The organism is Sediminispirochaeta bajacaliforniensis DSM 16054, assembly GCF_000378205.1.
Lineage (GTDB): Bacteria > Spirochaetota > Spirochaetia > DSM-16054 > Sediminispirochaetaceae > Sediminispirochaeta > Sediminispirochaeta bajacaliforniensis.
This window is the reverse complement of the sequence record NZ_KB899419.1, coordinates 115343-158909: the sequence shown is the minus strand read 5'-3', so window position 1 is coordinate 158909 and position 43567 is coordinate 115343. Positions and strand designations below refer to the sequence as shown.

35 protein-coding genes (1 of these 35 only partly in view) are annotated in these 43567 nt (G+C 49.5%); 14 read left to right on the top strand and 21 right to left on the bottom strand.

Annotated features, from left to right (window positions below; all coding sequences use genetic code 11):
- Nucleotides 1-249: 249 nt before the first annotated feature.
- Nucleotides 250-450, bottom strand: a complete 201-nt coding sequence (locus F459_RS0114485; protein ID WP_020613435.1) for a hypothetical protein — start codon at nucleotides 448-450, stop codon at nucleotides 250-252.
- The gene (locus tag F459_RS0114480) at nucleotides 447-1976 is read right to left on the bottom strand and encodes a hypothetical protein (RefSeq protein ID WP_020613434.1); all 1530 of its coding nucleotides are present in this window, start codon (nucleotides 1974-1976) and stop codon (nucleotides 447-449) included. The genes F459_RS0114485 and F459_RS0114480 overlap by 4 nt, the downstream gene beginning before the upstream one ends.
- Nucleotides 1977-2131: 155 nt before the next feature.
- Here F459_RS0114480 and F459_RS0114475 point away from each other — a divergent pair, with 155 nt between their 5' ends.
- Nucleotides 2132-3031 carry an NHL repeat-containing protein gene (locus tag F459_RS0114475; protein ID WP_154651696.1) on the top strand — a complete coding sequence of 300 codons (900 nt, stop codon included), beginning with the start codon at nucleotides 2132-2134 and terminating at the stop codon, nucleotides 3029-3031.
- A 14-nt stretch (nucleotides 3032-3045) separates the two neighbouring features.
- Here F459_RS0114475 and F459_RS23020 read toward each other — a convergent pair whose 3' ends face one another.
- Nucleotides 3046-3834 (bottom strand): lipid II:glycine glycyltransferase FemX, encoded by a 789-nt coding sequence (locus tag F459_RS23020; RefSeq protein ID WP_245540183.1) that lies wholly within the window; start codon nucleotides 3832-3834, stop codon nucleotides 3046-3048.
- On the bottom strand, nucleotides 3819-4151 hold the full coding sequence (locus F459_RS24440) for a hypothetical protein (RefSeq protein ID WP_245540182.1): 333 nt from the start codon (nucleotides 4149-4151) through the stop codon (nucleotides 3819-3821). The genes F459_RS23020 and F459_RS24440 overlap by 16 nt, the downstream gene beginning before the upstream one ends.
- An 84-nt stretch (nucleotides 4152-4235) precedes the next feature.
- Here F459_RS24440 and F459_RS0114465 point away from each other — a divergent pair, with 84 nt between their 5' ends.
- From F459_RS0114465 to F459_RS0114445, 5 genes are read left to right on the top strand one after another with little or no spacing between them, the layout of a single operon-like run.
- Nucleotides 4236-4892, top strand: coding sequence for a class I SAM-dependent methyltransferase (locus F459_RS0114465; protein WP_033301838.1), 657 nt, complete (start codon nucleotides 4236-4238; stop codon nucleotides 4890-4892).
- A 42-nt stretch (nucleotides 4893-4934) separates the two neighbouring features.
- Entirely contained in the window at nucleotides 4935-5717 is a 783-nt protein-coding gene (locus tag F459_RS0114460; RefSeq protein ID WP_020613431.1) for an amino acid ABC transporter permease, read from the top strand.
- Entirely contained in the window at nucleotides 5675-6430 is a 756-nt protein-coding gene (locus tag F459_RS0114455) for an amino acid ABC transporter ATP-binding protein (protein WP_020613430.1), read from the top strand. Before F459_RS0114460 ends, F459_RS0114455 begins: the two co-directional genes overlap by 43 nt.
- A gap of 56 nt (nucleotides 6431-6486) precedes the next feature.
- Nucleotides 6487-7338: a transporter substrate-binding domain-containing protein gene (locus tag F459_RS0114450; RefSeq protein ID WP_020613429.1), complete on the top strand. Its 852-nt coding sequence runs from the start codon at nucleotides 6487-6489 to the stop codon at nucleotides 7336-7338.
- Entirely contained in the window at nucleotides 7275-8231 is a 957-nt protein-coding gene (locus tag F459_RS0114445) for an amino acid ABC transporter permease (protein ID WP_245540181.1), read from the top strand. Before F459_RS0114450 ends, F459_RS0114445 begins: the two co-directional genes overlap by 64 nt.
- Nucleotides 8232-8299: 68 nt before the next feature.
- Here F459_RS0114445 and guaA read toward each other — a convergent pair whose 3' ends face one another.
- Nucleotides 8300-9847 (bottom strand): glutamine-hydrolyzing GMP synthase, encoded by a 1548-nt coding sequence (gene guaA, locus F459_RS0114440; protein ID WP_020613427.1) that lies wholly within the window; start codon nucleotides 9845-9847, stop codon nucleotides 8300-8302.
- The gene (gene purA, locus F459_RS0114435; RefSeq protein WP_020613426.1) at nucleotides 9832-11061 is read right to left on the bottom strand and encodes an adenylosuccinate synthase; all 1230 of its coding nucleotides are present in this window, start codon (nucleotides 11059-11061) and stop codon (nucleotides 9832-9834) included. Before purA ends, guaA begins: the two co-directional genes overlap by 16 nt.
- A gap of 116 nt (nucleotides 11062-11177) precedes the next feature.
- On the opposite strand from purA, the gene F459_RS0114430 reads away from it, so the two are divergent.
- Complete coding sequence (locus F459_RS0114430; protein WP_245540180.1) at nucleotides 11178-13097, top strand: tetratricopeptide repeat protein; 1920 nt, start codon at nucleotides 11178-11180, stop codon at nucleotides 13095-13097.
- A 59-nt stretch (nucleotides 13098-13156) separates the two neighbouring features.
- Entirely contained in the window at nucleotides 13157-13702 is a 546-nt protein-coding gene (locus tag F459_RS0114425; RefSeq protein WP_020613424.1) for a hypothetical protein, read from the top strand.
- 93 nt (nucleotides 13703-13795) lie between these two features.
- Here F459_RS0114425 and F459_RS22400 read toward each other — a convergent pair whose 3' ends face one another.
- Genes F459_RS22400 through cfpA form a run of 3 tightly spaced genes read right to left on the bottom strand, consistent with a single transcriptional unit; the run spans nucleotide 13796 to nucleotide 19647 of the window.
- Nucleotides 13796-16438, bottom strand: a complete 2643-nt coding sequence (locus F459_RS22400; protein WP_020613423.1) for a putative PEP-binding protein — start codon at nucleotides 16436-16438, stop codon at nucleotides 13796-13798.
- Nucleotides 16439-16454: 16 nt separating this feature from the next.
- Nucleotides 16455-17492: a hypothetical protein gene (locus F459_RS0114415; protein ID WP_020613422.1), complete on the bottom strand. Its 1038-nt coding sequence runs from the start codon at nucleotides 17490-17492 to the stop codon at nucleotides 16455-16457.
- Between the two features lie 58 nt (nucleotides 17493-17550).
- Nucleotides 17551-19647: a cytoplasmic filament protein CfpA gene (gene cfpA / locus F459_RS0114410; protein ID WP_020613421.1), complete on the bottom strand. Its 2097-nt coding sequence runs from the start codon at nucleotides 19645-19647 to the stop codon at nucleotides 17551-17553.
- 103 nt (nucleotides 19648-19750) lie between these two features.
- Here cfpA and F459_RS0114405 point away from each other — a divergent pair, with 103 nt between their 5' ends.
- The 3 genes from F459_RS0114405 to F459_RS0114395 are packed head-to-tail and all read left to right on the top strand — an operon-like array spanning nucleotide 19751 to nucleotide 23446.
- Entirely contained in the window at nucleotides 19751-20923 is a 1173-nt protein-coding gene (locus tag F459_RS0114405) for a vWA domain-containing protein (RefSeq protein WP_020613420.1), read from the top strand.
- 4 nt (nucleotides 20924-20927) lie between these two features.
- Complete coding sequence (locus tag F459_RS0114400; protein ID WP_020613419.1) at nucleotides 20928-21932, top strand: DHH family phosphoesterase; 1005 nt, start codon at nucleotides 20928-20930, stop codon at nucleotides 21930-21932.
- Nucleotides 21933-21934: 2 nt separating this feature from the next.
- Nucleotides 21935-23446 (top strand): pallilysin-related adhesin, encoded by a 1512-nt coding sequence (locus F459_RS0114395; RefSeq protein WP_020613418.1) that lies wholly within the window; start codon nucleotides 21935-21937, stop codon nucleotides 23444-23446.
- On the opposite strand, the gene F459_RS0114390 is transcribed toward F459_RS0114395, so the two are convergent.
- From F459_RS0114390 to folD, 6 genes are read right to left on the bottom strand one after another with little or no spacing between them, the layout of a single operon-like run.
- On the bottom strand, nucleotides 23440-24381 hold the full coding sequence (locus tag F459_RS0114390) for an SPOR domain-containing protein (protein ID WP_020613417.1): 942 nt from the start codon (nucleotides 24379-24381) through the stop codon (nucleotides 23440-23442). The genes F459_RS0114395 and F459_RS0114390 overlap by 7 nt on opposite strands.
- Complete coding sequence (locus tag F459_RS0114385; RefSeq protein WP_020613416.1) at nucleotides 24378-24677, bottom strand: hypothetical protein; 300 nt, start codon at nucleotides 24675-24677, stop codon at nucleotides 24378-24380. Before F459_RS0114385 ends, F459_RS0114390 begins: the two co-directional genes overlap by 4 nt.
- Nucleotides 24662-25984 (bottom strand): tRNA (N6-isopentenyl adenosine(37)-C2)-methylthiotransferase MiaB, encoded by a 1323-nt coding sequence (miaB, locus tag F459_RS0114380; protein WP_020613415.1) that lies wholly within the window; start codon nucleotides 25982-25984, stop codon nucleotides 24662-24664. The genes F459_RS0114385 and miaB overlap by 16 nt, the downstream gene beginning before the upstream one ends.
- Entirely contained in the window at nucleotides 25981-28044 is a 2064-nt protein-coding gene (locus tag F459_RS0114375; protein WP_020613414.1) for an LCP family protein, read from the bottom strand. The genes miaB and F459_RS0114375 overlap by 4 nt, the downstream gene beginning before the upstream one ends.
- Before the next feature lie 8 nt (nucleotides 28045-28052).
- A complete protein-coding gene (locus F459_RS0114370; RefSeq protein ID WP_020613413.1) occupies nucleotides 28053-29300 on the bottom strand; it encodes an AICARFT/IMPCHase bienzyme formylation region in 1248 nt (415 codons plus the stop codon).
- A 41-nt stretch (nucleotides 29301-29341) separates the two neighbouring features.
- A complete protein-coding gene (gene folD / locus F459_RS0114365; protein WP_020613412.1) occupies nucleotides 29342-30238 on the bottom strand; it encodes a bifunctional methylenetetrahydrofolate dehydrogenase/methenyltetrahydrofolate cyclohydrolase FolD in 897 nt (298 codons plus the stop codon).
- A 172-nt stretch (nucleotides 30239-30410) separates the two neighbouring features.
- Here folD and F459_RS0114360 point away from each other — a divergent pair, with 172 nt between their 5' ends.
- Nucleotides 30411-31058 carry a TP0733 family outer membrane beta-barrel protein gene (locus F459_RS0114360; RefSeq protein WP_020613411.1) on the top strand — a complete coding sequence of 216 codons (648 nt, stop codon included), beginning with the start codon at nucleotides 30411-30413 and terminating at the stop codon, nucleotides 31056-31058.
- A 17-nt stretch (nucleotides 31059-31075) separates the two neighbouring features.
- On the top strand, nucleotides 31076-32134 hold the full coding sequence (locus F459_RS0114355) for a hypothetical protein (RefSeq protein ID WP_020613410.1): 1059 nt from the start codon (nucleotides 31076-31078) through the stop codon (nucleotides 32132-32134).
- Nucleotides 32135-32165: 31 nt separating this feature from the next.
- On the opposite strand, the gene F459_RS0114350 is transcribed toward F459_RS0114355, so the two are convergent.
- Nucleotides 32166-33356, bottom strand: coding sequence for a PP2C family protein-serine/threonine phosphatase (locus tag F459_RS0114350; RefSeq protein WP_020613409.1), 1191 nt, complete (start codon nucleotides 33354-33356; stop codon nucleotides 32166-32168).
- A gap of 116 nt (nucleotides 33357-33472) precedes the next feature.
- Here F459_RS0114350 and F459_RS0114345 point away from each other — a divergent pair, with 116 nt between their 5' ends.
- On the top strand, nucleotides 33473-35392 hold the full coding sequence (locus F459_RS0114345; RefSeq protein ID WP_020613408.1) for a histidine kinase N-terminal 7TM domain-containing protein: 1920 nt from the start codon (nucleotides 33473-33475) through the stop codon (nucleotides 35390-35392).
- Here the strand turns inward: F459_RS0114345 and F459_RS0114340 are convergent.
- The 5 genes from F459_RS0114340 to F459_RS0114320 form a co-directional block, all read right to left on the bottom strand.
- Entirely contained in the window at nucleotides 35385-40058 is a 4674-nt protein-coding gene (locus F459_RS0114340) for a chitobiase/beta-hexosaminidase C-terminal domain-containing protein (RefSeq protein WP_020613407.1), read from the bottom strand. The two genes, F459_RS0114345 and F459_RS0114340, sit on opposite strands and share 8 nt — an antisense overlap.
- A 28-nt stretch (nucleotides 40059-40086) precedes the next feature.
- A complete protein-coding gene (locus F459_RS0114335) occupies nucleotides 40087-40701 on the bottom strand; it encodes a phosphoribosyltransferase (RefSeq protein WP_020613406.1) in 615 nt (204 codons plus the stop codon).
- 85 nt (nucleotides 40702-40786) lie between these two features.
- Entirely contained in the window at nucleotides 40787-42295 is a 1509-nt protein-coding gene (locus F459_RS0114330) for a Do family serine endopeptidase (protein WP_020613405.1), read from the bottom strand.
- Between the two features lie 14 nt (nucleotides 42296-42309).
- Nucleotides 42310-43071 (bottom strand): type I methionyl aminopeptidase, encoded by a 762-nt coding sequence (gene map / locus F459_RS0114325; RefSeq protein WP_026295041.1) that lies wholly within the window; start codon nucleotides 43069-43071, stop codon nucleotides 42310-42312.
- Nucleotides 43072-43086: 15 nt separating this feature from the next.
- On the bottom strand, nucleotides 43087-43567 hold the end of the coding sequence (locus tag F459_RS0114320; RefSeq protein WP_033301820.1) for a tetratricopeptide repeat protein. 1166 nt of this gene lie beyond the right edge of the window; only the last 481 of its 1647 coding nucleotides appear in the window; its start codon lies off the right edge, out of view; it ends in the stop codon at nucleotides 43087-43089.

The window sequence follows — 43567 nt, the reverse complement described above, 5'->3', positions numbered from 1 at the left end:
GCTTCATACATAACAGTATGAACGGGTCAACGATACGATCTGTAGGAATAGAGAGAGCTGAGACGATAATCGGACTCATGAATCTAACCTATAATATGAATCGTTACCTACAGCTACAAAGGATATAAAAAATGAAGCCAAAGAGAAGGACTCTGCCTGAAAAAGGTAAAAGCAAAAAAGAAAATACCGTTTCAATTGGATATCGACTATGGAGTGTCGATAGTAATTTTGATCATGCACCCGAAAAGCCTATTTTATGATGGTTTTTAGAGGTTCCCAATAGATATTTCTATTTGCAACATTAGGTCGAACACTATCAGTACCCATCAGTGAAGTCCAAGTAAAACAAGAGCTTTTATCCTGTCGATAGATGAGTAGGACATCTTCCCCAAACACTCCCGATACCAGCAGCACAAGGAGGGCGGCAAGCAGCACGCTTCGTTTTTTCATCGTACCGCCTCCACAACAATGTACTTGCCATCCCGTTTTTGAAGAAAAAAGAGCCTGTCATCGCCTTCGGAAGGAAGGTACTGACTATCGGGGAGAAGCTCACCAGCGATCTGCCCGTCGCTTCGAGACAGGAGAATAGAGTCACTACCGGAGGTAAGTATTCCCCCTTCCTCTATACTTATGAGATTCAGGGAAGATAAGGCAAAGTCATTTTTCACATCAAGTTCTATTGTCTGGGGTATGGAATCAAGGCGCATATCGAAAAGTTCCATATGAAGCCTTCCCTGATCCAGCGCGGTAAGCAGAAAAGACGAGGTGAGAAACCCGTCTGCATCGTAACTGATCAGAGAGCGGCTCTCTTCGCTGAAATTCCGGATAAGACGCTCACCTGATTCGGTAAAACCATCCTCAAGCCAGTAGCGATCAAGGCGGTAGCTTCGCTTCCCATCATCTTCACTTTCAGCTTCCAGCCAAAGGACATATTGTAAAGTATCATCATCTACCAAAGCCTGACAAAACAGCCTGTCATGGCTACCAAGGGCCCTGTTTCCTTTTGTCACCAGGTCATCCTCATCGATAACGATCGGAACCTTTCCCTCCCCGTGGAGTAATAAGGCAACCCCTCCCTCGTTCCCCCACAAAACGGGCTCCATGCTATAGGATTTTGCATCGGAAAGGGGGTAGGAAGATTCGGATACCCTCCGCTGTTCATCTATACTGTACTGGAGAAGCTGATCCCGCTCGTCATCCTTCAGGTAGAGCTTTGCCTGGTGCTCCCCTTTATCGTAGAATAGTGATACCTGCTTATTTACGATTTCGCTATCGGTATTGATCAGCCGCGTATTAAATGAAAGGGTCTCCTCGCTCACCGAGAAAAAAAGCAGGCCATCCTGCCGTTTTACACTGCCGATAAGAAAAAAGTTTTCACCATTATCATAGGGACATATCCGACAATCATCCTCAATAAGATGATCAGCAACACGCTCCTTGCGTACAATCGCCGCCTCAGGCTCAAGAGTTAAAGCGGTATAGTAGAGCGTTCCCCCGGTTGTAAAGAAAACAATATAGCCGTCACGGGTAAAATAACGGACATCGAAAAAATCAAGATCATCATTGAAACCGATTCCCTGCGACAGATCTTCCAGAACTTCGAAGTGTCTCTCTCCGGAAGCCTTTACCGTAAGGACCAGGGCATTGAGGGCAAAGCGGCCTTCCGATTTTGCGGTAAAAAACAGAACCGATCGATCGTCGTTGTCGTACAGAGAATCCAGAAAAACAATATCTCCGTAGGCTCCTTTTTCATCGAGCGAAAAGGCCTTTACGAAGGTGCCATGTTCAAGAACAAAGATCTGAAGGTCTTGCTTTTCAATTGCAAGCAATAGTTCAGTACCCCCCTTGTTCATATGAAGCAGCTTTGCATCCCGGGAAATAGAAGGAGGCAGGGAGGCAAAATCTGCAACCTCACCAAAAGCAAAAAGGCGCAGAAATAGCCACAGGACGAGACAAAAGAGGGGGCGTTTGATCATTACTTTCTCCACATCAACCTAAAAACATCAACATTTATTATTAGGTTTTTTTAAAATGGTATTTAGAAACTAACTTTTACAAGTTTTACATAGATTACAATTCCATGCAATATTTTTATACTTGATTTGATCTATTTTTCTGTTCATGCTAAAGCATGATTCGAAAAAAACGTATGTTTCCATGTATGGTCCTGCTGACAATAGCAACACTATCATCGCTGTCTGCCGCAGAGCCCGTTAAAAAGGTTCTCATACCGATAAACAATAGCAGCCCGTCATCGATCGGTTCTTTTCCCGCCCGTTCAGGCACAGAACAGGCATGGGCTCCGACTATTTTTGCAATCGATCAAAAGGGGAATATTATAATTCCCGATTTTTACAAATCACGAATTACCGTTTTCGATACAAACGGGAGTTTTCAGTCGAGCATAGAAGTCGTAAAAGGTATCGGACCTTCCATGACATTTTTCTCGATCACAGAAGCCGATACCTATCTAACCTGCGTGAGCGGTACCCTTTTTTGCCTCAAACGTGACGGTACATTGATATGGGAAACAACTCTTCCCCTTGGCTTCCTGCCGGACAGGATCGTGCTAAACAAGGACCTCCTTTTTCTTAAGGCCCAGTCGATGAATAAAAAGGCCCTGGTTCTTGCAAGAGAAGATGGTGCAATCTTAGGACTCATGGGGAAAGAAACCGGAGATAGGGTTCTCCCCCTGTTCATAGACGACACAGGAAGGAGGTTTGGTTTTTCTTTAGAGGCAATGGAAGCATTGGGTCTCTGGACCTTTGAGGAAGCCCTTCCTAATGCCCTATTTTCCGGTTTTGCAGGGGATGGAACAAGCTATTGGCTCTCGGAAGAACGAGAAAAAGTGCGTTTGTACCGCTATGCTTCCGAAGGGAAATTGTTAGGCGAGGCCGAATGTGAGATTATCCCTATGGGAAATCCCAACGGCGTACATGCCTCATGCTTCGACGGTAAGAACTACTACCTCATGAACCGACAAGATGATACGTTGCTACTTCGCATCTATTCGCTTACTTTTGATCCGTAAATGGCGCAAGGGTTTTACCGCAGATGGTAGCCCTGGCTGTTCATTTCCGCGGCGGCGCAGGCCTCATAGTCGTTCTCGTCAAGGGGATAATCCCAGCAGCCCATGCGATGGTAGAGATCACCGCCGAAACCGCGTTTGAAGCGGTAGAGGCCGTAAAGGGGATGAGAGGGATCGGCGGAGGGAGAGACGCCGAAAAGATCGTATTCAAGACAACCGGCGGCCTTGGCCTCCTGTATTGCACGCCATTGAAGGGCATAGGTCGCCATGAGGTTTCTTTTGATCGAGGCAGAGGCCCCATAAAGGTAGGTGGCCCGTTTTCCGGAAAAAACGAGAAACATGGCGGCCAACGGCGTTTCTTCAACCTGGGCGATCAAAAAGAACACCCCGGTATTCGAATCGAATATCGATCGGTCGGTCCCGAGCAGGTCCTTGAAATGAGTTTCCCGGTGATGGAACAGCCTGTTGCGCCGGCAGGTTTGGCTGTATAGATCGTTCCAGATCGGAAGGTCGTCGAAACCGCCGATTCTCACCGTCACCCCTTTCCTTTCGGCGAGTTTGATGTTGTAACGGGTCTTCGGACGCATTTCCGCCATAAGGGTCTGTTCGCTTTTGCGCAAATCGAGAAAGATGGTATTAGTGGGGAGAATGTTGGTATTTGCCTTCCGCAGATTCCAATTCCGGGTAGCAAAATTGATTCGCAGCTCCTGACTTTTCTTCTTGGGAGGCCCCAACCAGTTCCCTTCAGGGTCGAAAAAATCGCTCTCCCGTGCCCAGGGGGATTCCCACTTCAGATCAAATCGCAAGAAGGCACAGGTCGCAGGCAGGTGGCTGCGCAGCCCTTCGGAAAGCTCTTCAAGCAGTACCCCTTCTTCCTCCTGTTCGGGAAGGATTTCAGGCCCATAGGGGGAACATAGGCGACAGAGACATCGCCCGAAAGCCTGCGATGGAGCAAAAGGAGGGTCTCTTTGTCGAGTGAACCGTCGCTTTTTCGAACAGAAAGCTCGAAGACACGGGAGGCGATCCCTTGACGGGCCTTCACCAAGGACCAGAAGCGTGTTTGCTGCAGAACAGAGGTTTCATACAATTCGTTTACCGACAGATCTTTAATTCTGATATCCATACAACATACTACTCTACCGGAAAAAGGCTTCGGCCGCTACCCGTCTTGATTACGCGATCTCTTTTCGATAGGCTTTCCGCCTGTATGGATGATCTACAGCCCTGCCCTTTGTGCGGGCATTCCCCTTGCAGGATTTTCTCTGAAGATAAAATGGGACGCTATTACCGATGTGATTTCTGTTCGACCATCTTCCTCGATCCTGCGGCCCTGCCTCAACCTGAAGCCGAACGGTCGCGCTATGCGCTCCATCAAAATCACCCCACCGACAAAGCCTACATCGCCTTTCTCAGACGCTTGTCCGATCCCCTTTGCCAGCTCCTCGACACCGGGGCCGGCGGACTCGATTACGGCTGTGGTCCGGTTCCTGTCCTGGCCCGGCTACTTGAACAAAAAGGGCTGTCGGTAGCATGCTACGATCCCTTCTTTTTCCCCGAACAACCAGCCTCAGAGCATCGGTACGACTTCATCACCTGTTGCGAGGTTGCAGAACATTTCCATCGGCCGAAGGAAGAATTTTCCCGTATGGCACAGCTGCTGCGGCCAGGCGGCATCCTTGGCATCATGACAAGTTTTTTTCGGGAAACGATCAATTTTGCCGATTGGTACTATCGCCAGGATTTCACTCACGTTACTTTTTACACAAAGAAGAGCATGGAATACGTCGCAGATCGCTTCGGTTTTGAAATTCTCAAGGCCGAAGCGGACCGCAATGTTCTTTTTTTTACAAAAACAGTAGGGTAATCCCCTCTTGCGGCAATTTCCGCTTCCTGTGATACTGGTTTCATGGATTCGAGGAAACAGCTCCTGAAAGAAACCGTGCTTTTTCTCCTTTTTTCCGGGCTATTGATTTTCGCTTTTTCCAGGATCTCGGGAAATGTCCGTTACGATTGGCAGTGGTATCGGGTGAAACGATATCTCTTTACCGCAGCAGAGGGGCGGATCACCTTCGGCCCCCTGTTGCGGGGGCTTGGGGTGACCCTGTGGATCTCCCTCATCAGCCTCTTCATTTCGTTTCTCATAGGAACGCTTACACTCCTTGCCCGACTCTCCGAGGGCATCGTCGCATCGGTGATCGCCCGGCTTTATGTTACCCTTATCCGTAACACCCCGCTTCTGATTCAGCTTTTTTTCATCTACTTTGTCATAGCACCGGTTTTCAACATTCCCGCCACCCCTTCGGCAATACTGGCTCTCTCCCTTTTCGAAGGGGCCTATACCTCGGAAATTCTTCGGGGGGCAATATTTTCCATCCCGAAGGGACAATGGGAAGCGGCCTACTCTCTCGGTTTTTCCTCGGGCGATCTCTACTGCCGGATCATCCTGCCCCAGGCCCTCAGGACCAGCCTGCCGGCTCTTGCAAACCAAGCCATCAACACGGTAAAGGATTCGGCACTGGTAAGCACCATAGCAATCTACGATCTCACCATGCGCGGCAGGGAGATCATTTCCGAAACCTTTCTCACCTTCGAAATATGGTTCACCGTTGCCGCCATCTATCTTCTCATTACATTGGGGTTACAGTTATGCATACACCTGATCGACCGATCATTGAACTCTCGTCAATAAGCAAAACCTTTCCGGGGGGAGTGAAAGCTCTCGACTCGGTAAGCCTTACCGTGAAGGAGGGGGAGGTTGTGGCCGTCATAGGCCCATCGGGATCGGGAAAGAGCACCATGTTGCGCTGCATCAACGGATTGGAAGAGATCGATTCGGGAACAATCGTCGTCGACGGGATTCCCCTCGACGAGAAGCCGGCAAACCGCCTCACCATCCGCACCGAGGTAGGAATGGTATTCCAATCCTTCAATCTTTTTCCCCATCTCTCTGTACGTGAAAATATCGATATCGCACAGATGCGGGTAAGGAAACGCTCTGCCGCCCAGGCGGAAGAGCGGAGCCGTGAATTGCTTGCCAAGGTTGGGCTGACCGACAAGATAGAGGCTTACCCTTCCCAGCTTTCGGGCGGTCAGAAACAGCGGGTGGCTATTGCCCGGGCCCTTGCCATGGACCCGAAGGTGATGCTTTTTGACGAGGCGACCAGTGCCCTCGATCCGGAAATGATCGGTGAGGTGCTCCAGGTGATGCGTGACCTCGCGGCGGAAGGGATGACCATGCTTGCGGTCACCCATGAAATGGGCTTTGCCCGGGAGGTTGCCAGCCGTGTCCTCTTTCTCGATGAAGGAGCTGTCATTGAACAGCAGGAGGCGAAGGCCTTTTTTCAGCGGCCATCCCAAGAGCGATCCAGGGAGTTTCTCCGTAAAGTATTTGACTTCAAATAGTCAAATACATACCATTTATATAGGTTTTAAACCAAAACACCATAAGGAAGGTTTTTATGAAGAAAAGCAGAAGCTACGTTCTCATGCTTATCTGGTTTGTCGTCCTCCTTTCCTTTTTCACTGCCTGCGGGGCCCCTCCCAAAGAAGAAAATACCGCAGACAATGAGCCACGGGGGAATGGAACTCTGATCGACGAAATTTCCCGCCGCGGTGTTCTGAAGGTCGGCATGTCCACCTTTGTCCCTTGGGCCATGAATGATAAGAACGGCCAGCTGATCGGCTTTGAAATCGATGTGGCCAAGCGTCTTGCTCAAGACCTCGGTGTTGATGTCGAGTTTGTTCCCACCAAGTGGTCGGGAATCATTCCTGCGCTTTTGACCGGAAAATTCGATGTCATTATCGGAGGAATGGGGATTCGTCCGGAGCGAAGCCTGAAGGTCAACTTCACCATCCCGTATGATTACTCGGGGATGGCCATCGTGGCAAATAAGAAAACAGCCCCGGGATACGGCTCTCTGGAGGAGTTCGACAATCCCGATGTCACCGTTGTGGCGAGAATCGGTACTACAGCAGCCGATGCCGCCAAGAAATATATGCCGAATGCCAATATCAAACTCTTTGATGATGAGGCCCAGGCGCTTCAGGAGCTGAAAACAGGTCGTGCCCATGCCATGGTGGCCTCGGCTCCCCTGCCCGCCTTTCAAGCCATCGAAAATCCAGATACCCTCTATCTACCGATACCGGGGACCTTTACCCGCGAACCCATCGGCTTTGCGATACGAAAGGGAGAGGCCGACGCCCTGAACGTATTCAACAGCTGGATACGGGTGGTGGATTCCGAGGGATGGCTTGCAGAAAGGAAAGCCTACTGGTTCGAATCCAGGGATTGGCAGTCAGCGTTGGAATGAAAGTCTCAGCAACACGCCATCAGCTCTTTCATGCAAAAACGAAGAGGCTTCGCATCACCGTCGATATTGTGTCGGCGGTGATCATAATCCTTTTCGTTGCACTTTTTCTTTTCCGTTCCTCACAGGTTATGCATTATAGGTGGAACTGGAAACCGGTAGTCGCTTCATTTTTCAATCCGCGGGGAATCCTGCTTAAAGGCTTTCTCACTACCATCCGATTGTCGATCTGGTCGAGCATCATCGCCTTCTTCATCGGTACCGTTGTCGGCGTTGGAAGGTTGGTACGCAACCGCTTTTTCAGGATGCTTTCCGGCCTGTACGTCTCACTTATCAGGAACCTGCCGCCTCTGGTTTTGGTTTTTATCTTCTACTTTTTTTTCTCAAGCCAGCTTCTCGATCCCCTCGGCATCGATCAGGCCGCACGAAATGCCTCCCCTTTGGTCCAAAGGATTCTGGCACTATTTTTGTCCGAGCCCGCCAGGCTGACCGCCTTTCTCTCGGCAGTCATCACCCTGGGCATCTACGAGGGCTCCTACATCGCCGAAATCATCCAGTCGGGAATACGCTCGGTGGATAAGGGACAATGGGAGGCAGGCTACAGCCTCGGACTCTCATCCTTCGATCGAACGCGGCTTATCATCCTGCCTCAGGCGGCCCGGAACGCCCTCCCAGCCCTTACCGGACAATTTATTTCCACCATGAAGGACTCATCGATTGTCTCGGTCATCTCTATTGCAGAGCTCACCTTCCAGGGGATGGAATTGACGGCATCAACCTATCGTACCCTCGAGATTTGGAGCGCCGTCACCCTGCTTTACTTTCTTTTGACCTTCACCGCCTCCATCCTCTCTTCGAGGATAGAAAGCGGTTTACGAAAGCGTTTTGCCGATTAAGCAGACGAAGCGACCGAATATGCCGTCGGACCGTCAGAAGTCAGAAAAAACGAGGGATACTTCCTATCCTACTCCCACTCAATGGTGGCAGGGGGCTTACTCGACACATCGTAGACAACCCGGCCGATTTCCGATACGGAGTTTGTGATAAGCGAAGAAATTTCAAGAAGGTCCTTTGTATCAAAGGGATATACGTCGGCGGTCATTCCGTCATGGCTGACAATCGCCCGAAGGGCAAGAACATAGCCGTAACGCCTTGCATCCCCTGTTACGCCTACCGACTTAATCGGAAGAAGAACGGCAAAGGCCTGCCATATCTCGTCGTAGAGCTTCCGGCGATGGAGTTCCTCGATGAATATGGCATCAGCCTCCCGCAGGATCCTGCACTTTTCTCGGTCAACCGCCCCGAGGATTCTCACCGCGAGGCCCGGCCCCGGAAAGGGGTGGCGTCCCACCACACTCTCGGATAGGCCGATAAGTCTTCCTAACCGTCTGACCTCGTCCTTGTAGAGTCGGTCCAGGGGTTCGATGATCATACCGGCGTTTCGCTTTGCCTCGATGAGAGGGCTGCGCACATTGTGATGGCTTTTGATTACCTTGGCGTTCTTGCCGACCCCTTTGCCAGACTCGATCAGGTCGGTATAAAGGGTGCCCTGGGCAAGGAAATAATCCCCGTCTATTTTCCCGACGATATCACTCTTCTGCACCTCGACAAAGAGGTCTCCAATGATCCGTCGTTTTTCTTCAGGATCATCAACCCCTTCCAAAGCATGTAAAAATCGGTCACCTGCATCGATGATCGAAAGATGGGTGGCGCCAAGGGCCTCAAGGCTTTTACGTACCGCTTCGGTCTCACCTTTGCGCATGAGCCCCGTATCGATGTACATCAGGTGCACCTTTTCCGGATCAAGAGCCGAAAGCAGGACACCGGCGACCACCGAAGAGTCGACCCCTCCCGAGATAAGAAGAAGAACAGGATGGTCGCCAACCCGTTTTTTGATGGACGCAGAAACCTCCTCGAGGTAGCCCTCCATACTCCAGCCCCTATCTGCACCACAAATCCCAAAGACAAAGTTCTCAAGAATCTTGATGCCGTACTCACAGTGAGTTACTTCGGGATGGAACTGAAGGCCGTAGCGCCTCTTTTCGGGATCTTCTGCCGCAGCTGGGTGGTCTGCACTTCGAGCGGTAATCTGAAAACCCTCCGCAACTTCGGCAATGCTGTCTCCATGACTCATCCAGCTAATAAAGCCTTCGGGGACCCCATCGAAAAGTTTAGAGGGCTTGGGAAAGCGCAAGGAGGCCCTACCGTACTCTTTCTTTGCCAGTCCAAGGACCGATCCCCCGAAATCGGCGGTCATCCGATGAAAACCGTAACAGATACCGAGAATGGGCAAACCGCTTTCATAGGCACTCGGATGAACGATTGGAGCGCCCTCTTCATAGACCGACCAGGGAGAGCCGGAAAAAATCAGGCCCTTCACATCGGAGAGGATGTTCGGCAAAAGATTGGTCTCGGGAGCGACAATATCACTGTATACACCAAAATCCCTGATCCGCCGTGCAATAAGCTGGGCCGTTTGCCCGCCGAAATCTACAATCAGGATCTTGTCCACATGTCCTTCCTGATCATGGTCTCTTCCCTGTTGTAACCGACAGAGATGATATCGACACTCGTCTTTGTGAACTCTTCGATAAAGGCAATGTATGTTTTCGCCTTCTCCGGAAGATCCTCATACTTCGCCACCTTCGTAAGGGTTTTCTTCCAACCGGGGAAACTCTTTACCACCGGCTTGATCCGGTCAAGGGCGGAAGCGGTGGAAGGGAAATCAGTGATGGTCTTTCCATCAAGCTCATACCCCACACAGACACCGATCTCATCCAGGGTATCGTACACATCAAGGTGGGTAAGGACCAGCGAATCGATGGAATTGGTCCGACATGCATAGCGCAGAGCTACCAGATCAAGATAGCCGCAACGTCGAGGCCTACCGGTGGTTACTCCGTACTCCCTGCCGATCTCACGTACCATATTCTCAAGAGCGCCCTCGGTTTCAGGATCAAATTCACTGGGGAAGGGGCCGTTTCCAACCCTGGTCGTGTAGGCCTTGAAGACACCCATCACCCTGTCGATTTTCCGAGGCCCGACGCCGCCCCCAATACTCGCCCCGGCGGCGGCACTATATCCAGAACTGACAAAGGGATAGGTCCCTATATCAAGATCGAGAAGAGCTCCCTGGGCCCCCTCGAAAAGCACCCGCTTCTCGTCGTATTTCGCCATGTAGGCGGCAAGATTGATACTCATCGAATTGAGCCTCTCAATATAGGGTGCGAGAAATTCCCGCTCATTGTCCCGAAGGCTTTTGAGAAAATTCGCCTCTGTGAGGTCACCGACCCGGATACCGTCTCTGTTCGCCTTCTGAGCATAGGCAATACCGATACCGCGCCCCGTAGTCCCTATGGGATTTCGCCGTTTTGCATCGGTAGTCTTGTCGATCTCTTTATAATCCGGCAAAACGAGGTGTGCTCTGTCACTGATATGTACACGTCCTTCCCAATCAACCCCCTGCTCTTTGATGGTAGCCAGCTCGGAAAAGAGGGCCTCAGGATCGATCACCATACCCGAACCGAGTACGACGTGTTTTTCCGGATAGACAATTCCGGAGGGAACAAGATGCAATTTATAGGTAATATCATTTGTTACAATAGTATGTCCGGCATTAGCACCACCGGAAAAACGAACGACAAGGTCCGCCTCCGAGGCAAGATAGTCAACAATTTTTCCTTTTCCTTCGTCACCCCATTGGGCACCGATAACAACAAGATGCATAGCGTCCCCCGACTCAAAAATATAAGACAATGATGCCAGAAGGGGCCATTTTTGTCAAAACCGCAGATGCTCTTTCGGTAGCGAAAGATGAGGAAAACGTGTATTCTCATTATATCATGGATGATCGTGAGGCCAAAACACGCTTACGCCAGGCCATTGAGGCAGGCAAAAAACGGGACTATCGGGGCTGCATATCGCTTCTTCTCCCCGTCGTTGCAACACGAAATGATGTTGCAGACGCCGCCCTTTATCTCGGAAGGGCATGGCATGCTCTTGGAGAATATGCACCGGCTATCGCATACCTGCGTGATTTTCACCGGGCAAAACCGGAATCGGTGGCCGGCATGTTTTTTCTTGGAAGGGCATACTATTGTGGAGGCTTCCCTAAAGAGGCCCTTTTCCAGCTCAAGCGGGCCTGGAAGGCCGCCCCGCAGTCTGCCCAGATAGGAACCTACCTGGCCTTTGCCTATCTAAAGGCAGGGCGTCACGACATTGCTCTCCCCCTTTTATCGAATTTGGTGGAGCAGCGGCCGGAAAATACGAAGATATACCAAGCCTATCTGAACACCCTCTATGTGCAGGCCATCCGCCTTTTTCATCGAGGAGATGTCAAACAATCCATGGAGATGTTCTCCTTCCTCCAGGAACGGGGGGTTGAAAGCGTTCTCCTCTACCTCTATCTCGGTATGGGGGCCAGGGAAGAGGGGCGTCTTCATGATGCCCTGTGGGCCTACGAGAAGGCCCTTGAGCTTTCGCCCGATGACGAGATGATTCGCTATCGACGTGCCGTACTGCTTTTCCAGACAGGCAGAAAAAGCGAAGCACTGAAGGAACTCTCCCAGTTGAAGCATTTCGGCGACGACAGAGAGGAACTTGATCCCCTTCAGGCCGATTACAGAACCGCGGTCCGCTACTATGAGACTGGAAATTTTCGCAAGGCATCTTATCATGCCCTGCGCCTCCTAAAGGCCGGCAGCGACGACATAGAGATCAGGCTACTTATCGGAGAATCACTCCGCCACCTCGGCGACTTTAAGCGGGCGGAAAATCACTTTCGCAGGGCACTTGATCTCGATCGTACCCGTATCGAAGCACGATATGGAATCGCCATGGTGCTGTGGCAGCAACAGCGTTTCGAAGAAATGCTTCATGTCTTGCGCCAGATAGACCGCAGCGATCCCGATAACGAGATCGCACGTTACTATACTCCCCTTGTCTTCTGGAAACTGGAACGGGACCCCTCTCGCGGCATGAGCCTTGCGCTCAAGGCGCTGGAAGATAATAAAGAGGATTCCTTCCTTATGACGGCTCTGGGGGATTTCCATTTGAGAAGCGGAAATACCAGAGATGCTGAAACGTGGTATATGAAGGCCCTGGGGATCAACCCGGAAATGAAAGAAGCACTTCTCGGGGTGATTCCTCTCCACGAACAACAGGTGGAAGATGTGAAGATCGCTCAGAAGCTTACGGGCGAATATCGTTCGCTGATAAAGCTGCTGGGTAACGACAGAATCTATATGCGAAAATTGCTGCTGCTGCTCTATCGGCTTTCCGATTTTTCCGCTTGTGCCGAACAGGCAAAGGCATTGCTTGCCCTTATACCTGAGGACCTTCAGGCACTGCGTGTACTTGGTATTTCGCTACGTAAACAGGAACGTTATCTCGAAGCGGCCCTTGTCTATAGGAGGCTCCTCAGGAAAGCGCCATTTCACGAACGCTTTCTTACTTCTCATGCATGGTGTCTGGAAAAGGCGAACCAGGGAAATCAAGCAGCCGATTTCCTCGAGAACGCCCTTTCTGCAATGTCCGATCCCCCCTATTCCCTGCTGCTGATTCTCGGTAAGATTTATTACCATCTTGATAACTATGATGAGGCTGCAAGCACTTTCAGGAAGGCGATGCAGCTTTCACCAGAATCCTGGCAAGCTTATCAAAATCTCGCCAGTACACTCAGAAAGATGGGACAAGACGATCTTGCAGCACGATATTTTTTAAAGGCAGATGAAAAACGAAAGAAAAGTACTTCCCAGTTTTAGTGCTTGCAGCCATAAACAGGTGATGTTTATAATGAAGATAAAAGAAGGAGTATGAATCTATGGCACCGAAAGCGTTGGACCTTTTCCAGGCATATTCTCAGGATAAGCTTCCGCGAGAAGGCGGATACATTGTTTCATCATTCTTTGATGGTAGGACTACCTACTCTATCTACGAGGTTGTCGCCTACAGTGGTGTAAAAAGTATCTATCTAACCGAAGAAGGGCTCACGTTTCAGACCGATGGAAACAAGTTGTTCGTGCTGGTCGAACCGGCAACCTATCCGCAGAAATTTGTAGAACCTTTTAGGCGGGATACGAAGCATCAGATTCCTCAGCGGTTTAACGAGCTTGAGATCTATACCGCAAAGAACCAGACCAAGGTAATGGTAAGCAAGGAACCTATCATCAGTTATGGTTCTTTTACCATCATGAAGCCCTCGGGAATCAATTTTTCACTTCTTTTTTACGCCAATGATGAGGTAATGGACACCCTTGGTTACTTCTTTACCGAAACCCTCAACAGGGAAGCGGGGATTCCGAAGTCGGACGCAAGGCAGGCACACAAATCGATTCTCGAAGGGATCAAGAAGTTCGGCATCTGGTAAACCAGGTATCGCAACAGGAGCGAGTGCCTAAAAAAGCTGCCGGAACCCATGGTTTCGGCAGCTTTTTGTTTGCATTGTGGTATAAGAGCTCTGTTATGCCTTTCTTCGCTCAATATTCTGCTGAGCAACGGCAAGCAGTGCAATGGGCACCGAATAGACCGAGCAGGAAACATAGTCGAGCCCGGCATCCATGCAGAAAGCAATATTGGAGGGCACAGCACCATGTTCACCACAGAGGCCCTTGGTAAGCCCCGGTCTGGTAAGGGTTCCCCGCCGCACGGCAATCGAAATAAGCTCCTTTACATGTTCGTCGAGAATCTGGAAGGGATTTCCCGATAGGATATCGAAAAGTGTATAATCAGGCATAAAGGAGGTATAGTCGTCCCGGGAAAGGCCGATGGTGGTTTGGGTAAGGTCGTTCGTGCCGAAGCTGAAGAACTGGGCATAACGTGCGATCTCACCAGCCCCCAGAGCCGCGACAGGAAGCTCAATCATGGTACCGAACTTGTAATCGAGCGGTTTGGCACCCAGCCGCTCTCTGACTTGCTCTTCAACCTGGGCAAGGCCGCGATAAGTGTTACCCTCGATCTTTTTTCCGTAGATAATGAGCTTCAGCTCATTATGGTTCATGATGAGGGGAATCATAATCTCAGGCGCCACCTTCTTCCCCTCGGAAACAAGCTTATAGGCAGCCTCGAAAATGGCCTCCATCTGCATCTCATAGATCTCGGGATAACTCACAGCAATACGACAGCCTCGATGACCAAGCATCGGGTTGAACTCGGCAAGGGCGTCACAGCGCTCGCGAACCTCCCGCTGGCTCATGCTCTTGCCTCCGCTTGTCTTCAAATAATCAAGGAAGGCTTTCATCTGCTCATCGTTATGGGGCAGGAATTCATGTAAGGGGGCATCAAGCAAGCGAATTGTCACCTCTTTCCCTTCCATAGCCTTGAAAATCTGATAAAAATCGCTCTGCTGCATCTTCTTCAGCTTTTTCAGGACCTTCAGCCGCTCTTCACGATTGTCGGACATAATCATCTCACGAAAAACATTGATACGCTCTTCCTGAAAAAACATGTGTTCGGTCCGGCAAAGCCCGATTCCCTCGGCTCCGAAGGTGCGTGCAAGTTCGGCATCCCGCGGTTTATCAGCATTGACCCGTACATGGAAGGCCGACACCTCCTTCTTGACAACGTCGATAAAATCAAGCAGCCCCGACTGTTTCGGGTCCGGTTCGATCAGCTGGGCCTCGCCAAGTAAAATAGTGGGTTCACCATAGTGGGGAACGTTCAAAGTTACGAGATCACCTTCATTCAATTCGACCTTACCGATTAGGGCCTTTTTCTTACCACGGAATTTCAGATCGAAATTGACAAGAGAAACCTTACCATACTGTCGCGCCACAACCGAAGCGTGAGCGGAGTATCCCCCCTCTGCGGAAAGAACACCGGTGGAGACCTCAATGGCCTTTACATCTTCGGCAAAGGTCGCAGGCATGCAAAGGATCAGCCGGGTATCTTCTCCCTTTTGCTGGGCACTTTTATAGGCGTCAAGCAGGGTCTCGGTGGAAAAATAAATCCTCCCGATTGCCGCTCCGGGGGCACCTGCAATGCCTCCGTCGATTCGCTCCATGCTTTTAGTCGACTTGACGTCGATGACGGGATGGAGGATCTCGTTGAGCTGATCAGGTTTAAAGGCGGTGATAAGTTCTTCTCGGCTGATGATCTTCCTGGCATAGAGATCAAGCAGGGTTTTAACATCCGCCTGAACCGATTTGCTCATTAAAGGCCGCTGATCGATAAGCCACACCTTGCCGTTTTCCACCGTAAAGCGGATGGACCGAATCTCTTTGAAATGGTCCTCCACTATGCCAGCAACCTTTTCCAACTCTGCAAAAATCGGCTTTTCGATCTGTGCGATCTCTTTTCCTTCAGATTCGATACTATTGAATCGGTTCTGCTCAAACCACCCTTCGAGCTTTTTCTCTCCCGTTACGATATTACGGGTAAAAAACTCACCGCTGGCACTGTTCTTTCCGTAGTTTCCATAGACCATCGGCTGAACAATAAGAGCGGCATCTTCGTCGTCAAGTTCATCGATGGCCAGCATCTTACTTATCGTCTTAAGGACAATTTCCAGCTGGGTATAGGCATCACTGAAAAAATCTTCAGGAAGATACCTTCGGTACTCTTCCATCAAGGACTTGAATTTTTCAGCTTTGTCATTTTTTTCCATCCCCTTTTGAAGATTTTCGATTAATGAGGTAATCTTTTCCGCATCCTTTTGACGCTCTTCAAGCTGAGCTATCTTCTCTTCTATCTGCAGATAGCCTTTGATGAGGAAAAGGACCTCGTGGTAACCGAAATCCTCACCCACGAATTGGTTAAATCCGGGAATGGTTTCGTCCGTCAACCCAAAGTTATGCAAGGTTGGGTAGGATACGATCGCAAGGTTCGGACTGATAACAATCTTCACCAGTAGCGGATTCTCTTTATCTCCGAACCGTTTTCCGGTATCACTCTCACACTTTCCGATATAGTTCTTAAGGTACCGCTTCATATCAGGCTGATGATCCAGGTGAGCGGTTACGGAAGCATCGATAATAAAACCGGGCAAGATGGGGAGATCGAGGGCGGCAAACTCCATTGCCTGCTTTCCCCGAAGTCCGAAAATTTCCCACGTTTCCCGATTTTTTACATATTTGTTTCTGCTAAAAAAATGCATATTCTTTGTCATACTTGCCCTCGCTTGTTCAAAACAGGTTGAGAATCTGACTTATGGGATATTTGAGAAACTCCTCAAATTTAGGACTCGCTCCCTGTTTGAGATAGCGCTGCAACTTCGCCACATCCTTGATATCTTCCCCAGCAACGGCAAAAAGGATTGCACTGCCGTGCTTAACCTTGCCCCACTTAAAGAGACTGTGGATATCATGGATTCGCTCTCCCTCATAATAGATGTAAACCTCCAGTGAAGGATGCTTATGGTTATAACTTTGGATGATCCGTTTCCAGGCCTCCACATTCCCGTTATGGAACAGCTCATTGGTAACGGGAACAGAGTAAAAAGGAGTCATTCTCCGCTTTCCGGAGCCAGCAGCAGGCGCAGTAGCCTCTGCTTCCTTTTCCTTTACGCCCGCAGGACTTGCTGTCGCAGCCGAAGCCTTTGCATGCTTTGTTTCCGATGCCGCAGGCGTCGACCGCTTTTGGGACTTTTTGGGTGCCGCCGCTTTTGCAGGTATCCTCGGCTTTGCGGCAAAATTTCCTTTGGTCAATGAGTCGGGAGCCTTCGCCTTTTTGCCTGAAAAAAGCTTTACAATCGTATCAAGGGCCTTAGACTCCAGCTTTTCATCCCCTTTCTTTTCAAAGCTTCCGACATATATGGTCAGAAGCTCACTCCTCGCCATATTGTTCAAACTATCGAAATGCTCCGAGTTCTTTGGATTCAGCACCATGGGACCAAGGTCGGGATGGAAGTAGACCAGGACAATGTCAACCGCCTTCCAGCGCTTTATCTCATCGACAAAAAGAGCAAACTCGGTAATGGACTGCGGCAATGTCAGGCTCTCATAACGATAAGCATACTTATCCACCAAAAGGGCCCTTACAATCGGCATAATCTGCCTATGATCAATCTCTTTTTCGTTTAGGGCTTCGTTTAGAAGATCCGCGAGATTGATATGGGATTCGAAATTATCTATTAAGGAAGAGACCGTCCGAAAATGGCTCAAAGACCGATTAAAACCATCCTTGGTGGAAAGGGTCTCGAATTCGTACATATTCATATTCATTCTTCCCGTCTCCATAAAAACAACGCCCCCGCTGTCGGGGGCGTTTAGCGTACATCGATTATAAACTCTTCAGACCGTCGCTTCCCTTTTTGGGTCGACCCCTGCCCCGTTTCTTTTTTGGAGCATCATCGACCAAACCCTTGGGAGCCGAAGATTTTTTTCGCGTTGTAGCGGGCTTGGAAACCGGAGCCTCTTCCACAACGGTCGATACCTCGCCAGCCCCTGCGTCGGCACTATCGTTCAGCATATCAAGATACGCCTGTCCCTTGCTTGGAGTAGGAAGTGCGCCTCCCTCCTCCTCCGCCTGCCGCTCTTCGAACTCGGCAACCGAAGCGAAATGCTGATCGATATCATCCCTGACGGTGCTCCGTCGTCGGCTGAAAGATGCAAAAGCGGCATCCTGGAAACCCTTTGAAACGCCGTGCAGAAATTCGTTGAGCACATTCGCCATACCGTCTAAGGTTGCCTTCTTTCTCTTAATGGAAGTGATGTCCACATCAAGAAGAAGACCAGGCTGAATATGATAAGGATTAATTAAATACTCAAAACGATTGAACTCTTTCTGGAGAAAATCGAGACGATCTTCCATGACACGGCGCTGGACCGGATAACGAAAACCGTACATCTCCTGCAGTTTATCCTTCATCAAGATCAATTTTTTCCGCACCTTATCCTTTTCAAACATATAGGTACGGTTCATCTTTTCTACCTGCGTTTCGGCAGGCTGCACAAAGGAAATCTCATCCCAAACCTTGTCTATGTCTTCATAGAGGGGATCACCTGTCTTGGCTTTAATCTTCTTTCTAATCTTATTCTTATAGATCTTGGCAAGATCGGGATAATCGGTGACGCGCTTAAACAGTTTGGTGTCTTCATAGACCATCTCAAGGACATCCCAAAGATGCTGAACCTCAATTTCGAAAGAACGAAGCTGAACATCGTACGATTTTCTTTCCTCAATCAACTGGGCATTGTCGTAGTATTTGAGTCTAACCTGATAGCGTTCATCCGGCAGTAATGCGTAGTCGGTATCCTCATATTCCTGAATAATAAGTTCACGGGCATTTTTCAGGTTTTCGATGTGTTGATACCCCATCTTCGAGGTGTCGAGAATGGAGGTGATGGAGTTGACGGCGGTATTGTACCCACGGTTTCTTATGTTCTCGATATCGACGATGTTTTTCAGATTTTCTCTGATGTTGAGCTGATCGAACTCTTCGGGATCGATCTCGGCACGAAGCCCCTCAAGCCGTTCCATCAGTTTCTTCGCCATAAACTTATACCGATTGGACTTCGGGTTCTCCTTATCGTCATCGGTATAATTCTCCACCCGCTTCATCTTCTCAAAGATGATCTCGCTATCGTTGAGCTCCTCCAGCCCCTCGTCGATTCTTTCATCTTTCAGATTTTCGATCTCTTTATCGATCTGATCCATGACATGCTTGGAAAGCAGGTCCTTGATCAGATATTCGACGGTTACCTGGTAGTGAAAAATAGGACTGATAAGCTCGGAATCGAGGATATTAACCGAAAGCTTTACATCGGTAACGGTCTTTGGTTTCTGTATATTGTCCTTAAAGGAACATTTTACGACGGAATAGGCATTCTCACCGCGGATAAAGGCACCGACATCGGTTTTTTGCCGAAGCAGGGAGTTTGTCAAGTTTTCCAGATCGTTCACGCCTCTCTGGATATGTCCCTGTAAGTGGCCGTACATATTTACGATTGATTTTTCAATCTCACCGGTATTGAACCGATCCATTCCTCCGACTTCATCGAGAAGAGTAGATATCTCTTTCGGTGTATATCGGGTAAGGACCTTCATTTCCTCGCGATCGATAAAGTTTCGAGTCTTCTTTACCAATTCGTCTTCACTGGTAACCAGATAACGGTTGACCATGTTCTGAACATTCTGGTTGAAATAGTTGTACAATTTCTCCTTAAGGCCGCCCATGACGTCCAGCCGCTCCAGAACTTCCTTAGGAAGTTTGGTGGAGATATGATTCATTACCTTATCGATTTCTTCTTCAAGAAGACGATCAACTTCCGCCTGCTGGTCTCGGCTTTCCTGAGCGAGGGAGTTTCGGGATCCCACCGCGCTTCGCTTTGTAGGGTGAAACACCATCGGACTTTTCGGTAGATCTATGCTTCCCATTGCACTCTCCTTCGGTTTATTTCATTAATAGATTATCTACATCGCGGAAAAAATGTAAAGCACATTTTTTTTTTTTGTAGATCATGATAGGATTAGAGACATCATGGTGAAAAAAAGAGTTCTGACGATTTTTATCTTTTTCCTGGGCATCTCGGGGATTCTCTATGCCGATACAAGAAAAGGAAATATCGAATTGTTTGTCCTGCTGGACAAGTCCCTTTCGATGGTCGAAGAGATAGACTCCGTAAAGGAGTATGTGGCTGATGAGCTTGTCGACAGACTTCTTATTCCCGGTGATCTCTTTGTTCTGATTAATTTTTACGGCAAGACCGACCGCTTCTTTTCCGGTGAAGTAGAGTCCAGAGCGGACATCGAAGCCCTGAAAGATTCACTCACATCCATTACTGCCGACGGACGGTTTACAGACATCGGAAGCGCATTGGATATCCTCGAAAAGACGGTGGAGGCCATTCCCGTCCGACAGGGCAGAAAACGTTATCTCCTTTTACTAACGGACGGGAAGCAGGAAGCTCCCCCCGACAGCCCCTACTACTCACCCGACGGCAGCTTTAATCATCGGCTTCTCGAACATACCAAAGAGATTGCCAAAAAGGGCTGGAAGATCCATATCCTCGGCATTGGAACGGAAACGGCGGCCGAGGAGTTGGCCAAGGAACTTTCGGCCGCATTTTCTTCCGTGCGTGAAAAGCCCGAGGAAAGAGAGATTGCGCAGCAGCTCTCCGGTTTGATGATCTCCATCTCGGCAAAGCTATCCTCGAACAAAATCACTATCGATGATCAGGAAATAAAAATCCCCCTCGAGTTGGAAATTTCCGATGCCGGTGAAGGAGAAAACCTGATTCTCCGCTTTGATTCCCTTATTTTCACCGCCGCAGATGGTGCCCGGATGGTACTTACTCCCGAAGATAGACAGATGCGTCTGACGGAAAACGAGGGAAGAACCGTACAGAAGGAGCCCTCCTTCCGTTTTTCGTCTCAGGAAGCCGTTCCCGGCAAACCTGCGAAAGGAGAAATTCGCTTTGTGTTTAACGGCGATACCGTTTTCCAACCAGCGGTATTCGACATAGTTCTCACTCCCGGCGATAAGACCTCTTCCGATAGAAAAGAGGCCGAGCATGGAGGAGGATGGCGGGCCCGATGGCCTTTTGTCCTAGCAGGTCTCATTGCCCTCATCGTTATCGTCAGATTTGCCTCTATTGCGTTGGGGAAGAAGAGAGACGATGATGACAAACGACGCAAGAATCCGGTAGAATAGCCGCATGGGGAGATTTGCGAAAGTAGCCGGATTTATCGAACGTCATGAGGCTTTTTTTATTTCCGGTCATGAGACGCCCGATGCCGATGCTCTCGGTAGCGAAATAGCTTTATACCGTGCTCTTCGCCATTTGGGTAAGCGAGTAAAGATTGTCAATGCCGATCCGGCCGCACAGAAATATGACTACCTCGATCCCGAAGGGGTTATCGATATCCTGGACCCTGATCCGGCGGTAGTATATCCTCTGCCCGAGGATGTCGCTTCCTGGGGACATTTTATCCTCGACACAAACGATATCGGAAATATCGGCCATGTTGCCAGTCATATTCTTCCGTATGTCGGTGAATACTATATCATTGACCATCATGAGTTGGGAGATGACCTGTTCACCGACAATCACATCGAAGAAAATGCCTCGTCTACCAGTGAAATTCTTTATGGTTTGCTGACGGAATTGAATATTCCGATTAATCTTGAGGTTGCGGTAGCCTTATATACGGGAATCATGTACGACACCGGCTCCTTTATTTATCCGAAAACCAGTGCACGGACCTTCGGCATTGCACACGATCTTGTGGCAATCGGAGTCAACCCAAATGAAATGTATCAGCATATCTACGAGAGTAACTCTATTCCCGCTCTGAAACTTCAATCAAAGGTCCTTGCAAGTCTCGAACTCTACTACGACCAACATGTTGCCGTTCAAACCATGCTCAGAGAAACCATTGCGGCCTGTGGGGCAAGGTATGAAGAGGCTGATAGTTTCATCAATGTTCCTTTAAAAAGTAAAGATATTCGTGTATCTATCTTCTTTAAGGAAAACGAACAGGGAATTCTTCGTTGTTCGCTGCGTTCCAAAGGCAATATTAATGTCGCGGCGATTGCCCAAACCTTCGGAGGCGGGGGACACCGTACCGCCGCCGGTTTCAAGAGCGCCTTTCGGCTCGAGACCATAAAGACAAAGGTTCTGGGAATGCTGCAAAGCTATTTTGAATCAGGAAGTGAATAATCGTGAAGCATAGTATTCTTATTCTTCTCATACCGATGCTGATCATCGGCTGTGACAACGGTGAAAAACGGGGTCAGCAGAAGGCCTACTCTTCCATTTCCGAAGAAAATGCTTCTGCAGCAACATCGGAAACAAAGCAGATTTCAGATAGCACGCGAGAACAGATAGAGGGGCTTCTCTACGGTGATGAAAAGACGAGTGAGCCGAAGATCGCAATCGATCCTCCCTATTCCCTCGTTCAGATCCTGGATGTAAATCTCGATCTTGACCGAAACGACGAGCAAATCCTGGTAGTCAAGGCCGGTGACAGTCCCGATTCTCCGATCAAAATCATCATAGCTGATTACGACACGCTCAGAGATGGTTATTATCCGGCATGGGAAAGCGAAACAGGGGCAACACAGCGCAGATTTTTCGGTGTAACCCTTAGCGATGTAGTCGGGGATCATAATACGGAAATCATTTGCAGCGGCATCGATTCCCAGGGGAAACAAACGCTTGATATCTTCAGGAGGGAGAGCAGAGCCAATAACATGGCGATTTCCTATGAACCAATCATCACCCTTGCCGTGGAAGGAACCATCGAGATTCGTGAATCAGAACGATCTCAGGCCTATCTGAACGGCCTAAAAAATGGAGACAGCTTTCCGGTCTTTGCCACCGTAGAGAACGAAAATGAAACGGTCCGTTCCATGTACGCCTGGAGAAGTGGTGACGGATATTATATCAAGGTAAACGAAGAAAAAACGCCGAGAGAAGAAATCGAAGATCGCAAACTCCGCGAACTATTCAACAGCGGCGTCGATGCTTTTGAGGAGTTTCTATCGAGAAACTGGAATGGAGATCACAACAGCACGATCCTTTTCGACAAGAGCAGCCAGGAAATCACCCTCTATTCCGGTGATATCCAGGAGATATATCATTGGAACAGTTCGTACCGTTTTCTTTCAAACAGTATATCGATTAAGGGAGAAAACGAACTCGTCCCCTACATTCGGGTTGAGATATCAATTCGTATACTGGATAGCGGTTCGATCAGGGTGTCGTTGTACGACATCGATAATCAGACATGGCGAAAGAGCCTCAACGACTCGTGGTCGGGAACCTACTACGCCGTACCTAAAGGAACCTCACCGGAAAAACGCGGAACACCGGTGGCTCCTGTGAAGCTTCCGGCTTTGTCTGGTTTTTATCGAGGCGAATCCGGAGAAGAGCTGGTCCTCGCTCCTCCACGCTTTACCCTATCGGCAAACGGTGAACAACTTTCGGGAGGATTCGCCGTTTATATGCTCAACGTTCCCGTTTTTGAGCTTAAGATTATTGATGACAGGGGCATAGGAAGAGGAGAACAGGCCTACCGTCTCGTCTATAAAGAAGAACAGGATAACGACAAAATCACCAGAACGCTTGAACTCATACCTGGTATTATCGGAATGAAAGGGTTCATCGAAACGGACGATCAGGAAATGCGCTTCCGCCAGATTGAATACTTCGAAGATGATCAGGGTCAGTAGACAGCAGAGGCCTCGAAACCGGCTTCCTTCAGCTCCAGAAGAAACTGCTCGGCATCATCCTTCTCACTTGAAAGCACCACTCGATAGTAATGGGTTCCCTGTACATCAGCCTCAACAATGGAAGCGGAAAATCCTGCTTTCTGGAGATCGATCACCAAATACTCGGCATTTTCTTTGTCGGTAAAGGAACCGGCCTGGAGGAAGAGTGTACCTTCCTTCGGAGCACGGGCAACGGAGGCCTCTTGTTTTCGGTTTTCTCCTCCACCTCCGCCGCTACTGCCTGGAGAAATATAGCTTGCCAGAATAAGATCTGAAAAGCTTTCAAATTTACGTGCCTGTCCCGCGATGATCATGGCTTCGGGGGAAGTCGGCCAGGTATCAAGCAAAAGGCCCTTTAGGCGAGCCGCCTCATTTCCATCGCCGCTTAAGGAGGCGCAGGTGATATCCCAATAAAGATCGACCGGTGTTTCTCCTCCCGAGGAGGATAATTCGACGTTGCCGGAAGCAGAAGCGTCAAACAACGCTATCCTGTTTAGAAGCAGCTCAGCAGCCGTTCCCAGTTTCGTCTCTTTCTCCTGTTGAGCAACGACCTGTGCCTGGGTTTTGGCAACGCGAAGTTCCCCAAGCTCAAAGAGGAGTTCGGCACTTTTCAGAAGCGATGCAAAGTCGGTGGCATCGCCTTGAGGATAGACGAAAGAAGCGTTCTGATACGCCGTCTGGGCTGTTTCCAGGTCACCGGCGAGCAGCGCGAGCTCACCCTGCTGCTTCAAAAGCCGGTAGCGCTCAGCCCTGCTTGTGGAGAGGGGGATTTGCTCCTCAATCTTGCCGAGGGCCTGGGAGAAATCACTTGTCTCACCCGTTTCACCGTAACCTGAAGCAGCGGCAATCAGACACAAAGCAGAAAAGAAAAAACGGCGCAGCATATCCGAACTCATTTTCGAGGTCCATCTCCTTCCCCGATATCGGATAAGATCTCTTCAGGGATTTCTTTCTTTGTTTTTTTCGAAAAAAGTTTTTTTGATCCCTTCTTTTTTCCTCCCTTGCCGAGCAAGATCATGGGAATCGTTATGACCACCCCAGCGGTAAAGGCAAGGAAAAGCGAGATGAAGATCGGAACATCATGATAGGTCACGAAGCCGAAGCTGATGTCGGAACTGGTATCGATGTTGAAAAAGATAAACAGAACGATCACAAAGACAATCAAAAGAAAGAAAATCATTTTCCAGGGCATACTACCTCCCCCCGAAAGGTATTTCCGTGCAAGGTCTTCAATACAACCGGCACGAAAGAGCCTATCAAGCCTTCATCCCCCGGAAACGCAACCATCTCGTTTCGGTTGGTTCGGGCAAGAAGCTCCCCTTCCCGCTTTTTGGCCCTCTGCTCGACAAGGACCTTCTCGCTATCGCCGATCCGTGCCTTGTGGCGTGCAAAGGAAATTTCCCGCTGAAGTTCGATAAGCGTCTTGAGCCGATCAAGCTTCACCTCATGAGGGACCTGTTCCGCCATATCATATGCGGCGGTCCCCACCCTCGGATTATAGTAATAGGTAAAGGCGTCGTCGAATCCTACCTGTCGTACCAAATCGAGGGTAAGCTCAAAATCCTCTTCCGTCTCCCCCGGAAAACCGATCATGAGGTCGGTGGAAAGGGAAAGACCGGGGATTGCCGTGCGCATCATTTCGACAAGATCAAAATAGTGCTCCCGTGTATATTTTCGGTTCATTCTTCGAAGAACTGAATTGGATCCGTGCTGTACCGGCAGATGAATATGATTACACACAGTCTCATGTTCGGCTATCACCCGAATCAACTCTTGCGGAATATCCTTCGGATGACTGCTCATAAAACGTATCCAGCGTATGGAGTCGGTCATGGAAGCGATCTTCGCGAGCAAGTCAGGGAAACGAAGCGTATCCTTCCAGTTGTATGAATTGACGTTTTGCCCTAAAAGCGTTATCTCGCGAACTCCTTTTTCCTCGAGCCGCTCGATCTCACGAAAAATATCGTCGGGTGAGCGAGAAATTTCCCTCCCCCGGACATAGGGAACAATGCAGTAGGAGCAGAAATTGTTGCAGCCGTGCATGATAGGAAGAAAGGCCTTGAAGGCCCCCTTTGCAAGGTGATAGGGCTCGAATTGAAAGTGGGGAGAGACGGAGAGATCATCCGCCTTAACGGAAACATGCTTTTCACCGTGTCCACGGGCAATTTCGGATAGTTTTCGCTTCTGGAAGGTCCCAAGCACATAATCGACGGCCTTTGATTCTTTGATGATCTCTTCGCCAAGGCGTTCGGCCATGCAGCCGGTCACGATAAGCGTAAAATCGCGACTCTCTTTTAAGAATTTATAGTAGCCGATGCGTCCCCAAATCCGGTCCTCGGCGGTCTGACGTACCGCACAGGTATTCAAAAGAACAATATCGGCCTCTTCCGGCCGCTCTGCAGCGCTCCAGCCGAGAGCCTCCAGCTGGAGCGTCATGGCATTTGACTCGGCTATATTCATCTGACATCCGTAGGTTTCAAGAAAAAAACGGCCTGTCACGATTTATCTCCTTCGATCAGTTTATTTACATACCAGGGGATGAGCTTCCAGTTATTTTCCCGGGGGATAAGAATCCATGCACCCTTGTCGAAATGTTCATCGACCTCGTCCTCACGCTTTCCCGTGGCAAGCAGGTTGCTGTAGGTTGCAAGGAGAACATTATCGGTGGATACTCCTCCCCCGTTTTCAATCGCGATGTGTCTGTTTTCAAGATATAGCCTGGCAAGTTCAAAGGGGGAAAAACTGGTATCGACATATGAGGCAAGAGACTGGAGCAGCTCATACACCGTTTTTACCTCTCCGGCTCCAAGCTGATCGAAACGCTTCTTTATGCCCTCGATGACCAATTGCTGCCGCTGGGCCCTGTCGAAATCATCACTGGTATGCCGCGAGCGAGCGACTCGAAGTGCGGCGACCCCGTCGAGCAAATGGGTTCCGGCAGGATAGTGGAGCGTCGTCCATTCACCGTTTTCTCTAATACGGTATGTCGGATCTATCAAGGGTTGTTCCAGTGTAACTTCGATACCCCCGAGAATGTTGATAACATCGATAAAGGCATACATGTCGACAACAATGTAATCGTCGATGGTGAGCCCCGTCATTTCTCCTACAATCTGGGCAAAGCGTTTTGGTCCATAGATCCTGAAATAGGAGTTGATTTTGCGCTTTTTCCACCATATATCTCGGGGAATGGCGATCAAGGTCGCCTTTTCAGGGGATATATGAGCGATGATAATGGTGTCGGCATTATTTTCATGGGTACCGCAGAGCAAAATGGTCTTTCCCTCCGGAGAAATTTTTCCCATTTGGGATAAGACGGCATCATCGGGAAGCTCCATTGAGGAAGCCGTCCCGAGCTTCGGCTCCTGCACCCCGAAGCGCCTTACGGAACCGACGACAACGTCATCACGATCCATGAGGTAGATTTCCCCGGCCATCTTCTGGACCGCGAGGGATCCGGCACGACTGCCCTTTTCATCTATAAAATCGAAGTAAAAATAATCATTTTCATCCCGAGGCTCGTCTTTGAGGCGCAGCCCATGGATATCGAGGTAGGCGCGAAACGCTTCATCCCGGGCAAGCCTTAGGACCTGCTGTTTCCCAGCATCGGTGGCCCGCTCTGTTTGACGCCTGTTATCGGCATCGGTAAGAAGCTTGAGGAAATGCTCGGCGGCTCCATCAAACTCCCGAAATTGCGTTTCGCCGACAAGGATATCCTCGCTGCCGTAACGAACCTTCAGAGAAAAAAGGAGAATCCCGTCCCATGTCGTTACATCGAAGCTCGCTTGCCGTGAATCTTGAGTAATGGAGCTAAAACGAAGGGCCCGCTCCCTTCGAAGGGCCGTGGCCCGTCCGTCTCCGTAAAGACGGCGGAGATCGCTCTGTGCCGCCGCAAAGCTTTGTCGCTTCGTCTCAACCTCTTTTGCTTTCGATGCAAGCAGAGAAAGGACCTTCTTTGGAAGGGAGGGAGAATCTTTGCCCAGCTCTTCGTTATTTCCAGCCAGAAGCCGCTCATCGCTTTCCGCCTGATTGAGACGATATCCCGTATCAAGAAGATGAAAGGTTGCAAGAGGGATGGAGGCGTAAGAAAAAAGCAGGCTTTCCCGTCCCTCACGCTGCACGGAAATTCCCGCAGTGGAGAGAAAGGCCTTATCGGATGAATTTTCCAGCATCGCCGAAAGAAATGCCGCCCGCTCCATTTCAGTGTCGTGAGCAAGAAGCGCATCCACGGCACGGTAAAAAGGAGTCTGATCCTCCTGCTTCTCTATGCCCTCGGCTGGCTCCCCTTCCGCGTCGGATACACCTTCGGCACCAAAAAAGTCATAATGCTTCTCGGGTAGGTTCAAGGCTTGACGCAGGGTATTATTCTCTTGTCCAAGGGAAAGAATGGCATGCTTCAGCGTGCCGAGAGAATCGTTTTGCGACTCAATCTCAGCAAAAAGCTTCTCTCCGGAGGCCTGCTGTTCGCGGCGCAGCGATGACACCTGAAAAAAGAGCGTGAGAAAGACAGCGACAAAAACGATACACACGAGGACGAGAAGGAGATGGATCCTACGCATGGTCTCACCTAATGTCTGAAGGAGCGCTCACCGGTAAAGAGCAGTGCCGCCCCATATTCATTACACGCTTCGATAACCTCACCGTCCCGAAGGCTGCCGCCCGGTTCGGCAATGGCGGTAACCCCCTCCTTGAGTGCGACATCAACACCATCCCGAAAAGGGAAAAACCCGTCGGAAATCATCACCGCACCGGAAAGCCCTCCCTTAGCCTCTTTTACACGCGCCATGACGGAGGCTTTCGCCGTATCATCAAGGCCATCGAAGCTACAAGAATGCTCACTGCGTGCGATTCGTTCGGCCATATTTCGATAGGCCTTATCCCTGGCTATGGTGGCAACGCCGACACGATCCTGCTCTCCCGTACCGATGGCCACCGTCGCCTCGTCCTTTACATAGATCACCGAATTGCTGGTAACGGCGCTTTCCACAAGCCATCCGAAAAGCAGATCAGTGCGCTCCTGTTCGCTTGCATCGCGCCTGCAGCGAAAATGTTCGCCCTTCCGCTCGCTCTCTGCGAGGATGAAGTCCTCTTTCTTTCGTATGGAAGTGGTATAGGAGTTCTGAAGGATCAATCCTCCATCTACCAGAGAGGTAAATTCCAAATATTGTCCGGCTGCGCATTCCTCAAGACGATCCATCCCGGCTATACGAAAAATACGGAGATTTTTACGGCCCGAAAGGATCTCAACCACTCCCGGTTCAAAATCCGGGGCAGCCACAATCTCAAAATAGTTATCGGCAATCAGCTTTGCGGCATCGATGGGTAGTCGCCGGTTCACAATGACAGCCCCGCCGAAGGCGGCTATGGGATCACCGCCGAGAGCCTTGGCAACGGCATCTTTCACACCATCCGCCCTGGCGACACCTGAGGGATTATTATGCTTCATGATGGCAGCAGTAGGACGATCTCCCATATATTGCAATATCTGCAGGGCCCTGTCGACATCGACAACATTGATCTTACCGGGATGTTTCCCGCTTTTTACCAGCTCGAGCTCGGAACTGAGCCCCGAAACAGGCAGCAATTTGATCATATCGGCGATCTCAACAGCACCGCCGACCCTTTTATACAAGGCTGCCTTCTGATGGGGATTTTCCCCGTAACGAAGACCTGCAGAATGGCCGTCGACATCCCATACCACCTTTTCGTAGCTCAGCTGCCGATCACCATCGTCGTAATGAAAGGTAATATCAAAACAGTTGGGAAACCGCTCCTCTTGTTTTTCTCTATAGATTGCAGTAAGGCGCTTATCCAAACCTCGCTCCTTGGTATTCTTGCGTTTGCATTACCTTATCGTTAATCTATATCCGTTGCAAGATGGCGCCGCTGGGCCGATTGTACCGTATTGTAGAGAAGCATCGTAATGGTCATCGGACCTACGCCTCCCGGCACCGGGGTTATCATCGAAGCCTTGTGGGAAACCGCTTCGAAGGCGACATCACCGACAAGGCGGTAGCCCCTTTTTTTGGAGGCATCCTCCACCCGATTCACGCCAACGTCGATGACGACGGCCCCCTCTTTTATCATATCTGCGCCGATAATCTCGGGTTTACCCACGGCAGCGATAACAATATCCCCCTGCCGTACGATATCGGCCATGTTTCGAGTCGCAGAATGGCAAACGGTGACGGTGGCATTCCCCCCTTCGCTCTTCTGAAGTAAAAGGTTTGCCAAAGGTTTGCCCACAATATTACTTCGTCCGACAATGACGACATGACGCCCTTTGGTTTCCGCTCCGGAACGGAGCAAAAGCTGGACAATACCATGGGGGGTACAGGGAAGAAAGGTCTCCTGACCGAGAACCATCTTTCCGACACTGTAGGGATGAAAGCCGTCTACGTCTTTGGCAGGATCAATGGCAAGCAGCACCTTATTCTCATCTATCTGCTTCGGCAGCGGCAGCTGTACCAGGATACCGTCTATGCGGGGATCATTGTTCATTGACTCCACCAGGGCGAGAAGCTCCTCCTCGCTTGCCGAGGCCTCCAGACGATGTTCTTCGGAATAGATACCGATTTTCTCACAGGCCCGCTCTTTGGCGGTGACATAGCTCACACTGGCGGGATCATCGCCCACAAGAACGACCCCAAGTCCGGGAACGACGTCTTTTTCCTTCATCCGGGAAACCTTTTCGGCAAGTTCTCCCCTCATGGTTTCGGCAATTGCCTTTCCATCTATTAGTGTTGCGGTCATGGTGCCCTCCTTAGTTTTGCCGTTACAGTAATGCATCACCATTATATATGCTTTGGGGCCTTTTTGAAACATATTGACCCTACCATTGCCCCCTATCATTGCTCTTGTTGATAAAGGCGGATTCAAGTGCTACTATCCCACTACAACACTTGAACCAAACAAGGTGGTATTCATGCATACACGAGGTTTTGCACGGCTTTTGGCTGTATTCATCTGCACCTCTGTTTTTATGCCGATGATACTCTCGGCCCAAGAAACACATACGCCGGAAGAGACGGAACAATTTGTCGAACCCTACGGAAAGGGGGACCAAATGTTTACCATGAGTGGTGGGCTTTTTATCCCTCTTTTTATCCACTTTCCATATGCCGATGAACTAAGCGATACCGAAACCTTCGAATCAACTGGAGGACACATCTTTCTCGGGGGCATAGGTTCTCTCGGCTGGAGTAGTTTTCTTACCAACAGGGTTTTTCTCGGTATTACTCTGACAGGCGCCTTTACCCAGTCGGTAAACAAAAACAAAGAGATGATTCTGCCCCTTTGTCTTCAGGCAGGTTACCTCTTTCTTGCCGGTCCATTCGAGATTCCCGTCAGCCTGGAAGCCGGTATCGCCATGAACAAATACGAGGACCAGACCTATTTCGGTCCCATGCTGAAACCAGGGGCCTCGGTATACTGGGTGATGAATGCATCCTGGGGATTCGGCCTCAATTTTAAGTACTGGTGGGTTCCCGAGATCTATTTCGGATCGAACTCCTCTTCCACCAGCTTCGGAAACTTTTCCGAAGTAAGCCTTTCGGCTCGCTACCGCTTCTAAGTTCGGAGGAATACACTATGCGCAAATATCTGCTATATACCATTCTGTCGATTTTCATATTGTCCCTCTTCGTCGGCTGTAACGCCGACGGTGTGGGCATCTTCTATACCCTCGCCAAAGAGGAAGAGCTTTCGGGAAGCGACCTGCAGGGGCTTTATATTCGGAGCTTTGTCAACATCGGCAGCGATGTCTTCTGCGGTGCAGGCCCCTCGATATGGAAGGATAACGGTTCTTCCTGGAAAAATGTTTCCAAGTCAGGTTATAACTCGGACCCGGCAATCGCCAGTGACGGAACCACAATCTATGCAGCCCTTTACGATGAAGACGATACGGATGAAATGGAGAAAACCCTCTGGAGTTACGACGGAAGCAGCTGGACGGAAGTAACCACCACTTTTGGCCCAAGCACTTCAATGTGGCTTCTCGATACCTCAGACCTTGATTTCATCGTCTGCTCACCCGACGAAAACGATAGCTACGATATATACTCCACCGATTACAGCACGCTCAACGACTTAAGCCTGAACACCGCCTACCCGATCACCGATGCCGCATATGACGGAAGTGGAACCTATGTGCTTGTGGGAGGCTCTTACGACGATAACCCCATTATCTACTATGGAGACGGGACCTCATTCACTGCGGCTACTTCGACCGTGAGTAATCCGATCGGCGGGGTTATATACGATACCAATACTTCTCTCTTCTATCTCACCACCAAAGGTGGGAATCTGTGGAGCAGCAGTGATGGGGATACCTGGGCTGTTGTTGATGATGCCCCCGACAACTACAGTGATAACACACCGGAGCTTCTCGATATGGGAGTGGTCACCTTCGACGGCACACATTACCTTGTCATAGGAGCCAACGAGGGCTATTACGAGATGAATCTTTCGGGAACTTCAATAAGCCGGCCGGAGGGAACCATCGATTCCGATACGGATATCGAGGCCTCCTATTCCACCTTTGCCGACGGATTGGTGCGATGTTTCTATACGGTTGAAGACAATCACTTCCTGATGGGAACGGCAACCGGGGTCTGGGAAAACGACAACGGAGACCTTGATCAGAAGTAAACCCGCTGACGATGACGATAGCTACCAGTAGCTATCGTCCCGCCGTGGCGGCAGGGCGGTAACGTAAGGCCGCCACGGTTATATCGTCTTCGATGCGGGCATCCCTGGAACGATCGGCAGAGAGGCGATCGAATACCGCATCGGCAATACCGCTCAGCTCCCCACCAAGGGGGCGTATGAGCTTGCAGACTGCTTCATTGCTCATTCGCTTTTCCGTCTGCGGCCGTTCAATCAGCCCGTCGGTAAAAAGAATCAAGAGATCTTCCGGCATGAGCTCCATACTGAGCTGATCGAATTCCATATCCCGCTTGAAGCCTAATGCAGCCCCCTCGGACTGAAAGGTGGTGCACTGGCCGCCGCGAAGCAGAAAAAGAGGAAGATGGCCGGCATTTGCAAGGGTGAGAAGATGCTTGTCACTTTCAATCAGAAATATCTTAAAGGTAACAAAGAAATCGTGTACCCGCTCAAGGGCCATACAGAGCCGCCGGTTAAGTTCTTCAAGAAGTTCTTTCGGAACAGTCATCCGCTTTTCGAAAACAAGCTCCGTCAAAATGACCTTGATCATTGCAGTGATAAAAGCAGGCCGAATTCCATGCCCGGAAACATCGCCGAAGAAAAAGAGGAGTTGATCGGAAGCTATTTTGACGGCATCGTAATAATCACCGCCGCAGGTATAAGCTCCGTTCGGCTCATATCGTAGTTCTATCGTGAGATTCGGATCACTTAACTTCGGCGAAAGCATAATGTTTCGCTGGAATTCTCCCGCATATTCAAGTTGCCTTCGCAGCCGTTCCTGAAGCTCTCTGTTCTCATGCCTCATACGAAAAACCCGACGTGCCTTGATGATTTCGGCAAGAAGCATTCCCGCTGTCCAGGGCTTAAAAAGCAGAGCTTGAATATCGGCAGTGATGGCCTTCTGAATCTCGGGTATATCGGAATAAGCGGTCAGCATGATCAGAATAATCTCGGGATAGCGCTCATGAACCTTGAGCAGAAGATCGCTTCCCGACAGGTTAGGAGCCGGCATACGAAGATCGGCGATCAGGAGAAAAACCTCCCGGCTGCTTTCTTCAAGAAACTCAAGGGCCGCCCTTGTCGTATCATAGGTTACGACATGCAGCGGTTCGTCCAGGGGTACAATTTCCAGCTCCCACTTGAGTGACCGCAAAACCTGCGGTTCGTCATCGACTATAAGAATCGTTTTGGGCAATGTTTCTTCCATTTCCCCCTCCTTGGATCTTTACGTGCCTATCAAATTATAGTAGATTATATGGTATATATATACCAACATGCAATGGCTTATACCAAAATTCAGAACAACAGCATGGGGGAATACTTGTGGAATACACACTTTTTGTGGTTTTAGCACCCTTTACCCTTGGGATTTTGCTCGTAACCGGATTCTTAATACGTCAAAACGGAAAGGGCCCGGAAGCAAAGGCCCTCTTGACCTATTTCCTTTTTGTGTCGGCCTACCTTTTGAATAACCTGATAGAGTTGCTTCTTCCAACTCCCGCTGCAACGCTTACCGCTGTAAAGGCCGAACATCTCTTTTTTTCCTTTCTTCCGGTGATATGGTTTCATTTTGCCCTGCTTTATACAGGAGCCTCGCGCAAAGTTTCCCTCAGCATTGTATTAACACTTGCGCTTTTTTCCGTAGCGACAAACATTCTCATTCAGACAAATCATCTTCACCATCTTGTATGGCGAAGGTTCAACTATTTTCCGGTAAGAGGCTATCTGACCATGCGTGCAGATTACGGCCCGTGGATGTGGCTGTACGGGGTATTCATGTATGCCCTATACATTATTGGAAGCTTCGTTATTCTTAAATCTGCCCTTGGCGGAAATAAGATGTATCGGTACCAGGCACTTGTTATCGTTACAGGAGCGTTGGTTCCCCTTATCTTTAACCTTTTCTACGTATTTCATCTCATACCCTTTCTTAGAAAGGATTTTACCCCGATCAGCTTCTCCATCACCGCATTGTCAGGCTACATCGGTATTACCAAATTCCGTCTTTTCAAAATTATCCCCGTGGCTCGGGAAAAAATCATTCAGGGACTTGATACCGGCATCCTCCTTTTCGACTCCGGGAGCTCTCTTATCGACTACAATAAAAAGGCCGCCTCACTCTTCAATCTGGATTCGAATACGATCGGACAACACTTTACAGAACAAAAGGACCTTACCCCCCTGACTCCGCTCCTCACCGGGGAGACGGACACAATCCCCATTACGATCGAAGGAGATAAGGGGAAATCGACTTTCAGTGCCAGGCTCAGTCATATGGAGAGTAATGACAGCTCCGTAATGACGGTAACCCTTGTCGATATTACAAAAGAGACCAGGCTTCTGCATGAAAAGGAAGCCTTGGCAGACCAATTGATAGAAAAAAACCAGGAGCTTGAAAATGCTCAGGACACCATCATCCAACAGGAAAAGCTTGCTGTCATTGGCCAACTCACTGCCGGGATTGCTCATGAGATTAATAATCCGCTCAGCTTTGCCAAGAATAACTACCATATTTTTCGCCACTATTTTCAGAAATTACTGTCATCGTTTCCCCAAAAAACACGCGAGTCCGAAGCTCTGATCGAACAGCTCAACCTTATTCTCGGCGATTCCGAAGAAGGTACGAATCGCGCCATAGCGATTGTTCATGATCTTCTTAAATTTTCACGCCCGGTAAGGGGAGAACAGCGACAGCTTCTTAATATAAATAAAGCCGTCGAGACCTGTCTGATTATGGTTGGCAGCGAATTACGCTATGTTAGCGAGGTTGTGGAAGCATATGATCAAAACCTTCCGGGGATCGAATGCAGGGAAAGCGAGATAGATCAAGTCATCATCAATATCCTGACAAATGCATTACATGCAACAAGGAAAAAATCGCAGCTAAGCATGGCTGATTACAAACCCTGTATAAAAATAGAAACATGGTCGGACAACACATCGGTTTTTTGCGCAATAAGTGATAATGGGGAAGAGATACGAAGCCAGGACCTTCCACATCTTTTCGAACCCTTTTTTACCACAAAAAAACGGGGAGAAGGGACCGGCCTCGGACTCTCAATCGCAAGGGAGATTATCGAAGGACGCTATTCAGGTTCGATCTGGGTCGATATCACCACCACGGAAGAGGAGTGTAAAAGTAAACGCTTCATTTTTTCCCTCCCGATCAAAAACAAAAACCGCAAGATTTCCCGGGATATACATGAAAACAGCAATAACTTCGGGAGAACAACGATCATCTGAATCCGACAGGGTCCACCTTGATCAACTGCTCATACAGCACCTTATTGCTTTGAGCCGGGTGACTCTCCACACCGAGAAAACGTGACGGCCCTTCATTTTCCGAGCCACGGGAAGGGATCTGATTAAAAAAGCGATTTTTATCATCGGAAGGAACATTGGTAAAATGGCCAGGCCCGAAAAAAAGTGAATTTGCAACGGAAATAGCCCCCGATCCATCGGGCGACGTTCTGACAACCATTGCAACAGGGCCGCCGCTCGTTTCTGAAGGAAGCGTAAAAGAACTTGTATCAATTGAAATATCATTCCTTCCCCGTGTATCGAGGGCTATAGTATCCCCTGCAGTTGGGGCATAGAAGATAAAATCCTCAAGATGTACCTGAGATTCGGAACTTTGAATGCCATAGAAGAACCCATCGGTGGCTTCCCCGCAGGTAAAAACGGTGTGGCTGGCCTTTAACGTTCCATTTTTCTGTCTGAGCTGAACGCTTCCTTCCCGCCCCTGAGACTGCAACAATGAACGTTCCAAAACGAGATCACAGGAATCGGCATCTATGAGAATCGGCAATCGACCATTCCTGCCTGAGATAAGTGACGAATTGAGAAGATAGAGCGAACCACCGTAGAGACGACAAGCAGAGGCACGATCATCCCGATCGCCTGTATAGAGTTCACTATCAATGATGGTAAGATCGCTTTTCTCCGCACCTACAGAGGTAAGTCGGGTGCTTTCTCCTGGACGAATACTGCTGTCGTCTATGGTTACGCGGGAATCGGTACTTTTGATCAGAGTTGCATCAACACTTTGTGCGGAACCGGCCAACCGGCTGGCGACCAGGGCCAATTCGCCGTGTTCCACGGAGATAAGCGAGGCATCAGATAGGGGACCAAAGTGTAACTCACTGTGGTCGAAAAAAAGCGAAGCGTTTTTCACCAAAAGCGTTGCATCAGCGGGACCGGAGGCTTGGTACAGCTTGACCTTCTCCATGCGAACAAGCCCCCCCGACTGTTTCAGAATGGCTCCCCGTGCCGTAAGGGTATCAATCGAAAGGTTGCGTAAGGTGAGATTACCTCCCTTGACCGCAAACATCGAGGCAGAGTCAAAGGAGGCATCGGTGCTGATGACGGTGAGCGCCTCACCCTGAATAGTCAATGTTCCCCGATCCAGAAGGATCACAGAATCGATGGGAAAGCGCCCCGCCGAAAGAAGGATCGTCGTCATCCCGTTGGAGGCCGCATCCCGAACAGCCTTGATGAGGGATCGATATGGAGCGGCCCTGCTTCCGTCACCTGCGTCATCTCCGTCCTGCGAAACATAAATCACAGCCTTGTCGATGGAAAAAGCGACTCGTTCCTTTGTACTCATATTTCCCGCTTCATCCACGGCATAAGCCTCAAGCACAAAATCGGAACAGACCCCCTGATCGGAAGCCACCGTTATGGGATCATCGTAGCTTTGAAACGCCCCTTCCTCACCGTCGCCGACCCTCAGCAGGCGATAGCGAAGCTCTGCAACCTTCTCTCCAGCAGAACGGATCTCCACCTTCCTATCGTCACGATAGTATTCATCTTCTCCCACACCCGAGATAATAGGTGGTACAGGCGGATTTCTATCGATTCCAAATTGGTACTGCTCGCTATGCACAAGCCGCTCTTTACCACCAAGCTCCAGAAAGAGGGCGACACGAAACGACACAAGAAAGGATTGGCCTGCTTCAGCCTGAAGTGTGATTGGTTCGGTCAGCCGATCGGACCTTGAGGAGACGAGGGGTGCTACACCGCCAACAGCAAGCTCATACCGAATAATTCCATCGAAATCGGGCCGTATGGTAACAGCCTCTCCGGACCAAAAGCGATGAGGAATACCACGTACCAATGATTCTACCTTTGGAAGAACGAATTCCTCGGTCACGGCAAACTGGGGCACCTTCCGATCATCGCCATGAGAATCTTCACTTGTGACCGGACGACCATCGATAAAAAGTGTTTTTCCCAGAACCTGAAGCATAATCTCGGCCGAACGGTTTCCCGCCTCATCGACACTCGCTAAACGCAAGGGTTCCGGAAAAGTGGAAACCGAGCTTTGGTAGGGAAGAAAAAAGCTGCCATCGGTAGAATTAATTGAGGGGACAAGCGACTCTCCATCCCCGATATCCGCAGTAACGGCCCATCCGTCACGTACCTCGGCATAGGAAATTTTTGGGGCCTCGGGGGGCAGAGAATCACAGACTATATGATCAAGAAGCGAACCCATCGTATAGTTGCCGTATGCATCGACGCTCATCCCCTCTAAGCGATATGCACCGTCCCCTGGAAAATCAAGCATGATGGTACCATCCGACGAAGCAATGGAACCATGATGAATCATCGTTTCATAATCGATAGGAGCCTTACTTTCAAAATCATCCAGCATATACCAAACCTGCGAATCGTCCTCGATTCCCGTAAGTTTGATTTGTGTCGGTCCGCAAGCATAGAGAATTTCGGGTGATACTTCAGGAGAAGGAAGCGGAGGAGGCCTTCGATCTATTCTAAAATAGTAGTTGGTGGTTGATCCATCCACTTGTGTGATAGAGGAAAAAGGGGTCACTTCAAGTCGATACAGGATATCCGTTCCATCCTCTCCGCCGACAATAAGGGGAGCGCTGTAAGCGGCTTCCTGGACCACGGCCTCCTCACCCAGTTCCCCGAGTTGAAGCAGCCGATATCGACAGGAAACGGCCTCATCGGTTTCGATGGTAATAATACATCGATCCGATGATGTTTTACTCTCGGGAATTCCTTTTAGATCATAGGAAAATGTCTTTCTGCTATCCACGAAGATGGGAGAGAGATCGGCAACAGGACCGATATTTCCGGCGGCATCAACCGAACGAGCCTTGAACGAAAACCTATTCAATCGCCCTTCCTGCATCGGAAGCTGTACAGGCCCTTCGTAGCGAAGCCATACTGGCTTTTCATCCTGCGATTGACCGTCCGTAAGTTGGTATTCGATGGTTTCATCGTCGCCGCTGCTGGTGCAGACGACGGTCGAATCCCTGAGCTCAAGTTCGACACGTCCGGGAGGAATCGAATCGTAGGAAAGTTCCACAGGCTCGGCTGCAAAGCTGATGTTTCCGGCGGCATCCATCGCCGCAAACCGGAGAGATGCCTGTTCATGTGAACCCTTTGGAAAACTCAGCACCATATGAGACTCCCCTCTGGGAGAATCTCCTCCCGGATAAGGAGCAACCCCGTCAAAGGCAATCTCGTACAGAATGGTTACCGCTTCCTGATCGGAAACGGAAATGTCGAAGGCATAGGAGCCTTCGGACTCTTCGGAAACCGATACAATGGGTTTATCCGGGGGGATAGCATCAAAGGGAAGCAAGAGCCGTCTTTCCTCACTCGGAATTCCATTCTTTCCGTAGGCTACGGTCCGCAATTCTATAGATCCCTGCTGTGCCCAGTCATTCGAGTCGATGGTAAAAGAGCCGCGGTATGGCAGGGCGAACCGATCGGGGGTCGCCCCGTTAAGGGTATAATAGATTGATTCATCCTGCGAAGAGGTAAGCGTTACCGTCAGATTACCCGAAAAAGGAAGTCCCTTATCAAGCTCGATGCCAGGAGCACCGGGCCTCCGGTAATCCATGATATAGAGATAGCGATATTCACTTTCATAGCCGGGCAGAGGATCCTCAAGCTCTTCTCCATCTATCGTAAACCGCAGCGGATACACGCTTCGGGCACCAGGTGTTCCCTTTAAAGAAATCGCCCCGCCGTTTTGTTGGTTGATTTCTCCGGCATTACTCAGAGCATATGCCCCGATTTGCTCCGGTAGCTCAATGGAAAGGGCCTTTGAGTAGAGTCCGCTGGGAGGAAGCTGGAAACTACCGGTCGGATATTGGGCAAAGGTGACTTCGCTACGCAGAGGGGTTGTCGATCCCAAGGGAAGTGCCGCGACCTTCAATTTCACAAGCCCTCTACTTCGGATAAGAAGCGGTTTCGTATACGGAGCACCCCTGAGAACAGGATCTTCGTCATCGATGGTATAGCGTACCCACTCGAAACCGTCGGTATCGACATAAAAAAGTTGTGCATTACGAAAAACGCCGGGAACGGGGTTTATAATTGAAAGGCCTTCCGCACCCTTACGGGGCTTTTCGACATAAGAGGCGGCAAGGATACCGGTGTTACCAGCCTGATCCACTGCATAGGCCTCGACTGCAACAAGCGTCTCATCGGAAAATGGAATTTTCTCCTTTTTCCCCGACCAGCGCTGAAATGGCACATGCTCCGTATGATCCGTTGATACGACCCTGAAAAAGAGAGAGTCTTCGGAATCATGAGCGGAGAGAGAGAAAAAGGAGTCTTCCTCAATGGTAATAATCGGAGAGAGCGGAATTTTTTTGTCTATAAGGTAACGATACCGGGTACTATCCTTCAGTTCGATGGTATAAGCTCTCTCCTCTCCCGGTAAAGCGGTAAGTCTGACGGGATTTGAAAAAGATTCCCACTCTCCGGCATTCCCATGGTTGGTACCGATATCGATACGATAGGGGACCTGATTTCCCTCCCCCGCGAGGGAAAAGAAAATATCCTGATTATAGGCGCCGGGTTCAGGCGAAGGGGTGTAAGGATTTGCCGTTGCAAAAGAGCTTAGGCCCCAAAAGAGTACAATGACAAACATAGTGCGAGGAGAAAACCGAAACATTGGGTTATTTCTCCATGCCGAGAATCTTTCGTAAGATTTCCCCTACTTCGGGATCGTCCTTGGTATAGTTGTTTTCGACCTCCTCCGGCGTAAGACCCACAAGCTCATGGCTACTGTAATGAATCCAAACATCATCGTCGGGAGAAGGAATCGTTATTTTTCGGCAGTAGAAATCGGGTATAATGGGAGGGGTTTCCGAAAGATAAGTCAGTTCTTTGTAATCATGAACAGCAACCTTCAAATCTTCCCGGGGTATACCGTGCTGAAGGATCACATCGGCAAGGTAGTTTACGGTATTTCCCGAATCGAAAATATCATCCACAATCAGGATCTTATCTCCGTTTCTCAGGTATTCCGGTTTATAGGTCCAACCGTCGATCATTACCTTCGTCTGCTCTTTGATATCAGAATAACTTCGGGCCACGACGGCGGCATAGAAAACCGGCCTGCTGTCTTTCCTAACCAGCTTAAAGTACTCGCTAATGATGTTGCCGAGATAGGCCCCTCCGCGGAGAGAAAGATACACGACATCGGGTATAAACCCCGCCTCATGGATACGGTGGGCAAGTTTAATGGCATTGTTTCTGACAACGGTATAGGGGATAAACTCTTTACGCATTCGTGGTGTCCTTCCTCTCTGTATTGGGAAGCCGGTCACTGCCGGCCGAAATGCATCTCGGCGGCAGGACCCATCTTCACCACTATTATCGTACTATACCAGCGAAAAATTCACTACCCTCTCTTTTATAATAAATTTTGTACTCTTTCACATTTTTGTCATTCATTGCATCGTAGAAGTCACCAACATTATTTATTTGCTTATCATTGATCCGATAAATCAGGTCATAGTTGCGAATACCGGCAACATAGGGTTTTGTCCCCTTTTCAACACCTACGACAACTACCCCATTCTCTTTTGCATCAATCTTCAATTCGTTTCTGACATCCTCGTCCAGTCCGATTACGGTCAAACCGGGCCACAGTTTGCTCATATTTCCTGCAATAGCCTCGCTATTTTCCCGTTTGCCGATCTTTACCTTCAGGGTAATCTCTTTACCGTCCCGGATGATGTCGAAGTCAACAGAACTTCCCGCAGGTAACTCGCCAACCATCCGTACAAGGTCATCACGACTTCTCACAGGTCTGTTGTCAATGGCAGTGACAAAATCACCAGGTTCAATCCCCCCCTTGGCCGCGGGAGAATCAATGTAAACGTTCTGTATGAACGCCCCTTTCTGATTGTCGATCCCCATGGACTCTTCCATTCCGGGATAAAGCTCGCTGACGGTAACCCCAAGCCACCCGTACTCGATTTCTCCCTTATTGATGAAATCGTCGATAGCTTTTTTGGCATTATTGATGGGAATTGCAAAGCCGAGACCGACACTACCTCCGCTAGGTGCGGCAATCCAGGTGTTAATACCGACAACCTGCCCATAGATGTTCATGAGGGCGCCACCGGAATTCCCCTGATTGATGGCAGCATCGGTCTGGATAAAGTCACTGATGTTGTTCTGAGGGCCGGAGCGACCTTTTGCGCTTACAATACCGGCGGTAACACTTGAGACAAAACCGAAGGGGCTGCCTACGGCAATGACCCAATCACCAACCTGGAGTTTATCGGAATCCCCTATTTCGGCTACAGGAATATCCTCTTTCGCATCAAAGGAAACCATTGCAAGGTCCATTCGCTCGTCGGCACCGACAAGTTTTGCAGGATATTCCCTACCATCGTTTAGGACTACCTTGATTTCGTCGGCTTTTCCCGCCACATGGTTGTTGGTTAAGACGTAGTGGGTGTTTCCGTTGTTTCTCACAATGACCCCGGAACCAAGCCCCTGATTGCGGTATTCGCGCTCCTGAGGTTGCTGCTGCCCCTGGTTATTGTTCTGCTGGTCCGGAAAAAGGAAATCCCAAGGCCACCCTCTCGACTGCGGCACAGCCTGTTTGACCACCTCGACAACCTTTACCTCGACTACCACAGGCAGCGATTTTCGGGCCACAGCTCTGAAAGAGTTTTGCATCTCCTCCATAGACGGCGGCACCTGAATCGGATCAGCCTGCTTTTCCTGGGCATACGCGGTTTCACCGCTTGATAACCTTGTCGAACAACCGAACGTTATCATTGAAACGACAAAACCAGCTACCAACCCAACAAGCAAAAGATTAAAAACAAAGAAATTTTTTGATCTGAATAATTTTTTTCCATTCATAGTGGGTATCCCTCCTATAAATCAAGATCCTCGAATGAGGTTAAAATTTCAGAGCCCCCCTCGACAATGGCGACAGTGTGTTCCCAATGAGCAGACAAAGAGCCATCGGCGGTTTCTACCGTCCAATCGTTATCAAGGAGTACAACATCACCGGTCCCGATGTTAATCATCGGCTCAATGGCAATCACCATTCCCGGTCTTAATCTGGGATTTGGCATTCTACGAATGTAATTGGGGATCTGCGGTTCTTCATGGGGAGAGAAGCCGACACCATGTCCACAATAATCTTTTACAACGCCATATGAAAACTTTTTGGCATGATTCCAGACAGCACCGCCGACATCATTCAATCGCTTCCCGTCGACAGCCTGTTCGAGTGCAAGTTCAAGACATTTTCTGGTTTCCTTAACGAGGCGCAAGGCATCGGAAGCCACCTTGCCGACAGGAACGGTTCGGGCCATGTCGCTAAAAAACCCATTGAGGTTGACCCCAAGGTCAAGGCTCACGATGTCTCCCTCTTTAATAACGCGCTTTCCCGGTATTCCGTGGATTACCTCGTTATTCACAGAGACACAGAGAGTGGCCGGATATCCCATATAGTCTAAGAACGCAGGAACTCCGCCATGTTTCTCAATATAGGATTGCGCAATTTTGTCCAGCTCACCGGTAGTGATACCAGGCTGCACATGACGCTCAACTTCCTTATGAGCCTCCGCACAAATCCTGCAAGATTCTCTAATTCTCTGTATCTCTTCAGTTGTTTTTAATTGTATCATAGAGAAAAAATACTATCATGGTGAAGAATCATCAAGTAAAGAATAAAAAGAACGAGCCGAAGCATTTTCCGGATCGATATCCAAAGCATAGCGGATATAGCGTTTGGCATTCTCACGGTTGCCACCTGTCCGTTCGATTTCCGCCATCTGCGTGTATATAAGGGCCCTACGACGATTTTCCGATTCGGGAACAGAGCTCTCCGCCTTACGAAACCACTCCATTGCCTCGCTCAACCTTTCAGATGCACGAGCCAGGGTTCCAGCATCGTAAGCTGCCTCCCAAAGGGTATTGTCGAGTTCCCATCCACCCTTAAAGGCCTTTTCCGCATCCACCAATGATCCGGATAACAAGAGGCCCAGACCGATGGAAAAACGGGGCCATCCTTCCTGTGGCCAGCGTTCCGACGCATATTCCCCAAGAGAGCCGATATCACCGGCAGAACGCAGACCATAAAAGAACCAAATTCCGTGTTTGACCCGTTGCTCTGCAACCTCT

Bases quoted from the DNA above. Each gene is read 5' to 3' on its own strand.
- F459_RS0114485 (WP_020613435.1), bottom strand. From the start codon at position 450: ATGAAAAAACGAAGCGTGCTGCTTGCCGCCCTCCTTGTGCTGCTGGTA.
- F459_RS0114480 (WP_020613434.1), bottom strand. From the start codon at position 1,976: ATGATCAAACGCCCCCTCTTTTGTCTCGTCCTGTGGCTATTTCTGCGC.
- F459_RS0114475 (WP_154651696.1), top strand. From the start codon at position 2,132: ATGATTCGAAAAAAACGTATGTTTCCATGTATGGTCCTGCTGACAATA.
- F459_RS24440 (WP_245540182.1), bottom strand. From the start codon at position 4,151: ATGGATATCAGAATTAAAGATCTGTCGGTAAACGAATTGTATGAAACC.
- F459_RS0114465 (WP_033301838.1), top strand. From the start codon at position 4,236: ATGGATGATCTACAGCCCTGCCCTTTGTGCGGGCATTCCCCTTGCAGG.
- F459_RS0114460 (WP_020613431.1), top strand. From the start codon at position 4,935: ATGGATTCGAGGAAACAGCTCCTGAAAGAAACCGTGCTTTTTCTCCTT.
- F459_RS0114455 (WP_020613430.1), top strand. From the start codon at position 5,675: ATGCATACACCTGATCGACCGATCATTGAACTCTCGTCAATAAGCAAA.
- F459_RS0114450 (WP_020613429.1), top strand. From the start codon at position 6,487: ATGAAGAAAAGCAGAAGCTACGTTCTCATGCTTATCTGGTTTGTCGTC.
- F459_RS0114445 (WP_245540181.1), top strand. From the start codon at position 7,275: ATGGCTTGCAGAAAGGAAAGCCTACTGGTTCGAATCCAGGGATTGGCA.
- purA (WP_020613426.1), bottom strand. From the start codon at position 11,061: ATGCATCTTGTTGTTATCGGTGCCCAATGGGGTGACGAAGGAAAAGGA.
- F459_RS0114430 (WP_245540180.1), top strand. From the start codon at position 11,178: ATGGATGATCGTGAGGCCAAAACACGCTTACGCCAGGCCATTGAGGCA.
- F459_RS0114425 (WP_020613424.1), top strand. From the start codon at position 13,157: ATGGCACCGAAAGCGTTGGACCTTTTCCAGGCATATTCTCAGGATAAG.
- F459_RS22400 (WP_020613423.1), bottom strand. From the start codon at position 16,438: ATGACAAAGAATATGCATTTTTTTAGCAGAAACAAATATGTAAAAAAT.
- F459_RS0114415 (WP_020613422.1), bottom strand. From the start codon at position 17,492: ATGAATATGAATATGTACGAATTCGAGACCCTTTCCACCAAGGATGGT.
- cfpA (WP_020613421.1), bottom strand. From the start codon at position 19,647: ATGGGAAGCATAGATCTACCGAAAAGTCCGATGGTGTTTCACCCTACA.
- F459_RS0114405 (WP_020613420.1), top strand. From the start codon at position 19,751: ATGGTGAAAAAAAGAGTTCTGACGATTTTTATCTTTTTCCTGGGCATC.
- F459_RS0114400 (WP_020613419.1), top strand. From the start codon at position 20,928: ATGGGGAGATTTGCGAAAGTAGCCGGATTTATCGAACGTCATGAGGCT.
- F459_RS0114390 (WP_020613417.1), bottom strand. From the start codon at position 24,381: ATGAGTTCGGATATGCTGCGCCGTTTTTTCTTTTCTGCTTTGTGTCTG.
- F459_RS0114385 (WP_020613416.1), bottom strand. From the start codon at position 24,677: ATGCCCTGGAAAATGATTTTCTTTCTTTTGATTGTCTTTGTGATCGTT.
- F459_RS0114375 (WP_020613414.1), bottom strand. From the start codon at position 28,044: ATGCGTAGGATCCATCTCCTTCTCGTCCTCGTGTGTATCGTTTTTGTC.
- folD (WP_020613412.1), bottom strand. From the start codon at position 30,238: ATGACCGCAACACTAATAGATGGAAAGGCAATTGCCGAAACCATGAGG.
- F459_RS0114360 (WP_020613411.1), top strand. From the start codon at position 30,411: ATGCATACACGAGGTTTTGCACGGCTTTTGGCTGTATTCATCTGCACC.
- F459_RS0114355 (WP_020613410.1), top strand. From the start codon at position 31,076: ATGCGCAAATATCTGCTATATACCATTCTGTCGATTTTCATATTGTCC.
- F459_RS0114350 (WP_020613409.1), bottom strand. From the start codon at position 33,356: ATGGAAGAAACATTGCCCAAAACGATTCTTATAGTCGATGACGAACCG.
- F459_RS0114340 (WP_020613407.1), bottom strand. From the start codon at position 40,058: ATGTTTGTCATTGTACTCTTTTGGGGCCTAAGCTCTTTTGCAACGGCA.
- F459_RS0114335 (WP_020613406.1), bottom strand. From the start codon at position 40,701: ATGCGTAAAGAGTTTATCCCCTATACCGTTGTCAGAAACAATGCCATT.
- F459_RS0114330 (WP_020613405.1), bottom strand. From the start codon at position 42,295: ATGAATGGAAAAAAATTATTCAGATCAAAAAATTTCTTTGTTTTTAAT.
- map (WP_026295041.1), bottom strand. From the start codon at position 43,071: ATGATACAATTAAAAACAACTGAAGAGATACAGAGAATTAGAGAATCT.